Source organism: Butyricicoccus sp. Marseille-Q5471 (assembly GCF_951230135.1).
GTDB lineage: Bacteria > Bacillota > Clostridia > Oscillospirales > Butyricicoccaceae > Agathobaculum.
In genome coordinates this window covers 1-56,086 of record NZ_CATNVC010000006.1, presented here as the reverse complement: position 1 = coordinate 56,086, position 56,086 = coordinate 1, and the positions used below count along the sequence as shown (strand labels likewise).

At 52.8% G+C, this 56,086-nt stretch carries 61 protein-coding genes, 2 tRNA genes, 1 other RNA gene, 3 pseudogenes and 1 riboswitch (1 of these 68 cut by a window edge); of the genes and pseudogenes, 59 read left to right on the top strand and 8 right to left on the bottom strand.

The window, feature by feature from the left end; all coding sequences use genetic code 11:
* Together QOX26_RS08520 and QOX26_RS08515 are read left to right on the top strand one after the other, a co-directional pair.
* A protein-coding gene (locus tag QOX26_RS08520; RefSeq protein WP_283674550.1) for an ROK family protein crosses the window boundary here: on the top strand, positions 1-739 show its 3' portion. The gene continues 245 nt to the left of window position 1, outside the view; 739 of the gene's 984 nt are visible here — the last part of the coding sequence; its start codon lies off the left edge, out of view; the stop codon is at positions 737-739.
* On the top strand, positions 736-1,350 hold the full coding sequence (locus QOX26_RS08515; RefSeq protein WP_283674549.1) for an HAD family hydrolase: 615 nt from the start codon (positions 736-738) through the stop codon (positions 1,348-1,350). The genes QOX26_RS08520 and QOX26_RS08515 overlap by 4 nt, the downstream gene beginning before the upstream one ends.
* A 62-nt stretch (positions 1,351-1,412) precedes the next feature.
* On the opposite strand, the gene QOX26_RS08510 is transcribed toward QOX26_RS08515, so the two are convergent.
* Positions 1,413-2,387 carry an alpha/beta fold hydrolase gene (locus tag QOX26_RS08510; RefSeq protein ID WP_283674548.1) on the bottom strand — a complete coding sequence of 325 codons (975 nt, stop codon included), beginning with the start codon at positions 2,385-2,387 and terminating at the stop codon, positions 1,413-1,415.
* Positions 2,388-2,658: 271 nt separating this feature from the next.
* Here QOX26_RS08510 and QOX26_RS08505 point away from each other — a divergent pair, with 271 nt between their 5' ends.
* The 4 genes from QOX26_RS08505 to QOX26_RS08490 all read left to right on the top strand — a co-directional run bounded on the left by QOX26_RS08505 (position 2,659) and on the right by QOX26_RS08490 (position 5,979).
* Complete coding sequence (locus QOX26_RS08505) at positions 2,659-3,000, top strand: phenylpyruvate tautomerase MIF-related protein (RefSeq protein ID WP_283674547.1); 342 nt, start codon at positions 2,659-2,661, stop codon at positions 2,998-3,000.
* A gap of 132 nt (positions 3,001-3,132) precedes the next feature.
* Positions 3,133-3,600, top strand: coding sequence for a MarR family winged helix-turn-helix transcriptional regulator (locus QOX26_RS08500; protein ID WP_283674546.1), 468 nt, complete (start codon positions 3,133-3,135; stop codon positions 3,598-3,600).
* Positions 3,597-5,426, top strand: a complete 1,830-nt coding sequence (gene ftsH / locus QOX26_RS08495; RefSeq protein WP_283674545.1) for an ATP-dependent zinc metalloprotease FtsH — start codon at positions 3,597-3,599, stop codon at positions 5,424-5,426. Before QOX26_RS08500 ends, ftsH begins: the two co-directional genes overlap by 4 nt.
* 19 nt (positions 5,427-5,445) lie before the next feature.
* Positions 5,446-5,979 carry an HdeD family acid-resistance protein gene (locus QOX26_RS08490; RefSeq protein ID WP_283674544.1) on the top strand — a complete coding sequence of 178 codons (534 nt, stop codon included), beginning with the start codon at positions 5,446-5,448 and terminating at the stop codon, positions 5,977-5,979.
* Positions 5,980-6,034: 55 nt separating this feature from the next.
* Here QOX26_RS08490 and QOX26_RS08485 read toward each other — a convergent pair whose 3' ends face one another.
* Positions 6,035-6,715: a uracil-DNA glycosylase gene (locus QOX26_RS08485; protein WP_283674543.1), complete on the bottom strand. Its 681-nt coding sequence runs from the start codon at positions 6,713-6,715 to the stop codon at positions 6,035-6,037.
* 143 nt (positions 6,716-6,858) lie between these two features.
* Here QOX26_RS08485 and QOX26_RS08480 point away from each other — a divergent pair, with 143 nt between their 5' ends.
* The 9 genes from QOX26_RS08480 (at position 6,859) to ytaF (ending at position 15,666) form a co-directional block, all read left to right on the top strand.
* Positions 6,859-7,230: a GntR family transcriptional regulator gene (locus QOX26_RS08480; RefSeq protein ID WP_283674542.1), complete on the top strand. Its 372-nt coding sequence runs from the start codon at positions 6,859-6,861 to the stop codon at positions 7,228-7,230.
* A complete protein-coding gene (locus QOX26_RS08475; protein WP_283674541.1) occupies positions 7,227-8,126 on the top strand; it encodes an ABC transporter ATP-binding protein in 900 nt (299 codons plus the stop codon). Before QOX26_RS08480 ends, QOX26_RS08475 begins: the two co-directional genes overlap by 4 nt.
* Positions 8,101-10,191, top strand: coding sequence for a hypothetical protein (locus QOX26_RS08470; RefSeq protein WP_283674540.1), 2,091 nt, complete (start codon positions 8,101-8,103; stop codon positions 10,189-10,191). Before QOX26_RS08475 ends, QOX26_RS08470 begins: the two co-directional genes overlap by 26 nt.
* 6 nt (positions 10,192-10,197) lie before the next feature.
* Positions 10,198-10,734 (top strand): VanZ family protein, encoded by a 537-nt coding sequence (locus QOX26_RS08465; RefSeq protein ID WP_283674539.1) that lies wholly within the window; start codon positions 10,198-10,200, stop codon positions 10,732-10,734.
* Positions 10,735-10,975: 241 nt separating this feature from the next.
* Positions 10,976-11,215 carry a FeoA family protein gene (locus tag QOX26_RS08460; protein WP_283674538.1) on the top strand — a complete coding sequence of 80 codons (240 nt, stop codon included), beginning with the start codon at positions 10,976-10,978 and terminating at the stop codon, positions 11,213-11,215.
* The gene (gene feoB, locus QOX26_RS08455; RefSeq protein WP_283674537.1) at positions 11,205-13,226 is read left to right on the top strand and encodes a ferrous iron transport protein B; all 2,022 of its coding nucleotides are present in this window, start codon (positions 11,205-11,207) and stop codon (positions 13,224-13,226) included. Before QOX26_RS08460 ends, feoB begins: the two co-directional genes overlap by 11 nt.
* A gap of 15 nt (positions 13,227-13,241) precedes the next feature.
* A complete protein-coding gene (locus QOX26_RS08450; protein ID WP_283674536.1) occupies positions 13,242-14,045 on the top strand; it encodes a Cof-type HAD-IIB family hydrolase in 804 nt (267 codons plus the stop codon).
* Positions 14,046-14,074: 29 nt separating this feature from the next.
* A riboswitch (THF riboswitch) is annotated at positions 14,075-14,175 on the top strand.
* A gap of 66 nt (positions 14,176-14,241) precedes the next feature.
* On the top strand, positions 14,242-14,847 hold the full coding sequence (locus QOX26_RS08445) for a folate family ECF transporter S component (protein WP_283674535.1): 606 nt from the start codon (positions 14,242-14,244) through the stop codon (positions 14,845-14,847).
* A gap of 156 nt (positions 14,848-15,003) precedes the next feature.
* A complete protein-coding gene (gene ytaF / locus QOX26_RS08440; RefSeq protein WP_283674534.1) occupies positions 15,004-15,666 on the top strand; it encodes a sporulation membrane protein YtaF in 663 nt (220 codons plus the stop codon).
* Between the two features lie 73 nt (positions 15,667-15,739).
* Here the strand turns inward: ytaF and QOX26_RS08435 are convergent, their stop codons facing one another.
* Entirely contained in the window at positions 15,740-16,174 is a 435-nt protein-coding gene (locus QOX26_RS08435; protein ID WP_283674533.1) for a hypothetical protein, read from the bottom strand.
* A 115-nt stretch (positions 16,175-16,289) separates the two neighbouring features.
* Positions 16,290-16,621, bottom strand: an RNA gene (gene rnpB / locus QOX26_RS08430) — RNase P RNA component class A.
* Positions 16,622-16,728: 107 nt separating this feature from the next.
* Here rnpB and murD point away from each other — a divergent pair.
* Positions 16,729-18,090 (top strand): UDP-N-acetylmuramoyl-L-alanine--D-glutamate ligase, encoded by a 1,362-nt coding sequence (murD, locus tag QOX26_RS08425; protein ID WP_283674532.1) that lies wholly within the window; start codon positions 16,729-16,731, stop codon positions 18,088-18,090.
* A 40-nt stretch (positions 18,091-18,130) separates the two neighbouring features.
* On the opposite strand, the gene QOX26_RS08420 is transcribed toward murD, so the two are convergent.
* The 3 genes from QOX26_RS08420 to QOX26_RS08410 all read right to left on the bottom strand — a co-directional run bounded on the left by QOX26_RS08420 (position 18,131) and on the right by QOX26_RS08410 (position 21,554).
* Positions 18,131-19,444, bottom strand: a complete 1,314-nt coding sequence (locus QOX26_RS08420) for an MATE family efflux transporter (RefSeq protein ID WP_283674531.1) — start codon at positions 19,442-19,444, stop codon at positions 18,131-18,133.
* A gap of 157 nt (positions 19,445-19,601) precedes the next feature.
* On the bottom strand, positions 19,602-20,180 hold the full coding sequence (locus QOX26_RS08415) for a TetR/AcrR family transcriptional regulator (protein WP_283674530.1): 579 nt from the start codon (positions 20,178-20,180) through the stop codon (positions 19,602-19,604).
* 141 nt (positions 20,181-20,321) lie between these two features.
* Positions 20,322-21,554, bottom strand: a complete 1,233-nt coding sequence (locus QOX26_RS08410; protein WP_283674529.1) for a GNAT family N-acetyltransferase — start codon at positions 21,552-21,554, stop codon at positions 20,322-20,324.
* Between the two features lie 331 nt (positions 21,555-21,885).
* On the opposite strand from QOX26_RS08410, the gene QOX26_RS08405 reads away from it, so the two are divergent.
* The 27 genes and pseudogenes from QOX26_RS08405 to QOX26_RS08275 all read left to right on the top strand — a co-directional run bounded on the left by QOX26_RS08405 (position 21,886) and on the right by QOX26_RS08275 (position 42,535).
* Entirely contained in the window at positions 21,886-23,037 is a 1,152-nt protein-coding gene (locus tag QOX26_RS08405) for a 1-propanol dehydrogenase PduQ (protein WP_283674528.1), read from the top strand.
* A gap of 29 nt (positions 23,038-23,066) precedes the next feature.
* Positions 23,067-23,417: a BMC domain-containing protein gene (locus tag QOX26_RS08400; protein ID WP_283674527.1), complete on the top strand. Its 351-nt coding sequence runs from the start codon at positions 23,067-23,069 to the stop codon at positions 23,415-23,417.
* Positions 23,418-23,432: 15 nt separating this feature from the next.
* The gene (locus tag QOX26_RS08395; RefSeq protein ID WP_283674526.1) at positions 23,433-23,879 is read left to right on the top strand and encodes a EutP/PduV family microcompartment system protein; all 447 of its coding nucleotides are present in this window, start codon (positions 23,433-23,435) and stop codon (positions 23,877-23,879) included.
* Between the two features lie 27 nt (positions 23,880-23,906).
* Positions 23,907-24,491, top strand: coding sequence for an ANTAR domain-containing response regulator (locus QOX26_RS08390; protein ID WP_283674525.1), 585 nt, complete (start codon positions 23,907-23,909; stop codon positions 24,489-24,491).
* A gap of 3 nt (positions 24,492-24,494) precedes the next feature.
* On the top strand, positions 24,495-25,919 hold the full coding sequence (locus QOX26_RS08385; RefSeq protein ID WP_283674524.1) for a sensor histidine kinase: 1,425 nt from the start codon (positions 24,495-24,497) through the stop codon (positions 25,917-25,919).
* Between the two features lie 98 nt (positions 25,920-26,017).
* Positions 26,018-27,448, top strand: coding sequence for an ethanolamine ammonia-lyase reactivating factor EutA (gene eutA, locus QOX26_RS08380; protein ID WP_283674523.1), 1,431 nt, complete (start codon positions 26,018-26,020; stop codon positions 27,446-27,448).
* 27 nt (positions 27,449-27,475) lie between these two features.
* Entirely contained in the window at positions 27,476-28,846 is a 1,371-nt protein-coding gene (locus QOX26_RS08375; protein ID WP_283674522.1) for an ethanolamine ammonia-lyase subunit EutB, read from the top strand.
* Positions 28,847-28,865: 19 nt separating this feature from the next.
* Positions 28,866-29,759 (top strand): ethanolamine ammonia-lyase subunit EutC, encoded by an 894-nt coding sequence (gene eutC / locus QOX26_RS08370; protein ID WP_283674521.1) that lies wholly within the window; start codon positions 28,866-28,868, stop codon positions 29,757-29,759.
* A gap of 17 nt (positions 29,760-29,776) precedes the next feature.
* Positions 29,777-30,427 carry an ethanolamine utilization microcompartment protein EutL gene (gene eutL / locus QOX26_RS08365; RefSeq protein WP_283674520.1) on the top strand — a complete coding sequence of 217 codons (651 nt, stop codon included), beginning with the start codon at positions 29,777-29,779 and terminating at the stop codon, positions 30,425-30,427.
* A gap of 76 nt (positions 30,428-30,503) precedes the next feature.
* A pseudogene (locus QOX26_RS14335) lies at positions 30,504-30,746 on the top strand (BMC domain-containing protein); the annotation flags it as partial.
* Between the two features lie 366 nt (positions 30,747-31,112).
* Positions 31,113-32,597, top strand: a complete 1,485-nt coding sequence (locus QOX26_RS08355; RefSeq protein WP_283674518.1) for an acetaldehyde dehydrogenase (acetylating) — start codon at positions 31,113-31,115, stop codon at positions 32,595-32,597.
* A gap of 18 nt (positions 32,598-32,615) precedes the next feature.
* Complete coding sequence (locus tag QOX26_RS08350) at positions 32,616-32,903, top strand: BMC domain-containing protein (RefSeq protein WP_283674517.1); 288 nt, start codon at positions 32,616-32,618, stop codon at positions 32,901-32,903.
* A 30-nt stretch (positions 32,904-32,933) separates the two neighbouring features.
* Complete coding sequence (gene eutM / locus QOX26_RS08345) at positions 32,934-33,218, top strand: ethanolamine utilization microcompartment protein EutM (RefSeq protein ID WP_283674516.1); 285 nt, start codon at positions 32,934-32,936, stop codon at positions 33,216-33,218.
* 36 nt (positions 33,219-33,254) lie between these two features.
* A complete protein-coding gene (locus QOX26_RS08340; protein WP_283674515.1) occupies positions 33,255-34,022 on the top strand; it encodes an ATP-binding protein in 768 nt (255 codons plus the stop codon).
* A 10-nt stretch (positions 34,023-34,032) separates the two neighbouring features.
* Positions 34,033-34,644 (top strand): PduL/EutD family phosphate acyltransferase, encoded by a 612-nt coding sequence (locus QOX26_RS08335; RefSeq protein WP_283674514.1) that lies wholly within the window; start codon positions 34,033-34,035, stop codon positions 34,642-34,644.
* 29 nt (positions 34,645-34,673) lie between these two features.
* Entirely contained in the window at positions 34,674-35,495 is an 822-nt protein-coding gene (gene eutJ, locus QOX26_RS08330; RefSeq protein ID WP_283674513.1) for an ethanolamine utilization protein EutJ, read from the top strand.
* A 29-nt stretch (positions 35,496-35,524) separates the two neighbouring features.
* Entirely contained in the window at positions 35,525-36,250 is a 726-nt protein-coding gene (locus QOX26_RS08325) for a hypothetical protein (RefSeq protein ID WP_283674512.1), read from the top strand.
* A gap of 25 nt (positions 36,251-36,275) precedes the next feature.
* Positions 36,276-36,557 (top strand): EutN/CcmL family microcompartment protein, encoded by a 282-nt coding sequence (locus QOX26_RS08320; RefSeq protein ID WP_283674511.1) that lies wholly within the window; start codon positions 36,276-36,278, stop codon positions 36,555-36,557.
* 16 nt (positions 36,558-36,573) lie between these two features.
* Complete coding sequence (locus tag QOX26_RS08315) at positions 36,574-37,932, top strand: 4Fe-4S dicluster domain-containing protein (RefSeq protein ID WP_283674510.1); 1,359 nt, start codon at positions 36,574-36,576, stop codon at positions 37,930-37,932.
* A 3-nt stretch (positions 37,933-37,935) separates the two neighbouring features.
* Entirely contained in the window at positions 37,936-38,475 is a 540-nt protein-coding gene (locus QOX26_RS08310; protein WP_283674509.1) for a BMC domain-containing protein, read from the top strand.
* Positions 38,476-38,519: 44 nt separating this feature from the next.
* Complete coding sequence (locus QOX26_RS08305) at positions 38,520-39,704, top strand: ethanolamine utilization protein EutH (RefSeq protein ID WP_283674508.1); 1,185 nt, start codon at positions 38,520-38,522, stop codon at positions 39,702-39,704.
* A gap of 15 nt (positions 39,705-39,719) precedes the next feature.
* Positions 39,720-40,163, top strand: coding sequence for a cupin domain-containing protein (locus QOX26_RS08300; protein WP_283674507.1), 444 nt, complete (start codon positions 39,720-39,722; stop codon positions 40,161-40,163).
* Positions 40,164-40,440: 277 nt separating this feature from the next.
* A complete protein-coding gene (locus QOX26_RS08295; RefSeq protein WP_283674506.1) occupies positions 40,441-40,995 on the top strand; it encodes a DUF2284 domain-containing protein in 555 nt (184 codons plus the stop codon).
* A gap of 158 nt (positions 40,996-41,153) precedes the next feature.
* A tRNA-Leu gene (locus QOX26_RS08290) sits at positions 41,154-41,238 on the top strand.
* A gap of 25 nt (positions 41,239-41,263) precedes the next feature.
* Positions 41,264-41,349, top strand: a tRNA-Leu gene (locus tag QOX26_RS08285).
* Between the two features lie 765 nt (positions 41,350-42,114).
* Positions 42,115-42,270, top strand: a complete 156-nt coding sequence (locus QOX26_RS08280) for a hypothetical protein (protein WP_283674505.1) — start codon at positions 42,115-42,117, stop codon at positions 42,268-42,270.
* 1 nt (position 42,271) lies between these two features.
* Entirely contained in the window at positions 42,272-42,535 is a 264-nt protein-coding gene (locus tag QOX26_RS08275; protein ID WP_283674504.1) for a DUF4314 domain-containing protein, read from the top strand.
* Between the two features lie 36 nt (positions 42,536-42,571).
* On the opposite strand, the gene QOX26_RS08270 is transcribed toward QOX26_RS08275, so the two are convergent.
* Positions 42,572-42,886 carry a helix-turn-helix domain-containing protein gene (locus QOX26_RS08270; RefSeq protein WP_283674503.1) on the bottom strand — a complete coding sequence of 105 codons (315 nt, stop codon included), beginning with the start codon at positions 42,884-42,886 and terminating at the stop codon, positions 42,572-42,574.
* Positions 42,887-43,023: 137 nt separating this feature from the next.
* On the opposite strand from QOX26_RS08270, the gene QOX26_RS08265 reads away from it, so the two are divergent.
* The 16 genes and pseudogenes from QOX26_RS08265 to QOX26_RS08190 form a co-directional block, all read left to right on the top strand.
* The gene (locus QOX26_RS08265) at positions 43,024-43,533 is read left to right on the top strand and encodes an SLOG family protein (RefSeq protein ID WP_283674502.1); all 510 of its coding nucleotides are present in this window, start codon (positions 43,024-43,026) and stop codon (positions 43,531-43,533) included.
* Between the two features lie 63 nt (positions 43,534-43,596).
* Positions 43,597-44,778, top strand: coding sequence for an antirestriction protein ArdA (locus QOX26_RS08260; protein WP_283674501.1), 1,182 nt, complete (start codon positions 43,597-43,599; stop codon positions 44,776-44,778).
* A 78-nt stretch (positions 44,779-44,856) separates the two neighbouring features.
* Entirely contained in the window at positions 44,857-45,123 is a 267-nt protein-coding gene (locus QOX26_RS08255; RefSeq protein ID WP_283674500.1) for a hypothetical protein, read from the top strand.
* Positions 45,124-45,304: 181 nt separating this feature from the next.
* Positions 45,305-46,153: a DNA adenine methylase gene (locus QOX26_RS08250; protein ID WP_283674499.1), complete on the top strand. Its 849-nt coding sequence runs from the start codon at positions 45,305-45,307 to the stop codon at positions 46,151-46,153.
* A 25-nt stretch (positions 46,154-46,178) separates the two neighbouring features.
* A complete protein-coding gene (locus QOX26_RS08245) occupies positions 46,179-46,781 on the top strand; it encodes a hypothetical protein (RefSeq protein WP_283674498.1) in 603 nt (200 codons plus the stop codon).
* Positions 46,771-47,511, top strand: a complete 741-nt coding sequence (locus QOX26_RS08240; protein WP_283674497.1) for a DUF3849 domain-containing protein — start codon at positions 46,771-46,773, stop codon at positions 47,509-47,511. The genes QOX26_RS08245 and QOX26_RS08240 overlap by 11 nt, the downstream gene beginning before the upstream one ends.
* Before the next feature lie 16 nt (positions 47,512-47,527).
* Positions 47,528-48,091 (top strand): YodL domain-containing protein, encoded by a 564-nt coding sequence (locus QOX26_RS08235; RefSeq protein WP_283674646.1) that lies wholly within the window; start codon positions 47,528-47,530, stop codon positions 48,089-48,091.
* Between the two features lie 15 nt (positions 48,092-48,106).
* Complete coding sequence (locus QOX26_RS08230) at positions 48,107-48,520, top strand: SpoVG family protein (protein WP_283674496.1); 414 nt, start codon at positions 48,107-48,109, stop codon at positions 48,518-48,520.
* 11 nt (positions 48,521-48,531) lie between these two features.
* Positions 48,532-50,112: an S-layer homology domain-containing protein gene (locus QOX26_RS08225; protein ID WP_283674495.1), complete on the top strand. Its 1,581-nt coding sequence runs from the start codon at positions 48,532-48,534 to the stop codon at positions 50,110-50,112.
* On the top strand, positions 50,109-51,356 hold the full coding sequence (locus QOX26_RS08220) for a hypothetical protein (protein ID WP_283674494.1): 1,248 nt from the start codon (positions 50,109-50,111) through the stop codon (positions 51,354-51,356). The genes QOX26_RS08225 and QOX26_RS08220 overlap by 4 nt, the downstream gene beginning before the upstream one ends.
* A 3-nt stretch (positions 51,357-51,359) precedes the next feature.
* On the top strand, positions 51,360-52,232 hold the full coding sequence (locus QOX26_RS08215) for a secretion protein F (protein WP_283674493.1): 873 nt from the start codon (positions 51,360-51,362) through the stop codon (positions 52,230-52,232).
* 13 nt (positions 52,233-52,245) lie between these two features.
* Positions 52,246-52,653 carry a DUF4320 family protein gene (locus QOX26_RS08210; RefSeq protein WP_283674492.1) on the top strand — a complete coding sequence of 136 codons (408 nt, stop codon included), beginning with the start codon at positions 52,246-52,248 and terminating at the stop codon, positions 52,651-52,653.
* Complete coding sequence (locus QOX26_RS08205; protein ID WP_283674645.1) at positions 52,644-53,216, top strand: hypothetical protein; 573 nt, start codon at positions 52,644-52,646, stop codon at positions 53,214-53,216. Before QOX26_RS08210 ends, QOX26_RS08205 begins: the two co-directional genes overlap by 10 nt.
* Before the next feature lie 103 nt (positions 53,217-53,319).
* Entirely contained in the window at positions 53,320-53,865 is a 546-nt protein-coding gene (locus QOX26_RS08200) for a DUF6550 family protein (RefSeq protein WP_283674491.1), read from the top strand.
* A gap of 72 nt (positions 53,866-53,937) precedes the next feature.
* Positions 53,938-55,628 (top strand): annotated as a pseudogene (locus tag QOX26_RS08195) (hypothetical protein).
* 90 nt (positions 55,629-55,718) lie between these two features.
* Positions 55,719-55,964: pseudogene (locus QOX26_RS08190) on the top strand (DUF3852 domain-containing protein); the annotation flags it as partial.
* Between the last annotated feature and the right edge of the window lie 122 nt (positions 55,965-56,086).

The window sequence follows — 56,086 nt, the reverse complement described above, 5'->3', positions numbered from 1 at the left end:
TCTGCGGCTGGAAGCGCGGCATCTGCGGTACGCGGTGCGCGATCTGAACGGTGCAGCCGTTGAAACGGGAGAAGAAAACTGTAAAACAGGTGTTTTACAAACAATTGACACGCTGATTGCGCGTGTACGGGTGCGTTACCCGCAGCTTGGCGCAGTTTCCATGGGATTTGACGGTTCGATACGCGATGGTGCAGTCGCCGCAACCTTTGGATATGACGAGCTGCGGGGCGTGAACCTGTCGGCCTATCTGAATCATACATCAAAGCTGCCGGCCACGGCCGAACGCGACATGCACATCGTGGCAGCCGGCTGCTGTGCAAACGCCGTGCATCAGCCGCAAGCACTGGTTTGCATTTATCTGGGGCGTTTTGGCATAGGCGCCAGTCTGGCCATCAACGGAAAGGCCTTTAGCGGTGCGGGCGCCTTTGCGGGAGAGCTGCACTATCTGCCAATTGCGCACAATATGGACTATGCCAAGAACCACTTTGCGAATGCGGATGCAGTAGCGTATTATACCCAGGTCATTTGCATGTATGCGGCACTGGTGAATCCAGATTGCGTGGTACTGTATCAAAATGATCTGCTTACGGATAAGTTGGAGCAGATTCGCGCATCATGCGAGCGGCAGCTGCCGGCGCAGGCAATGCCGCAGATTATACAGTCGGACGCATTTGAAGCTGACTATGAGAATGGCCTGTATATTTTGGCCGAGAGACTATTAAAGGAGAACGGAGCATGAACTATTTTATATTTGATATTGACGGCACGCTGATTGATAGTGCTCATGTCGATCAGATTGCCTTCCAGCAGGCACTGCGTGCGCAGGGGCAGGACTATACGTTGGAAGAACTGCGTTGGTCGTTCGGAATGCCCGGGCGCGATGCGCTGCGCAAGCTTGGCATTGCAGATATCGAGGGAACGGTTACGCATTGGGAAACGCTCGCCTATGCCAATCTGGATCAAATCAAACCCTATGATGGCGTTTTAGAGGTGCTGACCACGCTGCGTGAGCAGGGGTGCAAGCTGGGCGTTGTGACATCGCGTACGCGTAAGCAGCTCGAGGGCGGCGTTACACCGCTCGGGCTGAATGGATATTTTGACGAAATTATCTGTGCAGACGATGTGGCAATGCCCAAGCCTGCTCCGGATGGTCTGCTCGAATGCCTGCGGCGGTTGGGCGGCACACAAACGGAGGCTGTTTACATTGGCGACAGCCGGTATGATATGCAGTGTGCAGCGGCGGCAGGGGTGAAAAGTGTGCTCGCGCTTTGGGGCTGCCATGAGCCGGATTCCCTGACGGCAGATTTGCGGCTGGAAACACCGGCTGAGATTTTGACCTTGAAATCATAATAAGTGCTTATTAAAATAGATAAAAAAGAGCGTCACTAACGAAGTAGCGACGCTCTTTCTATTTAGTTTGCGGAAATGGATTGATTTTCGCGTTCAGCCAAGGCGGCAAGCTGTTTTTCAAGCCAGCGCGAAATATCGCCAAACACTTCTAACCGATTGAGCTCGTTGAGAATCTCGTGCCGGGCATCCTTATAAAAGACCACCTCGATATCCTTGAGGCCTGCGCCGCGGTATAGCGTGACAACGCGCCTGGTGCCCTCGCCGTATTTGCTGACCGGATCTTTGTCTCCGGTTAAAAATAGCAGGGGGAGCGTGCGCGGTGTAGCGCGGAAGGTGTGATTGGAATTGGCTCTGACGCACAGGGTGTACAAATCCCGGAATCCGGTTGCGGTAAAGACAAAATTGCATTTTTCATCCGACGTATACAGTGCAACCGCATTTGTATCGCGCGACAACCAATCGAAGCAGCAGTGAGGATTTTTAATCTTGCGGTTATAACCTTGGAAAGTCAGGGAGGATAAAAAGCCGCTGCGGTAAGTCATACCGCGCGAGTGCGCGATGGAATCCGCCACGCGTGCACCGGTAAGAGCCGCCGGATTCGGGCCGGCCGTGCCGGATAAAATACAGCCCGCAAGTTTCTCTCCATAGCTTGCCAGATACAGTCTGGCAATGAGTGAACCCATCGAGTGACCGAAGAGGAAATAGGGCAGGTTGGGATAGCGGCGCTGCATCAGATCAGTCAATTGCTTAACATCTTCAACAAGGTATTTCCAGCCATCCTTGGTGGCAAAAAAGCCAAGATCGGCATCTCGTGCGACCGATGCGCCATGACCAATATGATCATTGCCGCACACAATAAAACCCAGACCGCAAAGGTACTTGGCAAAGGCTGTATAGCGCGAAAAGTATTCGCACATGCCGTGTGACAGCTGCACAATGCCGCGAATCTCCACACCCTCCGGCGTGAGGATATAATAGGTGACATTGGAGACGCCGTTGGCGCTTTTATAAATATTTTGAGTACATTTGATATTCATAAATACACTTCCGATCGTCGGGTAACATTTCTGCTATCTATGATAACACATTTTGTCCGCTTTGTGCAAATAGACGGAGAAAGTTCACAAAGCGTTTATAATTGAACCATTTTAAGCGACAAAATGACCATAATATGGATGGCGACTCTGCGCCTGCGACCGATACAGCGGGTAGAGGATGATATCGGCGGCATCACGGTCAACATTTAGTCTTAAATTTTGTAAGCCGCTGTGGTATAATAAAGAAAACTGATAGATGAGGTGTAAAATCATGCCCTATATTGCCGTAAACACATCCAAAACGCTGACTGCTGCGCAAAAGACTGCGCTGAAGGATGCACTTGGAGAGAAAATCACAGTCATTCCAGGTAAGAGTGAAGCAAAGCTGATGGTGGATATTTCGGACGGCCATACGATGGCGTTCGCAGGCGAAGAACGCGAATTGGCCTTTGTGGATGTGCGCTGCTATGGTACGACGGAATTTGAGCACAAAAAGGCGTTCACTGAGGCAGCATTTGCGGCTGTTCAGCAGACAACCGGACTTGCACAGGACGCGATTTACCTGACCTACAGCGAGTTTCCCAACTGGGGCACACTGGGTACGATGAAGTAAGAGAAACAGCAGCCGTTCCGAAAGGGACGGCTGTTTTTCTGTTCGCATATTGTTTACAACTAAATGATTGACTTTTAAACTATACGGCGCTATGATATAGCCAATTAAAACAGATATAGAGAGGGTGAGGAGATGTTCCATCTCGAGGAGTGCTTGTTTTTGGGAGCCGGCAAGCTGGAAAAGCTTTATCATAGGTATTTTTGTGAGGAGTTTGCCGATTACCGCTTTACTGCCAATGAAATCGCAGCACTCGTCTTTCTGGTTCGGCATGAGCGTGCAAAGGATACGGCAACTGATATTGCACAGGAATGCGGAATTTCCAAGGCACTGGTCACGCGAGGCGTCAGCGCGCTGTGTAAGCGGGGCTTCGTTTCCGCGGTACGGGATGAGCACGACCGCCGTGTGGTTCATCTGCATTTGACAGAAAGCGGAAAGGCTATTGCGGAAAAACTGGATGAAAATCGTAAATATATTGCAGCCAGACTGGAGCAGGGCATTGCGCCCGAGGATTTAGCGTGCATGGCGCAGGTCATCGAAACCATGCAGCGTAATTTAGACAGTCTGCTGGAGCAGGATGAAAGGACGGCAGCAAAGCCATGACAGATAAAGCACCCAAAAACCCTAAAAAACCCTTGATTTTTTATTATGCAATCACACTGGTGATCTTAATGCTGCTCAATGCACTGCTGTTTCCCTCGCTGATGCAGCGGCAAGTGACGGAGGTCGGCTATAATGAGTTCCTGTCTATGGTGGATCAGGGGCAGGTTGAGACGGTTGTGTACGAGACAGACGAGCAGCGTATCGTTTTTGAAGCAAAAAAAGAGGATGGCAAAACTGCCGTCTTTAAAACCGGCATGTTCCCGGATGATAAGCTGGTGGAACGGCTGGACAAAGCGGGCGTGCAGTTTGCCGCGCAGATTCCGACGCAGACCTCTCCGATTCTCAGCATCCTGCTCTCTTATATCTTTCCAATCGTGTTGATTATCGTGGTTGGCCAGTGGCTGAGTAAAAAGATGATGAAAAGCATGGGCGGCAATACCATGACCTTCGGCAAAGCCAACGCCAAAATCTACGCGGAAACAGAAACGGGCAAGACCTTTGCCGATGTAGCCGGGCAGGATGAGGCCAAGGAGGCACTGGCCGAAATCGTCGACTTTCTGCATAATCCAAACAAATATGCAGCAATTGGCGCAAAGCTGCCCAAGGGCGCACTCCTAGTCGGTCCTCCGGGTACCGGTAAGACGCTGCTCGCCAAGGCGGTCGCGGGAGAAGCACATGTGCCGTTCTTCTCGATATCGGGTTCGGAGTTCGTGGAAATGTTTGTCGGCATGGGTGCAGCCAAGGTGCGCGATTTGTTTAAGCAGGCGAGCGAAAAAGCGCCCTGCATTGTGTTCATTGATGAGATTGATACCATCGGCAAAAAGCGCGACGGCGGCGGTCTGGGCGGCAATGATGAGCGTGAACAGACGCTCAATCAGCTTTTGACTGAGATGGATGGATTCGACGGTACCAAGGGCGTGGTCATTCTGGCTGCGACCAACCGCCCGGAGTCACTGGATCCGGCGCTTTTGCGTCCGGGACGCTTTGACCGCCGCGTGCCGGTTGAACTGCCGGACCTCAAGGGACGCGAAGCCATTCTTCGCGTCCATGCTAAAGAGGTACATATGTCTGGCCGCATTGACTATAATGCAATTGCCCGTGCAACATCGGGTGCATCGGGTGCAGATTTGGCTAATATTATTAATGAAGCCGCGCTGCGTGCGGTGCGCTTGGGACGCTCCACGGTGGAGCAATGCGATTTAGAGGAAAGCGTAGAAGTGGTCATTGCTGGTTATCAGCGCAAGAACGCTGTGCTCAGCCCGCGGGAGAAAGAGATTGTGGCCTACCACGAAATCGGACATGCGCTTGTTGCAGCAAAGCAGTCGGATTCTGCACCGGTGACCAAAATCACCATCGTGCCGCGCACGTCAGGCGCACTTGGCTATACCATGCAGGTGGATGAGGGCGACCGCTATCTCATGAGCAAAACCGAAGCCGAAAATAAACTGGCTACGCTCACCGGCGGCCGTGCGGCCGAGGAATTGATTTTCGGCTCGGTCACAACCGGTGCTTCCAACGACATTGAGCAGGCGACCAAGCTGGCGCGTGCAATGATTACACGCTTCGGCATGAGCAGAAAGTTTGACATGGTCGCACTGGAAACGGTGGGCAACAGCTATTTGGGCGGAGATGCCTCACTCGCTTGTTCCAACGAAACCGCCACGCTGATTGATCAGGAGGTGATTGCGACAGTGAAAACGGCACATGAAAAGGCAATTGGTATTTTGCAGAATAACATGGAGGTACTGCACCGCTTTGCAGCCCATCTGCTCGAGCGGGAGACAATCACCGGCGAAGAGTTCATGAGTTTGCTCAACCGTACATAAAAAGGAGTGTGCATCTAAAATGAGCGATCATATCAATCGTGTACTTTGGTGTTTGGTCGGTTTGTTTCTGGTGGTAACAGGTATCTATTTCTTGATTCATCCATCGGCAACAATGGTATCAATTGCGTGGATGTTTGGATTGGCAATGCTCGTGTCGGGCGCGGTGAACTGCCTGATTTATCTGTCCAACCGCCGCTATTATATCGATTCGACATGGCTGTTGGCAAACAGTGTCATTGATCTGCTGATTGGCGTGCTGTTTCTGTGCAGTGATTGGATTGCAGCCGCGTTCCTGCCGATTTTATTTGGCGTATGGGCGGTGGTGTCGGGCGTAATCAAGCTGGTTAACGCCGCGATGATACGCCGTATGCAGATGCCGACCTGGGGCGGACTGTTGGTCGTTGGATTGGTGCTGCTTGTATTCGGCGTTGCGGTGTTTTTCCGCCCGGTGCTTGCGGCGGTGGCGGTATCCGCCATTGTTGCAATTGTGCTGATTACACAGGGTCTGCTGGCGATTGTACGCGGACTCTTTGCCTCATCCATACATCATTAATAGCGTGTTAGGAAAAACAGCAGCCGCTGTTCCGTTCGGAACAGCGGCTGCTGTTTTACTCTTGAAAATGATTTAAATCCCAGTCAATCGGCGAAATGCCATTGGCTTCTAAAAAGGCATTGCACTGAGAAAAGTGCTTGCAGCCGAAGAAACCGTTGTACGCTGACAGGGGAGAGGGGTGCACGGTTTCCAGAATCAAGTGCTGCGGATTGGTAATCAGCTTTTTCTTAGAGCGTGCATTGGCACCCCAAAGCAAAAAAACAATCGGCTGTTCGCGCGTGTTCAGCTTCTCAATCACGTGATCGGTAAAGGTTGTCCATCCGAGGTTTTTGTGGCTGTTGGCGCAACCCTGTCGAACCGTCAAAACCGTGTTCAGCAGCAGCACACCCTGCTGCGCCCATCCGGTCAACGTGCCGTTTGGCGGCGGTGCGATGCCGAGATCGCTGCCCAGTTCCTTAAACATATTTTGCAGACTCGGCGGTGCAGGCACACCCGGACGCACCGAAAAGCACAGTCCATGCGCTTGCCCCGGTCCGTGGTACGGATCCTGACCGAGCAGCACGGCTTTTACCTCCGAATAAGAGGTGTAGCGCAGGGCGTTGAAAATATCCTCCATCGGGGGATAAATAGTATATTCGCTGTATTCCTGCTTTAAAAAGTATCGGATTTTCTTATAATAATCCTGCTGAAATTCATCGGCAAGGATTTCGTCCCATTCATTTCCTAGGTGTACCATGGCGGGCCTCCGTAACGGTGTTTTTCAAAAGTATAGCACAAGTTTCGCGAAAAAGCTATTGACAAATGAAGAAAGACCATGTACATTATGTGTATGAGTACAGATAGTACACATAATGCACAGTTGAGAAAGGAGGCGCGCTTGTGATACAGATAGATTATCGGGACGGCAGGCCGATTTATCAGCAGGTGGTCGATCAGATTGAACAGCTTGCGATTTGCGGTGTTCTGCAGGCCGACAGCAAACTGCCGAGCGTGCGGCAGCTTGCAACAGAACTATCCATCAATCCGAACACAATCCAGCGCGCATACGGTGAACTGGAACAGCGAGGCGTGATTTACGCTGCGCGGGGACGGGGAAACTTTATTTCGGGCGATTTCAGTAAATTGCGGGAACGCAGGCTCGATGAGATTGGTACGCAGGTTCGCTCGCTGGTGAAAACCGCGCGTGATCTGGGCGCTACGAAGCAGCGGCTGCAAAGCTGGCTGGATACGAAAGGGGAGAAAACAACATGATTACGGCGACAAACGCCACCAAACATTTTGGGACGCTGACTGCGGTGGACCATGTATGTGCTGAAATCCGCAATGGCTCGGTGTTCGGGCTCATTGGCTCGAACGGCGCGGGAAAATCGACATTTCTGCGGATGCTCGCAGGAATTTTACAGCCGGATGAAGGCAATGTCACTATCGACGGGGCTGAGGTTTATGAAAATATTCCGGTGAAGGAACGCTGCTTTTTCATCTCTGATGAGCAGTTCTTTTTCCCGAACTGCACCCCGTGGGAAATGAAAAACTATTATCAGACCTGTTATGAGCGGTTTGATGAGCCGCGCTTCCATAAGCTGATGAAGGGCTTCGGATTGGATGAGCATCGCAAAATCCGAACCTTTTCCAAGGGCATGAAAAAGCAGGTTTCCGTCATTTGCGGCATTTGCGCGACCACGGATTACTTATTCTGCGACGAAACCTTTGACGGTTTAGATCCGGTTGTGCGCCAGACCGTCAAAAGTCTGTTTGCGGAAGCGGTTGAGGATCGTGGGATGACGCCGGTCATCGCCAGCCACAACCTACGCGAACTGGAGGATATTTGCGATCACGTCGGTCTGCTGCACCGCGGCGGCATTCTTTTTTCGCGTGATTTGGATGAAATGAAGCTTGGTATGTTTAAAATGCAGTGCATTTTTCAGGAGCAGCTGCCCGCAGATGCATGGGGCAGTTTTGACGTTCTGCGTCTGGAACAGCGTGGCTCACTTTATACCCTCACCGCGCGCGGCAACCGCGAGGAATTGCAGCGGCGAGTGGCGGAGATGAATCCAACCTTTTTTGAGCTGCTCCCGCTGACGCTCGAAGAAATCTTTATCAGTGAAACGGAGGTGGCTGGTTATGACATCAAGAAACTCCTGTTCTAAGGGACTGCTGCGTGATGGAATGCGCCGCAATCTGTGGTGCACGGTGCTGGCGGCACTCGGCTTTTTGATGGCGCAGCTGCTGCCTGTGCTGATGATGATGCAGCGAGCGCTGGAGGAACAGAAAGACCTCAAATCCATGCATGGCATGAGCGAACTAGACATTATGAGCAGCTGGCAAAATGTGCTGAATGATTTGGGCATTTTTCTTGGCGGCGGCAATGTGATGGTCAAAATCATGATGATCACATTGGGAATTGTTTGCGGCGTGGCGATGTTTTCCTATCTGCATTCCCGGCAGAAGGTTGACTTTTATCATGCGCTGCCGATTTCCCGTACACGCCTGTTTGTAAATAATTTTTCGACCGGCATTCTGTGCGTGCTGCCGAGTTATCTGATTGTGCTTGCGCTGAGCATTGCCTGTGTATTTGGCATGGGGTTCGGCGCGGCGGTCGACTGGATGAACATTGGCGGCTCGATCATCAGTAGCCTGATTCTATTCCTGCTCGTCTATGCGCTGTCCGCCTTGGCGGCGATTCTGTGCGGCAATACAATCATTTCACTGCTGTTATTGCTGTGGCTGTTGTTTGCTCCGGCTGCTGTATATGCACTGGGAATCGGTGTCAGCGACAAGTTCTTCGACACTTTTGTAGGTGGGATAGGAACAGACTACGTTATTCTGAAATTGTGTCCGATTGCACAGTATTTTGCGTTTAACGGACTATCGTACAGCGAAACTGCAGGCCGGTGGGCAGGCAACACCTCGGCACTTACGCTTCATATGGTGTATCTGCTGATTGCGGTACTGGCAATTGCACTTTGCTGGGTGCTGTTCCGCATGCGCAAGAGTGAGCGTGCGGGCGCGGCACTGGCTTTTGAACCGGTAAAAACGCCGGTTAAGGTGTTTATGTGTGCGGTCGGCGGCGTAGCGATTGGCATGCTGTTTAACATCGTTGCGGGCGATTTCTGGTTCTGGCCCGGTGTGGTCATTGGCGTAGTGCTGTTCCACTGGTTGATTCAGATTATTTATGCCTTTGATTTCCGTGAAATCTTCGGCAAGCCGCTGCACTTGCTGGGGACGTTGGTTGTCGTGATTGCCGTTATGCTGGCATGTAAGGCAGATGTGTTCGGTTACGACCGCTGGATGCCCGATGTTAATCAGGTGGAAGCGGTTGGTTACGGCAGTGAACCCATGCTCAAGACAGCCGAGAATATGGAAGCGGTTTATCGTGTTACCGAAATCGGCGTTGCCTCGATAGAAAACGAACAGGAAACTGTAGCGTATCAAGAGGTTGCCTTCCTGATGAAAAACGGCCGTACCGTACACCGTGCTTACCACATTGCAACGAACGATGAGTTTAATGCGCTCAATGAGCAGATTGTGAATTCCGAGGAATATAAGCGCGCGATGTGGGATTTGTTCACCTATGATCCGACGTCCGGCACCAATCGGTACGGACAGACGGCAACAGCGGAAGTGAGCATTTATACCGAAGCAAGTTATGACCCGATGGCAACGATTCGCAATAAGGAGAAAATTGAGCAGCTGTTGGATACGCTTCGCGCAGAAGCGCTGACACGTCCTGAGGGCGCGCGCCCTGTCATGCGGCTGAGTCTGGACTACCGTACCACGGGTGCATCGTGGAGTGATACGCAGGGTGCGGCTTTCGTGACGGATGTTGATGTAAAGACGCTTGCACTGATTGAACAAATCAGTGGAGTTAAGCCCGCGCAGCTGCAGGCTGAGTCCATCAATCGCATTGAACTGTCGTTCTATGATGAGGAAGTAAGCCAGATCAGCGTGACCGATCCGGCCGATATTGCCCTGCTGCTGCGGGATGCAGTCAACACAAACGCGCTGAGCCTGTATAAGCACAATTCAGCAGAGGGTGGTGATCTGGTTGAGTATCCCGAGAATATGTCTATCAATGCAATGGATAAAACCAACCAGATGAACATCGGAATCGGTTATCCGAAGGGAAAGGTGCCGGCTGCCGTGATTGAAAAGTATCGCTCGCAGGCTAAAGCACAGTCAGGAGAAACACCGGAACGCGTTGTCATCGGATAAAGTAGAATGAAAAAACGTGATTTGTGTGGCGGTGCGCTGCTGTTTGCATACCTGTTGGCAGTTGGATTTCTGACCGGGCCGTCCATTTTTCAGCTGCTGATCGGCAGGCTGCCGGGGGCGAGGTTGGAACTGATTCCCTTTGTCGATGTGCTCAAGGTGCTGAGCGATGCGAATACGCCGGGACTCGGGGTTTTCGCAAACATTGCAGGAAATGTATTGATGTTTGTGCCGCTCGGTGTGATGCTGCCGCTGTTTTGGCCTTGGTTTAGCTCGCTGCGGCGTACCGCTCTGTGGGGGTTCGGTATGTCGGTCAGCATCGAGCTGATTCAGATGATTTCCGGCGGTGTGACCTCGGTTGACGATGTGCTGCTCAATACACTGGGCGCGTTGGTGGGATATTTGTGCGCAGCAGGTCTGCTGCGTCTGTTCCCTCGCCTGCGCCTGGTAGCGGCGGGCCGCGCCGAATGGCGTTGGCCGCTGCTGCTGTGGATAGTGGTCATTATCGTTTTTACCGCAGTTGATTTTTTCTTTCTGATTGGATAACCTATTTCAAATAGGATAGAGTGTAGCAAGTATGTGGTGGAATTGTGCCGTCTTCGGTTGAAGGCGGCACTTTTTGTGATTCAACAAAGTGCGAGCTACCGTAATAATTCCTAAAAAAGGGCGGCTCAAGCTGTGCTTTTTTGTGTTCTACCATCGTACCATAGACACGGCTCGCCTTGACAACGTTCTGTCAGTGCCATACAATAAGAGTTAGCAGAAGTAAACAGTTGTGGAGATGAACATGAAAACACTCAATAATCTGAAACCCGGAGAAATCGGCATTGTTGACCACATTACGGCCGAGGGGGCTGTCAAGCGCCATTTTCTGGATATGGGAATCACCAAGGGCGTGCCTGTCATGATGGAGCGCATCGCGCCGTTTGGCGATCCGGTTGCCGTGCGTCTTCGCGGGTACAGCCTGTCCTTGCGCCGCGAGGAGGCTAAAAAGATCGTATTGGAGCAGGGAACACATGAAAAATAAGACGCTCGCTATCATCGGCAACCCGAACAGCGGTAAAACCACGCTGTTTAACCGGCTGACCGGTTCAAATCAGCATGTGGGAAACTGGCCGGGTGTAACAGTCGATCGCAAGACCGGCCATATTTGCCACCGCGGAACATCGCTCGATATTGTTGACCTGCCCGGTATTTATTCACTGTCTCCCTACACACAGGAAGAGATTATCGCTCGGGAATATGTGTTGTCAGAGGAGCTGGATGGCATATTGAACATTGTAGATGCGGCAAATATCGAACGAAATCTGTACTTAACGCTTCAGTTAATTGCGCTGGGGCTGCCAATGGTTGTTGCACTCGGTTTTATGGATGACGTGCGCGCGCAGGGTATTGAAATTGACTGCAATAAGCTCAGTGAACAGCTTGGCGTGCCGGTTATTCCAATCTCGGCCAAGCGGGGCGAAAATATCGGGCAGCTGCTCGATACACTCGCGGGGGAAATGCGTGCGCCAAAGCGTCAGCCGGCTTATTTGCATGGCGTGAGCGCCGCGATTCACCGTGCTGCGGACCTGATTGCGCCGTTGGGACTACGTTGCGTCAGTCTGCCGTTTTACGCGGCAAAGCTACTCGAAGGCGATCAAGCGCTTTGGGAGCAGATGGAGAAGCTGGGCATGCCGCAGTCGATGCGTGGAGAACTGCATGCGGTGGCGGATGCGATGCATAGCCACTCAAACACAACGGACAATGAAATGGTGTTGGCCGATGCCATGTACGATTATATCGAGGAAATTGTGCGTGCAAGCTATCAAAAGCCCCGGTCACCCAAGCTGACCATAACGGAGCGAATCGATCGGGTTGCGCTGCACCGCGTGTGGGCGCTGCCGATTTTTGCGTTTTTCATGTTCCTGATGTTCTGGAGCACCTTCGGCCCGATCGGCTCGGCACTGGGGGATGGCATGAGCTATCTGATTCAGAATCTGCTGTCGCCTGCGGTGCGAGGAGCGCTGACTGCTGCCGGCGCGCAAAGCTGGCTGATTGGCCTGCTGTGTGACGGTGTCATCGGCGGCGTAGGCGGTGTGCTGAGTTTTCTGCCGCAGATTGTTATTTTATTCTTCTTCCTTTCGGTTTTGGAGGATACCGGTTATCTGGCGCGCGTTGCGTTTATCATGGATACACTGCTGCGGCGCATCGGCCTGTCTGGTAAATCCTTCGTGCCGATGCTGATGGGTTTCGGGTGCACGACTCCGGCGGTTATGGCGGCACGCACGATGGAAAACGATGCCGACCGCAGAATGACCATTATGCTCACGCCCTTTATGTCGTGCGGCGCAAAGCTTCCGGTGTATGCACTGGTCGCCGGGGCGCTCTTTAAGCAGCATCAGGGACTGGTGATTGTCAGCCTGTATGTACTGGGCATTCTGGTCGGCGTATTGGCAGGCTTTATTTTGAAGAAAACAGTGTTTCGGGACGTGTCCTCGGGGTTCGTTCTGGAACTTCCGACCTATCGCATGCCGTCCTTTAAGGGCACGGTGCTCAATATGTGGCAAAAGGCGAAGGATTTCATCACCAAGGCAGGCACAATCATCTTTTTGATGAGCGTTGTCATTTGGCTGATGCAGAACTTTACCCTTACACTGGATGTGGCAAAGTCCTCGGCGGAGAGCATTCTAGGCGTCGTCGGCACGGCAATCGCACCGATTTTCAGCCCCCTTGGTTTCGGCCATTGGCAGGAGTCGGTCGCACTGCTGACCGGACTGGTTGCGAAGGAGGCGGTCGTTTCGACGATGAGCGTACTCTATGGCGCGGCAGGGGACAGCGCGGTGCTGGCGGGGCTGTTGGGTACGGTATTCACGCCACTATCCGGGTATTCCTTTCTGGTGTTTACACTGCTGTACATGCCCTGTATGTCGGCCTTTGCGACGATTAAGCGTGAGATGGGCGGTTGGCGCTGGGCTTTCGGTGCGGCAGCGTTTCAGACGACACTGGCCTATCTGGTTGCGCTGCTGATTTATCAGGTCGGAAGCTTGCTGCTGTAAGGAAGGAGAAAGACCATGCCAATTAAATTGATTGCTGCGGATTTGGACGGCACGCTGCTCGATTCCCAGCGGCGTCTGCCCGAAGACTTATTTCCGCTGATTCATCAGCTGCATGCACGGGGTGTGCGCTTTGCGCCTGCATCCGGACGGCAGTATTATAACCTTTATGAAATGTTTGCGCCGATTGCAGACGAACTGGTGTATATCAGCGAAAACGGCGCGATGGTGTGCGACGGAGAGCGGATGCTCTCGTTTGCCGCGATGCCGGCGGAGGAGGTCGTACGCGCGGTGGAATTGGCGCGCGAGCTGCCCGGCGTGTCGGTCGTGCTTGCAAGTGAGCAGGGAGCGGTGTACGACAACCGCGAGGATGGTGTGTTTCTGGAAAATATGGCGCATTACTACGCACGCCGCCGCTATGTGCCGGACTTATTGGAGGCTGCTAGAGAGATGCCAGTATGCAAAGTGGCGCTGTTTTGCTCGCGCAGAGCCGAGTCGGTGCTGATGCCGGCGTATCAATCCTTTGCGGAGCGTTCGCAGGTCGCACTTTCCGGCGCGGATTGGGTTGACCTGATGAGCCCGGGCATGAACAAAGGCGAAGCAATCGCCTCGCTGTGCGGCAGCATGGGCATTACACCGGATGACTGTATGGCGTTTGGCGACTATTTAAACGACCTAGAGCTGCTAAAGTCGGTACGGCATTCGTATGCGATGGAAAACGCCCATCCCGATTTAAAGGCGGTTGCGGAGCATATCTGCCCCTCAAATGATGAGGACGGCGTGTGCACAACAATTCGCGCTGTGCTGGGTATTGACAAGTAAAATTTTCATGATACAATTAGGACAGAAAAAGCAGAGTAGACCATAACGCGTTAAGTGCTGTCGAGACGGGGAGTTGTTCGGCGGACGAAAGGGAATTATCCTTGCGGTGCTGTGGTCGCATCCCGCTGCTGCAACTGTTTAGGCATCTCCTAAATTGCTGTGGCAACAGAAATTTTTTATGGAGGTGTCTTTTTCTATGTCCAAAAATAAAAATATCTTTCTCCGTTCTCTATCCGAACTGAAGAGCGTGCGCTGTCTGGCGCTGACCGCGCTTCTGATTGCGGTCAATCTGACGCTCGACCTGTTGGGACTGTCGATCAAATTGCCGCCGAATCTACGCATTGGCTTTGGTTTTCTTTGCAATGCGGCGATTGGCATGCTGTTTGGTCCTGCGGTTGGCATGCTTTCGGGCGTTTGCACCGATGTGCTCGGCTACTTTGCGGGCAATTTCACTATGGGCGGCTATTTTCCCGGCTATACGCTGACGGCTGTCGTCGGCGGATTGCTCTGGGGGCTGTGGCTGTATCCGCGTAAGATAAGCCTGCCGCGTGCTATCGGGGCAAAGGTTAGCGTCAACGTCATTTGCAACATTTGCATGAATACGTTCTGGCTTTCGCTGACAGGCGGCAAGGCCATGATGGCGTTGCTGCCGCTCAGGGCGGTGAAAAACCTCGTCTTACTGCCGGTTGAGATTGCACTGCTGTATTTTGTTATGAAGGCGTTTTTGCGCATCTATCATTCGCTGCCGGGCGGTGCGCCGTCCGGTGAAGGGGAGACGGCAAAACAAGGCGTTTCTCAGTAAAATAAAAAAGAACCGACTGCTCCCGTCGGTTCTTTTTTTATGCGTAAAACACGGATAAAGCAGGTGTTTCCCCTTGCACTAGTAAGCAATACGGTTCATTCAAAGCGTCACGATGTCACCCATTTCGATGAAAAAACATACGATTAAATATACCAAATGGGAAGGTTAGGTGATGTTATGAGCCTTGCATGCGCCATGATGCAGGCTTTTGTATTAGCGCTTACACTTTCGGCAGACGGCTTCATTGTAAGCGTTTCGTATGGCTGTCAGAAAATCAAAATCCCTTTTTCTTCGGCGATGGTGATTAATGTTGTCTGCAGTGCGATTTTGGGAGTCTCGCTGCTGTTGGGTTCGGTTGTTCGTCCGTACTTATCTCCAAATGCGAGCACGATGATTTCTTTTACTATTTTGTTTGTAATGGGCTTTATCAGGCTGCTGGATGATATTACAAAATCCATCATTCGTAAAAATAGTAATCTATCCAAAAAAATTCACTTTTCCATGTTCAATCTGAAATTTATATTAAGTGTATATGCAGATCCGGAAAAAGTGGATGTGGATCGCTCGCAAAGTATTTCGCATTTAGAAGCATGTTCTCTTGCCATTGCACTCTCGTTTGATGGGATTGCAGTTGGTTTTGGCGCGGCGCTCGGCGAGGTCAACGGATTTGCGCTGATTTTTGCCTCGTTGCTTACCAATGCCGCCGCCTTAATGCTGGGTGCGGATATTGGAAATCGTGTGTCGGAAAAATCTCAGAACAATATTTCCTGGATATCGGGGCTGACGCTGATGATTTTGGCCATCCTCAAAATTGCGTGATAAGCGTGGCATGACATAAGGAGTCGCCAGCAATGGCGGCTTTTTCCGTGCACCCCCAACTTTGCAAGGCGAATTACAGATACGTGCGGAGATCCTTGCATAACTGCTCCTCAATGGAGACAAGATTCTGGCAAAGCGTCTGCGCTGTTGTGTCGGCAGCCTTAAATTCATTGTGATAGCGATTGAGCGATTTGATTCCCATATTGCAGCCATCGGTGATCAAATCTGCAGCGGTGGCGTCCGAGGTGTCCAAACCCATTTTCATATTGGTTTTGATCCAAGACATGCCCTTCGCAATGGGTGTCGGCTCTTTGTCTGTACTGCCATGCTGCAAAAGCAGCTCATGAATCTCATTGCCGAGCTTCTCGTGGTGTGCTTTGCTCTCTGTCAATAAATGCTGCATTTTGGAGTCCGTGATTTTATCTAACACTTCATCAATCGAAGATACGGCCATCTTTGTGCCGGCATCACACTCCTGCAGCAGTTTAATCGTATCGGTATTATCCATTGTATATCCTCCTTGAAAAGTATGTTTCTAGTTTCTGTCGTTTTCGCGAGGGTATGCAAGTTAAAATAAAAAAAGAAACCGCCTGGTGCAGGCGGTTTCCTCGATTGATTTAAGTAGCGTGAGCGATGCGATAAGCCGGGTTCTGTCATTGAACGGTCATCTATCTGGGACGCGCGTTGCCGCACGCCTCAAGCCGTCAGTCGGAACGATCGGGCCGATCATAGTTCCGGTCGACGTTGCTGCGGATAGAGTTTACAGGCCCCCCATGTTACCATGGGGCGCGGTGAGCTCTTACCTCGCCTTTCCACCCTTACCGGCCAAAACCGGCGGTATATCTCTGTTGCACTATTCCTAGGGTCGCCCCCGGCGGACGTTATCCGTTATCCTTGCCCTGTGCAGCCCGGACTTTCCTCACAGCTTGCGCTGCGCGACCGTCTGCATCACTCACGAAACATAGTATACCGCAAAATTACGCCGCCGTCAAACCACACTTGAAAATTAGGAAAAAATCGTGTAAACTAGTAAAGCTAGAGAAAAGAAGCGGGAGGCCAGTCATGACAGCATTGGAACAATATTTCGGGGGCTTGTCCGATAAACGGGTCGGCGTGATTGGCGCCGGTGTCAGCAATATGCCGCTCATCAGCATGCTGCGTGCAGCAGGTATTAAGGTTACGGTGCACGATAAGAAAACGCCTGATGAATTAGGCGATCAATATGCCACGCTGTCAACACTTGGCGTGGATTTTGTGCTGGGGGATCATTACCTTGACGCGTGCGACGAGGATGTGATTTTCCGTACACCCGGCGTACATCCGCGCTTTCTGGAGGGTGCGCGTCAGCTAGGCAGCGTCATCACAAGTGAAATGGAGCTGTTTTTCGCGGTTTGTCCCTGCCCGATTATCGGTATTACCGGCTCGGATGGTAAGACGACGACCACTACACTTACTTGTGAAATTCTGCGCCATGCAGGCAAGAGAGTGCATCTGGGGGGGAACATCGGCCGCCCGCTGCTGCCGCGCGTGAGCGAAATGTCGGCGGATGATTTGGCGGTGGTTGAACTTTCTTCATTCCAGCTGATGGGCATGAAATACAGCCCACAGGTTGCAGCTATCACGAACCTGACGCCCAATCACTTGGATTATCACAAGGATTTTGACGAATATGTGCAGGCGAAGACCGCTGTCTACCGCAACCAGAAGGAGGGCGATCGCCTTATTCTCAATCTGGATGATGAGGTGACGTGTTCGCTCAAGGCATCCGGCAATCTGTTCTGTACGAGCAAAAACAAGGAACTGGCCAACGGCGTTTATCTGAAGAACGATATCATTTATATCGCAGAAAATGGTGTATCGCGCGTGCTGATGCCCGCGTCTGACATTCGTATTCCGGGCGCACATAATGTGTACAACATGATGATGGCAGCGGCTATCGTGCAGGGTTGGTGCTCGGATGATGATATCCGCGCAGTAGCGACGACGTTCGGCGGGGTGGAGCATCGTATTGAGTTCGTCCGTGAGAAGGATGGTGTGCGGTATTATAATGATTCGATCGCATCCAGCCCCACACGCACCATTGCGGGACTGAATTCGTTCCAGCAGAAGGTCATCCTGATTGCGGGCGGCTATGATAAGCATATCCCATATGACGTTCTGGGCGAGCCGGTTTGTGAGCATGTCAAAACACTGATCTTGACCGGTGCGACTGCGCCGAAAATCCGGGACAGCGTGCTCGCGGTTGAGGGCGAACACCCGCCAATCTATGAGGTGGAGAGTCTGGAGGTTGCGGTGCATGAGGCAAGTCATCTGGCTGCACCCGGCGACGTAGTCATCATGAGTCCGGCAAGCGCATCCTTTGACCGATTTAAGAATTTTATGGAGCGCGGCGATTTGTTTAAAACGTTGGTGCATGCCCTGTAAACAATAGAGAAACGCCCCGACTTTTTGTCGGGGCGCTTTTTTATGCCTGCTTTTTGAAATGTCGGATGGAAAACAGTACGGTCACGAGCGCAGTCACCAGTTCGACGGCGGGGAAGGTTGCCCACACGCCGTTCATGTGAAAAACCGACGCCAGTATGAGCAGAATCGGGGCGTTTGCAATCAAACCACGCAGCAGCGAAAGCACAAAGCCTTGCCGCGTCTGCTCAATCGCGCTGAAATAGGCAGAGGAGATGATATTGACACCCGCGCACCAGAAACCGAGGAAGTAGATGCGCAGTCCCTTGACCGCAAACGAGGTAAGTACGGGGTCGCCCTCACTGTTAAAGGCGGCGGTGAGCGGCTCGGCCCACAAGAAGATGACCAGATAAAGCGCGGTGGCAATTATCAGCGAAAGCATGAGCGCGTATCGAAACAGCCGATGGAGCGTATGTGTCTCGCCGCGGCCGTAATAGCTGCTGACCAAGGGCTGAGTGCCTTGCGCGATGCCGGTAAAAATCGATACGCCGACGATGGCAACGTTTGCAACCACGCCATAGGCCGCCACGCCGATATTTCCGGCCAGACGCAGAATGACCAGATTGAACATCAGCAGTACAAAGCCGGTGGAAAGTTCGTTAATCAACGTAGATATTCCGGGCATGCAGAGCGCGGAAAATAAACGCGGCCGGATTTTTTGCTTTTCCAGACGGAACCGGCAGGCATCACTGCGCAAATGAAAGGAGAGCACGATGATACCGATAATGGGGGACAGTCCAGTTGCGAGAGCCGCGCCGAAAATGCCCAGTCCGCACGGGAAAACGAGCACATAATCGAGCACGATATTCGTCAGACTTCCGATTAGCATGGCCATCATTGCGAGCCGCGGCGCACCATCGTTACGGACAAAGGCAGTTAGCACATCATTTAAGACAAATGCGGGACCAAAGCAAAGCAGAATACGAAGATAGTTGCTGGTCAAGAAAAAGGTTTGGTCATCCGCGCCGAGCAGACGCGAGAGCGGACCTGCGGCGAATGCACCGATGATTAGCGCAAGGATGCCGACCAACAGCGCCAAAAAGGTAGCGTGGGTAAAGATTCGGTCGGCCTCTTCGGTATCGTTCTGCGCGCGACAGACAGAGTAGCGTGTCGCTCCGCCAATACCGATCATCAAACCGATGCCATGCATCAGGCTGTATGCGGGAATGGCCAGATTAAGCGCGGTCAGGCCGGCTGAGCCTACGCCGCGGGCAATAAAGAATGTGTCTGCCAGAATGTAGCAGGATACCCCGATCATCCCAAAAATATTGAGTGAAACATATTTGGCGAATTCCTGCCGCAGTGATTGGTGTTTCATTTCTCCCTCCACAAAGAAAGCGCCCGGCAACACAACACCTGCTCAGGCCTAACGGTGTTGGTTCCGAACGCAAAATATGCTTTGCCCGGCGACAAAGCAACGCGAGTATATTCGAATGTTCCCAGTATAACAAAAGTAAACGCGAAAAGCAAGCTGATTATTGTGATGCAGCCGTATGACAGCGCAGACAGCTGGTGGCAAAGATGTTCAGAAGCTCTGCGATTTCCTCCGGGGTTTCTTTGCAATCGCCGAGCAGCCATTGTTCAATGACCGCCATACTGCCGCTGGAGGCGAAGGAATACACTAGTTCCAAACGACGCAGGGGCGTATCCGGAAAGTGTTGATGCCAGTGGCCAATAAAATTTTCGCGGGACATTTGGTTGATTCGTTTGATAAATTGCGGACTGCCGTGCTCGCTTAAAATCACCAGACAAATCAGACGGTTTTTGCGAATGGCGTGCAGCATAGAAGTCATGTGGGACAGCGGATCGCTTCCGACTGCGAAAGCGGCGGCAGCGTTCATTTCACAAATCAAATCGGTTTCGATGGTTTCCATCAAATCATAAACATCCTGATAGTGCAGGTAAAACGTGCTGCGATTAATATCGGCGCGGGCGCAGACGTCTTTCACAGTGATGTTTTTGATTGGCTTTTGAAGCAGCAGTTCAATCAGTGCGGTGCGCAATGCGTCGCACGTATATTGAACGCGGCGGCTCGGTTTTTTTTCTGGCTGCATGCATGTGCTCCTTCCGCAACATGGTTTTGATAGCATCAGTATACGGCGCGCAGCGCAGAAAGTCAACACTGTGTTGTATTCGGTACACCTGTACATAAAAAAGACACCGCTGTCCAATGTGCAGCGGTGCCTCATGAAAAGTCAGAAATAAGTATAGTTTTTCGGTTTGACCGACCAGCCGATTGCCCGCTGAATGTCATCTGCATAGGATTCGTCATGCAGAAGCATGCTGCCGTGCGCGAGCATCTGCCGCAGCGGTACTGCACCCATCACAAAAGAGGATAGTTCTGCAATGCCGGTGGTCAGCACCACATCGGGCGGCGCATCTGCAACAAGCCGGACAGAGTCTCCGTCGATTCGCAGAAGAAAGATACCGTTATTTGCCTCGATAAAATCATCTTTAACATCGAGTGCAAGTACAAACGGCCGGCTGACCGGCGTTTCGCAATGCGTTTGCTGTGCAAAATAGGTTGGAATATCGAACAAGCGCACCATATATCCCATGGTTCGGCGTCCGATTTCATGGATGCAGCCGTCATGCGCGCGGTTTTCGCCGCTGTCTGGATTGAGAAACATCAGGTGCAGGTGCTCGTCGGGTGACAAAAAGCGAATACGCTCAATCTGATCGACTTGGGAGGCAAAAAAGGTCATAAATTGCCGAAGTGTGTCCAAATCATCGTAAATCATCTCCCGAATGACCAAATCATGATACATATCGGTATAATGGTCAACTTCGACGAATTCGAAAGTAAAATAGCCGGTAATCCGTCCGTTTTTACGGCACAGAACAACATAGGGCATGTCAAAAATGCGGTGTGGATCCATAAAGTGATGAACGGTCGCACCGTGCGTGCGCGCGGCATATGCGCGATAGGATTCGAGAATCTCTTCTTGATCCTCCGGCTCTGCATAAGACAGATTGGATTTGTCGCCAAACGAACGGATGTCTCGCGTTCGCGGTGTATAATAGGTGCTTTCATTGCCGTGGCCATACCCCATTTTATAATAAAACGAGGGGCTGAATGGATGGAGACAGCCGATTGGCGTCCCCAGTTTGGCGTAGTACCCCATCAATACCCGTAACAGGTTGCGGGCTATATGCTCCTTTTTGCGTAAAAAATTGGTGGAAACATAGGCCGCGGCCCCCATGGGCATCATCACGCCTCTGACATTGAGGGTGAAATCCATCATTAAAATGGATCCGGCGAGTGTTCCGTTGTCATCGAAACAACCGAGGTAGCGTCCCTCGTCCGGTTGGTACAGTTCGCCTTCCATGCTCCGAAGCAGTGCGTCGGGCGTCTTCGAGGGAAATGCAGTTAGCACATTCCGTCGCAGTTGCCCGACCTCTTCGGGGAGAACGAACCGAATATCCATTTTTTCACTCCTTATTGTACATATCACGAAGCCGGCTGGAAACGGCTCGTGTTCACCAGTTCTCTTTTATTATGTCAGTTTCGTATAAAAAGTCAAGGTCGATTTTAGAAAATGCAGTGAAAATGCCGAGGATATGCTTGACGGCTGCATGAAAATGGTATATGATAATCACATAGTCGATCAGGGACGAGGAAGCCGCTGACAACGATTTATAGCATATTGAGTATGGATAAGGTGCGATGCAGCGTCTTTTGGATCTTGTATAAGGGGGATTCAAGGCGCTTTTTTTGCATCAAAAAATGCCGATGACCCCGGAAAAGGGAAGGGGCAAATGAACAGATTCGACCTACATACGAAAATCCTTATCGGCGGCGCGGGGCTGGATGAAGTGCTGCGCGGCATGCATCGCGTGTTCATTGTTACCGACAAATTCATGGCGGAGAGCGGCGCGGTGAAGTATTTGACGGATCGTCTGGCGGCGCAGCATGCGGAATGGCGCATCTACTCCGAGGTCGGCCCGGATCCGGATATCTCCATGATATCGGCCGGCGTCGGCATGGTATTGGATTTTGCGCCGGAGGCGGTTATCGCATTTGGCGGCGGTTCTCCGATTGATGCGGCAAAGGCAATCGTTTATTTTGCTGCTCGTGAGTTTGACATGCATGACTGTCCGTTTATTGCAGTGCCGACAACGAGCGGCACGGGTTCGGAGGTCAGCAAGTTCGCGGTCATCACAGATCGGGACAAGGGTGTCAAATATCCACTGATTGATGACAGCCTGCTGCCGGATTACGCCGTTTTGGATGCCGAGCTAACCAAATCGGTGCCGCCAAAAGTTACGGCAGACACCGGAATTGATGTTCTCACTCACGCAATCGAAGCGTATGTTTGTACCGAAGCCAACTCATTTACCGATGCACTGGCCGAAAAAGCGATGGAACTCGTTTATCAAAATTTGCTGACCGCGTATCAATCGCCAAATGATATGGAAGCGCGGCAGAATATGCACAATGCATCATGCCTGGCGGGTGCAGCTTTTTCAAATGCAGGTCTCGGACTGTGCCACAGCATGGCACATGCGCTCGGCGCGCAGGCACACGTGGCACATGGACGTGCAAATGGCATCCTTTTGCCCTATGTTATGAGTTTTAACGCGGGCTGTGACCGCTCAGCGCTCACGAAAACCGCTGAGCGTTATGCGGAGCTTGCAGCTTTGCTGGAGCTGCAAGCGACTAATCTGCGACAAAGCGCGCTTAATCTGATTCGCACCGTGCGTCGGTTTGAATCCAAAATGGGAATTCCGCACAGCATTCGGGATGCGGGCGTGTCAGCAGCTGATTTTGAGCGGATGCTAGAACCGATGGCGGAAGCGGCAATCGCCGACCGCTGCACGGCTACCAACCCGCAGTCCTGCACCAAAGAAGATATTATCGAGATTTATCGGGAGGCCTATACGGGTCGTTCGATTCTGGTTCGCACTTGAGCATGCTCAACATAGACCGGAGGGATAAAATGATTGAGATCGATGAGAAGCAGCGTATTATTCAGGAATTTGTACCCGGTAAGCAGGTCACGCTAGCGCATGTGATTGCAAGTCCGGTGGAGCAGCTTTATGCAAAACTGGGACTGATTGATGCAGACGGCGCGATTGGGATTTTTACCATCACGCCAAGCGAAGCGGCTATGATTGCCGCAGATGTTGCAAGCAAAGCGGCGGATGTTTCGATTGGCTTTGTCGATCGATTCAACGGTTCGCTTGTCATTACAGGAGATGTTGCTGCTGTGGAGGCCGCGCTGCATGACGTAATCGGTGTGCTGTGCAATAAAATGGGCTTCAGTCCGGCACCAATCACCAAAACATAAAGACAGGAATCCGCTATGGCAGAAAAGAAGAAACGAATCATTTTGATTGGCCGTTCGGCCGCGGGCAAGACGACGCTGTGCCAATTCCTCAGCCATGAAGCGCTGCGCTACCATAAAACACAAACGGTGCAGATCGTCAACCGCAATATGATAGACACGCCGGGGGAGTACCTTGAACGAACCTATATGCGCGGTGCGCTGATGGTTACGGCAACGGATGCGGATGTGATTGTGCTGGTGCAGGACGCAACTGAAAACGGCACCATGTTTCCGCCGGCATATACTAGCATGTTCGCGAAACCCGCCATCGGAGTTGTGACGAAGAGCGATCTCGCAGACGAAAATCAGTTGGTAAAGGCAAAAAAGTATCTGAAAATGGCTGGTGCAGGTCAACTGTTTGTGACCAGCAGCACAGCGGGCACAGGCTTTGAAGAACTGCTGGACGCGCTGGGATATGAATAAACGAGAGCAAACAGGGGGACACACCGCATGGATAAATCCGCGCTTCGCGTGATTATCGCAGATGATGAGCCAATCACGAGAATGGATCTCAAAGAGATTTTATCAGAAAAAGGTTATGATGTAGTAGGCGAAGCCGCAGACGGCTTTGATGCGATTGAACTGTGCAAACAGCTGTCGCCCGATCTGGTCATTATGGATATTAAGATGCCGCTGCTCGATGGCCTATCCGCCGCTCGCATCGTTTTTGCGGAGGAGCTGGCCGGTACGGTCATTCTGCTGACGGCATACAGCGAGCGTGAATTTATCGACAGCGCCAAGGAACTTGGCGTGGGAGGGTATCTGGTCAAACCGGTCGATGAGAAGTCGCTCATTCCGAATATTGAACTTGCCGTTGCACGCAGCCGTGAAATGCGGCAGCTGCGGCGCGACATTGCCAAAGTGTCCGAGCGGTTGGAGAACCGCAGTATCATAGAACGAGCAAAGGGAAAAATCATGGCTCGTGACGGACTGACGGAGCAGGAATCCTATGATTACATACGCAAGCTAAGCCAAGTTAAAAATATCTCCATGCGCCGTGTGGCCGAGATCGTGCTGATGCAGGCCGGAGGCTGACAAATGGAGATTATCGAACAGCTTTGTAAACAGTATACAGATTTAACCGATGAGGAAATTGCCATTATCCAGGGTATGACCGCTGTTTTGCAGCCACTGGCCAATCTGGAGGATGCAGATATTTTCGTCGACTGTCCGGCGTCTGATGGAGACGCAATCGTCGTAGCCGAAGCAAAGCCCGAGAGCGTGCCGTCGTCCTATAAGAAGACGGTCGTAGGTCTTTTGGCTAAACCTGAAAACGAACCTGCAGTGGCGCGCACCTTCCGTCTTGGCGTTGCAACCAAGCAGATGAAGGCAGTGACGCAGGAGCGTACACACGTGATTCAGTCGGTTGAACCAATAAAAAACGGCGACCGGGTGATTGGCGTGTTGATTCGTGAAAAACGTGCGGACGAACAGAGAACAGTCAGCGAACGGCTGCATTTTTCGGAGCAGAGCTATGAACGCATTGCAAACGCTATTACACATATGGTGGAGGGGAATAACTGGCTGACCGAGTGCATTGATGAAGCCTTGATGATGATTGATTATAACGGCGTCGTCAGTTTTTGCAATTCACTTGCGCGAGAACTCTACGCCAATCTGGGTTTTGTGGAAGATGTGCTGGGGCAGAAATACGAAAATATTCGTCTAATCGATGTGGCACCGGATCAGGAGGATGCGGATGGATATACTTCGGTAGAAACGCTGGTAGGTCAGCATTCGCTGGTGGTCAAACGCATCCAAATTGACTCGGACGACACGGACTTTGCCGTTGTTGTGCGAGATATCACCTTCCTGCGGGAACAGGAGAAGCAGCTGATTCTCAAGTCGGTGGCTATCAAAGAGATGCATCACCGGGTAAAGAATAATTTACAGACCATTGCAAGCCTGCTGCGGCTGCAGTGCCGCCGTTCAGACAACGAGGAGACACGGCTGGTGCTTGGCGAAAGCATGAATCGTATTTTATCCATCGCGGCAACGCACGAGCTGCTCGCACGGAGCGGCGTTGATTTGATTAAAATCGGCGAAGTCATCATGAACATCAAAAGTAATGCGGTACGATATTTCGCACGGCCGCACTTTTCGGTGAATGTGTTGCTCGAGGGAGATGATTTTGAAGTCGATTCCGATATTGCGACCTCGGTCGCGCTCATCATCAATGAATTGCTCCAAAATTCACTCAAGTATGCATTTCCCAAAGCAGACGAAGGCAATATCCGCATCGTTGTCACCGGGGGGGAGCTGTATTCCCGCATTTCGGTTATCGACGACGGCTGCGGTTTCGATGCTGCCGGTATCCGAACCGACCGTTTGGGACTTTCGATTGTCCAAACGCTTGTCAAGGATAAACTGCGCGGCAAGCTGGTTATTGAGTCTGATCAAAGTGGAACACGCGTAAGCTTTGACTTTAAAAATCAAATAATGGAACCGACCGGTGTGACGTAGCGCCGGCTCGAAGCAGAAAACGGAACGACGAAGTCCGAAGGCAGGGAATTTCCTGCGCCTTTGGCTTCGTCGTTTTTTGTTCGTCAGGAGGGATACACGTGCAGGAAGTCATACGCAGTGTCGGTATTGATATCGGCACTTCGACCACCCAGCTGGTGTTCAGCCGACTGGTCATTGAGAATCAGGCAGGCAGCTACGCGGTACCGCGTATCAGCATCGTGGACAAGGAGGTTGTTTACCGCAGTAAAATCTATTTTACGCCGCTGCTTTCAGCAACCGAAATCGATGCGGAAGCGGTGAAACAAATTGTGCGGGACGAATATAAGGCAGCCGGTATGCATCCGTCCGACCTAAAGACGGGTGCAGTGATTATAACAGGCGAGACGGCACGCAAGCACAATGCCAATCAGGTGCTGGAAGCGATGAGCGATCTGGCGGGTGATTTTGTTGTTGCAACAGCCGGACCGGATTTGGAATCTGTGCTGTCGGCGCGCGGAGCCGGTGCGGATAAATTCTCGGAGGAGCATCGCACCGTGGTGGCGAACACAGATGTCGGCGGAGGCACGAGCAATATCGCTGTTTTCCAAAAGGGGACTTTGCGGGGCACAAGCTGCTTGGATATTGGCGGACGTCTGATTAAGGTTGCTGACGGAAAAATTACATATATTTTCGGGAAAATCAAGAGCTTGGCAGCCGCACATGGGGTTTCAATCAGCGTTGGCGACCCTGCTGATTTGAGTACACTGACGCGCGTCTGCGAAATCATGGCAGACCATCTGGCGCAGGCGTTGCATCTCAAGCCAATGACCCCTGAGCATGCTCAGCTTTACACCAACGACGGCAAGCCGCTTGCCGAAGAACCAGCCATTAAAGGAATCACCTTTTCGGGCGGGGTAGCAGATTATATTTACCATCCGACAGCGGATAATCCATTCCGCTACGGGGATATCGGCGTGCTGCTCGGCCGAGCAATCAACGGAAACCCGGCGTTTAGTTCGGTGGAGCGATACGCGGCGGCGGAAACCATCAACGCGACTGTCGTCGGCGCAGGCACGCACACAACCGAGGTCAGCGGCTCGACAATCAGCTATGCTGAGGGCAAGCTGCCGATTAAAAACATTCCCATTCTTAAAGTGTCCGAGGAGGACGAGACGACGCTGGAGACGTTCTCGGCTTCTATTATAAACCAGATGCCGCTGTACCGCCCGGAGGGCAAGCCGGAGCAAATCGCAATTGCGTTCACGGGACGAAATCGCACCAGTTTTGCGGAGGTTCAGGCTTTGGCAGCGGCAATCATCGAAGGCGCGAAGGAGGCGATTGATTCAAAATTCCCCTTGATCCTGGTCGTGGAGACCGACATAGGCAAGGTGCTCGGCAATGCGCTGAATGTGCTGCTGCAGCATCAAAAGGATGTCATCTGTATTGACGGCATCCGAACGCTGAGCGGCGATTACATCGACATCGGTGAACCATTGGTAAACGGGCACGTAGTGCCGGTTGTGATCAAGACTCTGATTTTCAATTCATGAGAACTTTAAAACGTGAGGTGAAGTAACGTGATCCTGAAAACAAAGCTGTTCGGCCATACCTATGAGTTTAAATCACTCAGGGAAGTAATGGCTAAGGCAAATGAAGAGAAGTCGGGCGATAAGCTGGCTGGTATTGCAGCGGAGAGCGCGGAAGAGAGAGTAGCGGCCAAGGTTGTGCTTTCTCATATCACGCTGAATGATATCCGCAACACGCCGGCCGTCCCCTATGAGGAGGACGAAGTAACTCGCATCATCCAGGACGCAGTCAATGAGACCATCTTCAACGACTACAAGAACATGACAGTCGCCGAGTTCCGCGAATGGCTGCTGGACGAAACGACAACAACGGAAATGATCCGCCGCGCATCCTGCGGCTTGACCAGTGAAATTGTTGCAGCCGTCTGTAAGCTGATGAGCAACCTTGACCTGATTTACGCGGCGAAGAAGATGCGCGTTTCTGCCCATTGTAATACAACGATTGGTCTGCCGGGTACTTTCTCGTCCCGTCTGCAGCCGAACCACACCACCGATGATCCCAAGGGTATTGTCGCGTCGGTCATGGAGGGTCTGTCCCTTGGCTGCGGCGATGCGGTCATCGGCATTAACCCAGTAGATGATTCCCTTGAAAGTGTTGCGCGTCTGCTCAAGATGCTTGACGAATTTAAGGCCAAGTGGGAAGTGCCGACGCAGATTTGCGTGCTGGCACACGTCACCACCCAGACCGAGGCAGCTGCCAAGCTCAATGCGCCGCTCGACCTGATGTTCCAGTCGATTGCGGGTTCGCAGAAGGGCAACGAAGCCTTCGGTTTGACCGCGCAGATGCTCGACGAAGGCCGGGATATGATGCTCCATAAGGGCACCTGCACCGGACCGAACGTCATGTACTTTGAGACCGGTCAAGGCTCGGAACTGTCCTCCGAGGCGCACAATGGCTGGGATCAGGTCACGATGGAAGCACGCTGCTACGGCTTTGCCAAGCGCTACCATCCGTTCCTTGTCAATACGGTTGTTGGTTTTATCGGACCGGAATACCTGTACGACTCAAAGCAGGTCACCCGCGCAGGTCTGGAAGATCACTTCATGGGTAAGCTGACCGGTATCCCGATGGGCTGCGATGCCTGCTACACCAACCACATGAAGGCTGATCAGAATGATATTGAAAACCTGGCGACGTTGCTGGTCGCCGCGGGCTGCAACTATGTCATGGGCGTGCCGCAGGGCGATGACTGCATGCTGATGTACCAGTGCACCGGCTTCCATGAAGCGGCCGCGCTGCGTGAAGTATTCGGCCTGCGTCCAATTAAGGAATTTGACATGTGGCTCGAAAAGATGGGCTTCTCCGAAAATGGCAAGCTGACCCCCAGAGCGGGCGACGCTTCTGTGTTCATGAGCAAGTAAGAAGGAGGTGCAGACCAGAATGGATCAGAAGGATTTAAAAGCAATCATTGAGCAGGTACTCACCGAAATGAACATCACGTCCGACGCTGCGGCGCCTGCTGCCGCACCCGCTGCGAGCTGTGCTTCCTGCGCGGTCTCTGCGGTGGAGGATGGCTGCATCCCGGATGTGACCGAGGTTGACATCCGCAAGCAGTACCTGGTGAAAAACCCCGAGCACGGCGAGGAGTATGCCGAGCTCAAGGCAAACGCACCGTGCCGCCTGGGCATTGGCAAGGCCGGTGCTCGCTACAAGACCGATCCTCAGCTGCAGTTCCGCGCCGCACATTCCGCCGCGCAGGATGCCGTGTTCAGCGATGTGGATCAGGCGTTTGTTGACGGCGTGAATCTGTTTACCGTGCAGACGCAGTGTGACAGCAAGGATATCTACCTGACCCGCCCTGACCTCGGCCGCAAGCTGAGCGATGAAGGCGTAGCGACAATTAAGGAAAAATGCAAGAAGAACCCGACGGTACAGATTTATGTAGCCGATGGCCTGTCATCCGCGGCGGTTTCCGCGAATATCGGTGACCTGTTGCCTGCTATCATGCAGGGTCTGCAGAGCTATCGTATTGATGTCGGCACGCCGTTCTTCGTCAAGTACGGCCGTGTGGGCGTTATGGATCAAATTTCCGAGCTGACCGGTGCGGAAATCACCTGTACGCTAATCGGTGAGCGTCCCGGCCTGATTACGGCCGAGTCGATGTCTGCGTATATCGCCTATAAGGCAACGGTAGGCATGCCGGAAGCGCGCAGAACCGTTGTTTCCAATATCCACCGGAATGGTACAATCCCTGCAGAAGCGGGCGCACATATCGCGGAAATTATTAAAATCATGCTGGAGAGAAAAGCCAGCGGTACCGATCTGAAACTGTAATTAGGGAGGAACATGACATGAAAAGAGATCCCGTTAGAGCTACCGTGCTGGCCTCGAAACTCATTCCTAACGTTTCTGCCGATTTGGCGGAAAAGCTGGGCTTGTCGCCCGAGCAGAAATCTCTCGCCCTTTTAACTACCGACTGTGATGATGTCGGCTATACCGCAATTGATGAAGCAACCAAGAAGGCTGACGTTAAGGTCGTATATGCAAAGAGCTGCTACGCCGGCGCGGCCAACGCAAACACAAAGCTTGCCGGTGAGTTTATCGGCATTCTGGCAGGACCCAATCCGGCTGAAGTAAAGGCTGGCCTTGCAGCTGCTGTGGATATGGTAGAAAATGAGGCTTACTTCATTTCGGCGAACGAGGATGACACCATCGTTTACTATGCGCAGTGCATCTCCCGTACCGGCTCTTATCTGTCCGACGGCGCAGGCATTGCTGAAGGTGAAGCGCTGGCTTACCTAATTGCACCCCCGCTGGAAGCTGTATACGGTATTGATGCGGCGCTCAAGGCAGCCGATGTCAAGATGTGCGTGCTGTACGCTCCTCCGAGTGAGACCAACTTCGGCGGCGCGCTGCTGACCGGCTCGCAGTCCGCCTGCAAATCTGCCTGTGAGGCATTTGCTGCGGCAGTTGAGTTTGTAGCGGACAATCCGAAGGTATAATCAAAATCCGGAAGTTCGGCGCGGCGGCGGTCATGCCGTGCCGGGAAATGGAGGGATTTGATTGAATGCTTTGGGTATGATCGAAACCAGGGGTCTGGTCGGTGCGATTGAAGCGGCCGATGCCATGGTGAAAGCGGCGAACGTTACGCTGCAGAGCAAGACGCAGGTCGGCGGCGGTCTGGTCACTGTTATGGTGCGGGGCGATGTCGGCGCGGTCAAAGCTGCGGTGGACGCGGGTGCTGCGGCGGCCGAACGGGTTGGTGAATTGATTTCTGTCCATGTCATTCCGCGTCCTGCGGCTGATGTGGAGGGCATTTTAGATCATCCGCCAACGATTCCCGCACCTCCCGCACCCGAGCCAGATCCCGAACCGGAGACCGAACCCGCCCCTGCATCGGAAGTGGCATCCGAGCAGTCTGCTTCGGAAGAAAACTTATCTGAAGAGGAGGAGCCCGAAGAGGATGAGGACGAGGAGGATGACGAAACGCCAGCATTAGAGCAAAGACCGTCCGGCAGTTTCATCGTTCCCCCGGAAAGTGTGATGCAGAGGATGACGGTTGCAAAGCTGCGTGCATTGGCACGTGGTCTGGGATCAACCGGCATGAGCGCGAAGGAAATCCGGTTTGCAAAAAAAGAAGAACTGATCGCTCGTATCATTGAAGCGAGCGGACAGGAGGAGTAGCATATGCAGCTTTATGACAAAGACCTATTATCCATGCAGGAAGTCCGAGAGCTGGTACATGCGGCCAAGACAGCGCAGCAAGAACTCGCGAGCATGAGTCAGGCGCAGGTTGACCATATTGTCCGCTCGATCGCGGACGCAGGTGTGCGCAATGCCCGCCGTCTGGCGCAGATGGCTCATGAGGATACCGGTTTTGGCGTAGTGGACGACAAGGTGATTAAAAACATCTTTGCCAGCCACGGCGTATATGAGCATATCAAGGACATGAAGACGATTGGCGAAATTGACCGTGATGATGAAAAACGAGTTCGAGTCCTCGCGGTCCCGGTTGGCGTAATTGCCGGACTGATTCCGTCTACCAACCCGACTTCGACTGCGCTGTATAAATCAGAGATTGCAATTAAAGCGGGCAACGCAATCGTCTTTTCGCCTCATCCGAGCGCACTGCGCTGCATTTTGGAGACCGTTAAGGTCATCCGACAGGCAATTGCAGAGGCGGGCGGCAATGAAAATCTGGTTTCCTGCATAACAATTCCGACCATGCAGGCGACTGACAACCTGATGAAGCACCCGGATACCGCCATGATTCTCGCGACCGGCGGTAGCGCGATGGTTCGTGCCGCGTACTCATCCGGCACTCCGGCCATCGGTGTAGGTCCCGGCAACGGACCGGCTTACATTGAGCGCACGGCGGATATTCCGCTCGCGGTCAAGCGCATTCTGGATTCCAAAACGTTCGACAACGGTACGATTTGTGCATCTGAGCAGTCAATCATCTGTGACAAGGATATGCGTGCTGCGATACAGGATGAAATGGAGCGACAAGGCGCGTATTTCCTCACACCCGAGGAGCGCGCGAAACTCGGCAAATTCATTCTGCGTGCGAACGGGACAATGAACCCCGAAATTGTCGGGCGCAGCGTGCAGACGATTGCAGAGCTTGCAGGATTGGAAATTCCGAAGACGGCGCGCGTATTGGTTGCAGATGAAGACGGCGTCGGCCGTGGGCATCCGTATTCCAACGAAAAACTGGGTCCGATTCTTGCGTTTTACATGGGAGAGGATTACAGGGATGTTTGTGACACCTGCTGCACGATTCTCCACTATGAAGGTGCAGGGCACACGTTCTCCATGCATACGAAGGACGACAAAATTGTCGACTATTTTGCAAAACGCATTCCGGCTTCCCGTTTCCTCGTCAATACGCCTTCGGCGCTTGGCGGTATCGGCGGTTCGACCGGCTTGATGCCCGCGCTGACACTGGGCTGCGGTGCGGTCGGTGGTTCGGCTACTTCAGAGAACGTCGGGCCGATGAACCTGCTTGACCGGCGCTATGTTGCGTATGGCCTGCTGGAGCTGGAGGATATCCGCAAGCAGGTTCCGGATTGCTCGGACGGCATCTGCCGCACGCATGCGGACGCAAATATGAGCACAGATGCAGTGGACCAAATCGTGAAGAAAATTATTGAGCGGCTTAGAGCCGTATAACAGAAGGAGGCATACCATATGGCAAGCGCAATGCAGGCATTGGGCATGATTGAGACCAAGGGTCTTGTAGCATCAATCGAGGCGGCCGATGCAATGGTTAAGGCAGCAAATGTTACGCTGATTGGTAAAGTGCATGTTGGTGGCGGTCTTGTCACCGTTATGGTGCGCGGCGATGTCGGCGCGGTCAAGGCTGCAACAGACGCAGGCGCCGCAGCGGCTGAGCGTGTAGGCGATCTGATTTCGGTACACGTGATTCCGCGTCCGCACGAGGAAGTAGAATTCATTTTGCCGACGCTTGAAAAGTAAGCGCGGTAGTTAGAGGAAGGAGCAACTGATATGGCAGCGATGCAAGCACTGGGCATGATTGAAACCAAGGGTCTGGTCGCTTCGATTGAAGCGGCGGACGCAATGGTCAAGGCGGCAAACGTCACGCTGATTGGTAAAGTTCACGTGGGCGGAGGCCTTGTCACCGTTATGGTGCGCGGCGATGTCGGCGCGGTCAAGGCGGCGACGGACGCAGGCGCTGCGGCGGCTGAGCGCGTGGGCGAACTGATTTCGGTACACGTCATTCCGCGTCCGCACGGCGAGGTCGAATTCATTCTTCCGACCCTCGAAGGTTAATTGTTTTCAAACTTGACCTTTTAGGGGGTGAAGCGTGTGAAGGTCATCACAGAACAGCTGCTGCGTGAAGAGCTGCGAGCGAGCGAGCCGGAAATTTTCTATATTCCGGAGGGCAAGATTCTGTCGCCCGCCGCACGCGAATACCTGCAGCAGCGGAAAATCAAGATTTCCAAGGATAAGGCGCCTGCGGTCGTCGCAACACCGGTGCCCCCGATGCCGGTGGTTGCATCTGCGGTCGAGGCGCCTCGACCCAAATTTGTTGATTATGAAACCGGTGCGTTTTACATGGAAAAGCCGGAGCATATGACTCATCTGCACGGCAATGTACTTGTCCCAAAAAACCATCCACGCATCGTGTTTCGAGGCAAATTGGATAGTCTGCAGGCTTTGTTTGTACTCAATCAAGCAATCATTCAGGAAGGCGGCGGCAGCCAGAAACTGCTGGAAGATTTAAGCGGCATTGTACACGTGCTGCGCGAAATGATGCGTTGCGATGTGCTCGATGAGCCGTTCTATAATAACCGCATCCTGGGGCTTAGCCACGCGGAACTGCGAGAGCGCTCGCACGATCCGATGAAGTTTTTTCAAATCAAGCAGATGGTTCTGCCCGACTATACGCTGGGTAAGGAATATGCACTGCTCAATCAGCTGCGTACGGCCGTCCGCGAAACCGAGGTATCGGCTAGCGAAGCCTTCCGCGAAGGTAAGAAATGCACGCGCAGTGATTTGATTGAAGAACTCAACCGGTTGTCGAGCGCCATGCACATCATGATGTGCATGCACCTTGCAGGACTGTATAAGTGAGGAGGTGCGCATGGAACAGATTGTTCAGACCGTTCTAAACGCGATGTTTCGTGCAGGACTGGTAGAAGTCGAAATTTCCGCGCGCCATGTGCATTTGACCGAGACGGATTTGGAGTTGTTGTTTGGCAAGGGTGCAAAGCTCACGCCGAAGCGTCCGCTGTCTCAGCCGGGGCAGTTTCTCAGCGAAGAGCGCGTGACCGTTATCGGACCAAAGGGGCGCAAGGAACGCACGGCGGTGCTCGGTCCGGTGCGCCCGGCGACTCAGATTGAACTGTCGCAGAGCGACTGTGTTGAACTGGGCGTGAAAGCGCCGGTGCGGGAGTCGGGCAACGTCAAGGGATCGGGTTCGATTACCATTGAAGGGCCGTGTGGCTCGATTACCGTTAGCGAGGGTGCGATCATCGCACAGCGTCATGTGCACCTGACGCCGGATGTGGCATCAATCATGGGCGTGACCGACAAGCAGATCGTCGGGGTAGAGGTGTTGACCGAACGTCCGTTGGTGTACCGGGACGTGCTGATTCGTGTCAGCGATAAAGCTGCATGCCGTATGCACATTGACTTTGATGAAGCGAATGCGGCATTGGTAAGTGGCTTTACATTGGGCCGGATTGTGAAGTAGCTAATTTCTGCGCAAAGGAGCGAACTGGAATGAAGATAGATTTAGAACGCATCAACGCCTATATGGATCGGGTGGAGCAGTCGGAGACGACGACGTTCAAGCCGGTCGGCAGCAAGCTTAAGGTTGGTCTTGATTTGGGAACGGCCTATATCGTACTGGTCGTACTGGATGAAGAAGATAACCCGGTCGCGTGCGAAAAACAAGCGGCAAGTGTGCTGAGAGACGGCGTTGTAATCGATTATTCCGGCGCGCTCCGTATTGTCCGCGAGTTGAAAGCCAAATTAGAGGAACGGCTGGGCGTGGAGTTGATCAATTGTGCGATTGCCATGCCGGCCGGCACGGAATCCTCGGCGCGAACGCATCAGTATGTTGCCGAGGGTGCAGGGTTTGAGGTAACAGAGATTCTCGATGAGCCGACCGCAGCCAACTCGGTCTATCGGATTGAAGATGGTGTTGTTGTGGATATCGGTGGCGGCACGACAGGACTTGCCATTCTAAAGGATGGCAAGGTCGTGCAGATTGAGGATGAACCGACAGGCGGCACACATCTGACATTGGTTCTCGCTGGGAACTATCACATTCCCTTTGCCGAGGCCGAGCAGATTAAGCAGGATTATACCCGTCACCGGGAGATTCTTCCGGTGGTCAAGGCAGTAATCGAAAAAATGTCGTCCATCGTCAGCCGTTATATCGATAAGGATAACGTTGACACCATTTATCTGTGCGGCGGCACCTGCTGTCTCACTGGGATTGAAGGGATTTTTCAACGTGAAATCGGCATTGAGACGGTAAAACCCCAAAATCCGTTTTTGGTTACACCCGCAGGCATTGCAATGAACTGTAAGCTATAATCCATTTTTGATGGAAAGGAGGGGAAGGAATGGACTTTAACGCATTGGTAGAGGAGATTGTCAGCCGGGTTGCGGCAAAGTTGGAGGAGGCTCCGGCGATAGCTGAAGCAGCCTGTGTTTGTGACGATAAGCCGGGCCTGCTGATTTTGACGCAGGAGCACGGTGACCACTGCCATAGCCTGCTGGAAAGCTCCAGACTCCTCGAGTATTACCATACCGATTGTGCGTTGCTGCGTGATTATCAAGTTGATATTGCAAATTACGAAGCGGTCATTCTCTACACATTGTCGTGCGATGCGCTTGCAAGGCTTGCCGGCGGTGTGTGCGATACGCCGTTTACCGCATTGGCGCAGAAGGCAATCCTGATGGGCAAAAAAATCTTTGTGCCGCGTGAGGCGGTTGAACTGTATCAATATAAGCAAACAGCACCGTCGGCTTATTATCAAATGCTTCGCGAGAAGCTGCGTCTGCTGGAACAGGCAGGGGTGATAATCTGCCCGCAGGACTGTTTGGAGGATGCAATTTTAACCGGCGAAATTCATCAGGCAGCCTGTGCATCCGCTCCCGTGCCGATAGAGCAGAAGGCGGCATGTGGAGAGGCATCAATCGCCAAAAAGGTCATTACGGAAAAGGACATCAGCCTGGTTTGTTCGCAAGGCGTAGGCGTTTTGCACGTTGCCAAAAAGGCGATTGTGACCGACCTTGCCCGTGAATACGCACACACCAGACGGGTCACGATTATGCGCGACTGCTGAAACCGACTGACAGGGGGTCAAACATATGAGAGTTGCAAAAGTGATCGGTAATATTTGGGCGACACGAAAAGAAGAGAAACTGGCAGGCCTCAAACTCTTAATCGTACAGCCAATCAATATTATCGATGGCACCAAGGACAAAACGCCGATTGTCGCATGTGATATTATCGGTGCGGGCGTCGGAGAAACCGTGCTGGTCGTCAGCGGAAGCTCGGCGCGCGGTGCGGCAGGCGATATGGGAATCCCTGTTGACGCGACAGTAGTCGGCATCGTGGACGATCAGGAGATCGCAGCCGATCTTCTCTGAGGGTGGTGAAACATAAGTGAATTTGATTGAAGCGGTCAAGGCGGCCGGCATTGTCGGCGCAGGCGGCGCGGGCTTTCCGACGCATGTTAAGCTCAATGCCAAGGCTGAATGGTTTATCGTGAATGCGGCAGAATGTGAGCCGCTGATCGAAACAGACAAATACCTTTGCCGCACGTTTGCCGACCGTGTAGTCGCGGCGGCGATGGCGATATCCGCGCATCTGGAAGCGGAGCATACCGTCATTGCACTCAAACGCAAGTATACGGCGGAGATTGCAGCGCTTCGCGCGGTGATTGATAAGACCGGCGTTCCGGTCACGCTTGTGGAGATGGATACCTTCTATCCGGCAGGCGATGAGCAGACGCTCGTGCAGCTAGTGACCGGCAGAAGCGTACCGGAACGTGGACTTCCGCTGAACGTTGGCGCGGTGGTCGATAATGTTGGCACATTGCTCAACATCGAAGCCATGTTGACACGCGGAGAACCGGTGACCGAGAAGTATCTGTCAGTCGTTGGTGAAGTGCGGGAGCCGATTATGCTGCGTGTGCCGATTGGTACAGCCATTACAGCGTGTATCGAGGCGGCTGCACCTAATCTTAAGGAGTACGCCATCATCATCGGCGGGCCGATGATGGGCAAGGTGGTGGCTGACCCGGAAGCGATTTCCAAGGCGGTCGTTACAAAGACGACAGGAAACATCATCGTACTGTCGAAAGACCATTATTTGATTCAGCGTGCACAGCGTCCGATTGAGCGAATTCGAGTTCAGGCGCGTTCTGCGTGTATTCAGTGCAGGATGTGTACCGATTTGTGCCCGCGCTATCTGATTGGTCACCAGATGCATCCGCATCTGGTCATGCGCAACTTGTACCGCGAACCCTTTATTGAGGATAAGGACGAATTTCTGCATGCGTTCGGCGATGCGGCAAATTGCTGCAGCTGCGGCGTATGTGAAATGTTTGCATGTCCGATGGGGCTGTCGCCGTGCAAGGTTAACGAGTACATAAAGGTAAAGCTGCGCGAGCGCGGTATTGATGTTCCCAAGAATGCCGAACCGCAGGCAAAAAAACGGATTGAGATGCATCGAATCCCCACGGCGCGTCTGATTGCCCGACTGGGCCTTGCCGACTATAACGGACTGCATGCGCATACCTGCATCGACCTTGCGCCGGACAGCGTATTTGTGCCGTTCAGTCAGCATATCGGCAAACCTGCCGTTGCTGTCAAACATGCAGGGGAGAACGTCGAAAAAGGCGAACTGCTCGCGGCGGCGGCTGAAGGCGGACTATCTGCCAACATCCATGCCAGCGTCAGCGGTGTCATTACAGAAATCAGCGCGGCGGGCGCAACAATCGTTCGCCATAAGGAGGCATAAACAGTGGGAAACGCAATTGGCATGATTGAACTGTCCAGCATTGCCCGCGGCATTGAGACCTGTGATGATATGGTCAAAGCCGCGCAGGTGGAGCTGCTTCGCACATCCACTGTGTGCCCGGGTAAGTACATGATTATCGTAGCCGGTGATACGGGTGATGTGAAAGCATCTATGACGGCGGGGAAAAAACGGGGGGCAGAGTATGTGGTGGATACATTGCTCATCCCCAACATTCATCCACAGCTTATTCCGGCAATTGGCATGACCAATCAGGTCGATATCAGAGGTGCGGTCGGAGTTCTGGAGTTTTATTCCGTCGCGGCGGCGATTACGGCGGCTGATATTGCGGCCAAGGCCGCCAACATCACTCTGATTGAGGTGCGCACAGGCTTTGCAATCGGTGGCAAGGGGTTTGTTACCCTGACCGGTGACGTGGGCGCGGTGCGTGCAGCGGTGCAGGCAGCTGAACGGGAAGCAGAGATGCTAGTCGAGACGACGGTGATTCCGCGTCCGTCCAAGCAACTGTTCGACGCCTTGCTCTGACAGAAGCAATTGAGGTTTTAGGGAAATAAGAAGGAGGACAGTACATGAGCGTATTTACAGAAAGCTTGCAAGCTTGGGTATCCGGTATTTCCATCAACTCTATTATCATGATGATTATGATGATCTTTATGATTGTCGGCGCGGTTGATAAGATTTTTGGCAACAAGCGTGGATATGGCGAACAGTTTGATGAAGGCTTTAATGCAATGGGCCCTCTGGCAATCGCAATGGCCGGTGTCGTGGCGGCAGCGCCTGTTCTGGCAAAACTCTTAGGGCCAATCATCACCCCGATTTATACCGCAATCGGCGCGGATGCTTCAATGTTCGCAACTACGCTGTTGGCGTGTGACATGGGCGGTTATCCGTTGGCTATGCAGCTGGCGGCTGACGAATCTATCGGTAACTTCGCAGGGTTGATTCTTGGCACCATGATGGGCCCCACCATCGTGTTCACCATCCCGGTGGCACTGTCTATCATCAAGAAGGAAGATCGTCCGTATCTGGGCGCAGGCGTGTTGGCCGGTATGATTACCATCCCGATTGGCTGTATCGTTGGCGGTCTTGTCATGAATATGACACCGTATAAGATGAGCATCGGCCGCATCCTGATTAACCTGGTACCGGTTATCATTATCGCAGCACTGATTGTTATCGGTCTGTGGTTTGTGCCGAGCAAGATGATTAACGGCTTTAACCACTTTGGCAATGCGATTACCATTCTAATTACGATTTTCACCGCAATCGCAGTATTTGAGTATCAGACGGGCATCCATTTCCCGCTGCTGAACTTGATGGTCGACGACGGCGCAGGCGGATGTCCGTTGGAAGACGGCCTGCTTGTCTGCGGTCAGATTGCAATTGTATTGATCGGTGCATTCCCGATGGTTAAATGGATTACCAAGACCTTTGGCGGCGCGCTCAAGAAGGTCGGCGGCGCGATGGGTATTGATGAGAACGCTTCTGCCGGTCTGGTTGCGAACCTTGCAAACAACATTGCAATGTTCAATATTCTGGGTGATATGAACCCGAAGGGCAAGCTGCTTAACGTTGCGTTTGCAGTATCTGCCGCATTCGTATTCGGCGATCACCTTGGCTTTACCGCGGGTGTGAATCAGGAAATGATTTTCCCTGTTATCGTTGGTAAGCTGGTAGCCGGTATCACCGCGTTGATTCTGGCCAATATTCTGGCACCCAAGCTACTGAGCAAGATTGAGAATAGCAATAAATAAGAAAGGGTTGGGTCTATGAACATCAGTGAATCCCTGATCCGAGAAATCGTAGAAAAGGTGTTGGCAGAATCCGTTGGGAAGCCTGCGCCTGATTTTGAAAAGCATGTTGACCCCAGCGGCATTATCGGTATCAAGACAGACACCGTCAAGTGCGAACCATTTGGCGGCCAGCCGGGTGTCGCGCTCAAAGATGTTGTCGATTTGCAGGAAGCACCGCGCATGGGCGCAGGTGTCATGGAGATTGACCATACCAGCTTTGAGTGGACACTTACTTATGATGAATATGACCTGGTGTTGGAAGGCACATTGGAGATTGAGATTGACGGCCGTGTCATCAGTGGTGGCCCGGGCGACATGATTTACATCCCAAAGAACAGCCATATTCATTTCCAGTCTCCCGGGTTTACGCGCTATGCCTATTTTGTCTATCCGGCAAACTGGCAGGAATTGATTGATTAATGTGCATTCTGTTTTCGCGCCGTGCGCAAGGGCCGTACGGCGCGGAAGCGGAAGCGCAACCACCGCTTTGCTTCGGCTGTTGCCGTCAAGAAGTGTAGCACTCACGCCGCAGCGGAGGTGCTCTGTATGCATGCGCAGAAGAGACTGAGATAAGTCTTCGCTTCTTGTGCGAGTTATCAGGCATAGCCGGTGCAGGCTTGTGCCGGTGTAATCTGGCCGAAAGTCAGCGCGCCGCGGCAATGATGCCGCGGTGCGGACTTTGGCAGGAAGGGGAGTCATGGAACGTTATCAAACGGAAGTGCGGGTGAAGCGGATGGAGGTCGCCGCATTTCTCAACCAATATTACAAGCCGGAACAGTTTGCGGATAGCTGCAAAGCTTGCCCATTTTACGGACGCATTTGGTCATGTCCGCCCGGCACGCCGCAAACAGAGGATTTTTTTCGCGGATATCGTGAGATTTATCTGATTGGTGTCAAGCTGATTTATGGGGATGAAAATCGAAAGAAGGCATGCACACGGCCGATGACCGAAACGATTCGGCAGCAAAGCTATGGTGAGATGAAAAAAACACTGCATGAACTGTATCTGCAGATGGAGCATCGTATGGTAGGTACAAAAGTGATTGCAGCCGGGCGCTGTGAACAATGCCGACATTGTGCACGGCTAGATGGTCATGCCTGTAAGCAGCCGGGTAGGCGGCGGTACTCGTTTGCTGCGTTTCGAATTGATTTGAGCGCAGTCGCTGAACGGGAACTAGGAATGCCATTGCTATGGAGTAGCAGGGGATTGCCAGACTATGAACTGGCAATGTCTGCGTTGTTGGCGCCCTGAAACGGGTGCATTTTTTGATGTATGTGGTGGCTCTGCTATAGGTATAAAACGCTGCGAAAAAACTTTGAAAAAATGCGAGAAAATTGTTGACAATAGGACGGGTTTTAGATATAATACTAATTGTCGCTGACGATGAGGCGACTCGATGAAAATGAAATGCGAGTGTGCTGGAACTGGTAGACAGGCACGTTTGAGGGGCGTGTGTCAATCGACGTACGGGTTCAAGTCCCGTCACTCGCACCATTTCCTCAACAAAGTTAACAGATATGCGGATGTGGCGGAATGGCAGACGCGCTAGCTTCAGGTGCTAGTGTTCGCAAGGACGTGGGGGTTCAAGTCCCCCCATCCGCACCATAATTACTGCCTGAAAAAGATGTCCTGCGGTGAAAACCGCAGGACATCAGGCTTTCCCGGGGGTTTTCGCCCCTAAAAAGCCCGTCAAAATGGAGCTCAATTTTGGGGATGTCATTTCAGTGATTTTCGGTCTTCTTGGTATTTGAACTAACACGAATGGTCTTTAACGAAGAGTTAAGCAAGCGAGATATATCCCAAAATCTAAGAAAATGATAGTGTGAAATACAGGTAGCGCCCTTTTTCTACTTTCCCAAAGCCAGTGTTAATGTGGATTTCGAGGGATTGGGAAAGAGGGCCTACTTTTATATAAAAAAATCAAGGCACTGATTTCTGCTAAAGAAACCAGTGCCTATTCTAATTTTCTAAGAGAGTTGGAGGTGCGGAAATCAACAGCACAATAAGTAAGAGCTTTTGGAATTATTAAATTCAGAAATGCGTAGCGCCCTTTTATAATCTCCAAAATAAAAGTAAAAGTGTGAATACAGAGAGCGGTCGAATTTGAGGAATATCCTCGATTTGACCGCTCTTTTTTTGTTTGCGGAAGGGATTCTAAATGACTGTACGCTATAAGCGAAATCGCACACCGGCTTGCTACTATGACATGGATACAAGCTATACCGAAAAGCCGGAACCCGTTCAACGTCCTCATGGCCCATTTAAAAGCTGCGGGGATTGCCCATACGCTTCCCACGGTTTTCTGTGCTATAGCTGCGAGGGAGATTGTCTGAAAACCGATATGGAGAAAATAAGCAGGAGGAAAAAATCATGTGTACCATGATTCAATGCAACTACGGAGAAAATTTCAGAAACGGCAAAGAGGTCTATGTGAGCCTTTGGGGCGCCAAGGACCAGAGCTTGAAAACTGCTGCTGAGATGGGAATTTCAGAGCAAAGCTATAAAATGCAGCTTGGAGGTATGTGACATGAGAGGATTTCCTACAAGAGAACAGGTAGCTCGTATCAAGGCACGATATCCGGCAGGAACCCGCATTCGCCTTGATTCCATGGATGACCCCTATGCGCCGATTCCACCCGGCACGGAGGGTGTGGTGCAGGCGGTGGATGACATTGGTACACTACACTGCAAATTTGAAAATGGACGGAGCTTAGGCGTCGTTGTGGGCGAGGATAGCTTTTCCGTGCTGCCGCCCGAAGAAGAACAAGGTATGACCATGACTATGGGATAGAGAAAAACGGCAAGATGAAAATCATCCTGCCGTTCCTTACTTTTCAAGCCCTTTGATCATATCAAATACAAATGTGCGCTTGTCTGCCGGTTGCTTGCGAAGAATCGAAAGCATCTCTGCCTCCTGCTCGTTTAGCTCCGAAGCGCGCAGCGTGGATTTAATATCGGTTCTTCCGAGAATATAGTCCACGGAGCTGTCCAGCGTATCCGCCAGCTTTATAAGCATCTCCGCAGGCGGCACAGCCTTGCCGATTTCATAGCCGCTGATGGTCTCCTGCGATACATTCAGCTCCATGGCAAGGCGAAGCTGTGTCAGCCCTTTTGCTTCCCTAAGTTGTTTGAGTCGTTCCACAAGTAATCCCCCTTTCGAGTATGGATAATATCAATATAAATTATATCCCTATTGCTTGACTGTAACTGTCATGATATTTATACTGTGCATGGAGTATATCCATATAACGCATAAATATAATGACTGGAGGATGCAGCGTGAACGAGAAAATCATCAGAGAAAAAACCGTGTGCTTTACCGGGCATAGAAGTGAAAAGCTCCCCGGAGGCGAAGGGCTGGAGCTGCTGCGGAAAAGGCTGGCATTGGAAATTGAAAGGGCGCTGCAAGACGGCTACGACACCTTTTTATTCGGCGGCGCCTATGGCTTCGACCTCATGGCAGCGGAGGAAGTGCTGAAAAAGAAGGTTCTCATTGACCTAAAAAATCCACGGTACATTCGGCTGATTGCCGTCATCCCCTTTGAAGAACAGGCGGTGCGGTTCTCCGTTTCCGACCATGAGCGCTACTATGAAATCATGCCCCAATGCAATGAGGTCATCACCCTGAACACGCATTACAGCAGTCAGTGCTACGCCCAGCGCAATCAGTACATGGTCGACCGCAGCAACAGAGTCATCTGCTACTGGAACGGACAGGCCGTCAGCGGAACGGCGCAGACCGTCCGCATGGCGGAAAGACAAAACCTTGAAATTATCAATCTATTATAAAGGAAGCAAAGGGCATTGCCGCCATAAAAAGCGGTAATGCCTTTTGCCATGGAAGGAGTAAGAATGTTAGAAGTATATCTCCTAAAACAGGCTGCTCAAAATGCTGTAAAGGTGCCCCTCCCTGCTGCCGATCACGAACTGCTGGATGCCTTGGAGAAAGCCACAATTACCAATGAGCGTGACATTTATAGCGTTGAGGTCACCGGCAGCAAGGAAAGCTACCTCCCGCAGTTTATCCCCGACAGTGCCAATTTGTATGAGCTGAACATTCTCGCCGGACGGCTTGCCGCCATGAGCCAATGGGAGCTTGACTGCTTTGAGGGCATGGTGATGATGGATTCCATCAAAACCGAGTATGCGCCTATTGCGGTGGAGCGGCTCATCAATATGACCCACAGCACCGCCGATTGCCAGATTGCCTACGAAGCCCACAACGATGAATCCCTCGGCAGATTTTATGCGGAGAACGACTTTGTACCGGAGCTGGAAGTCCTGTCCGAAAAAAGCTTCCCTTGGCTGGATTACAGCAAAATCGGCAAAGAGCTGCGAGAAGCCGAGGACGGCGTGTTCACCCCCAGCGGCTATGTGGTGCATAGCCGCGAGATGAGCCGCCGGTATAGCAGTGAAAATCTGCTTTACCCGCAAAAGCCCGACTATGTGTTTTTGCTGGAGATTGCCATGCTACCGCAGGATGATGGGCCAAACGATCAAAACTGCGTGATGATAAAGCTGCCGTATACCGAGGAATCACTGAAATCTGCATTATCCAAAATCGGCGCTGACAGCATTGAGGGCTGCTGCTTTTACAAATATGAGAGCACCATCCCCCAGCTCTCCGAAGCCTTGGGCTTTTTGGAGGATTTTGACCAGCTAAACGAGCTGGCTCATGTGATCACAGGCTTCACAAAGGAGCAAGCCTGCACCTACAAGGCAATGCTGGATGCTGCCCCAAAGGACATCACAATCCCAGAGGCATTGGAATTATCGGAGCACGTTCAAAATTTTTCGGTCATCCGAGAGGCTGCTACACCCACCGAGTATGCCAAATATATGCTATCTAAATACTGCATTGAGCAGCAGAATGAGCTGTTTTCCTGCGCCAATTTGCAGCGGTACGGCGAAAAGCTGATAGCCGAAAAAGGGATTGCCTTGACCGATTACGGAGCGCTGTGCTCACTGGACGGGCAGACCGTGGAGCAATGCTTAACCCGGGAACGCCATGTAATGAGCATGGAAATGAAATAGCCCAATCTTTGTTGCGCTTTGGTATAGCTTTCCCGCAAAAGGTGTGGCATTGTGTTGTGCTTGAAGGGGGTGAAGAACATGGAAGCATTGGAACAGCTCATAGACGAGCGCGTGAAAAACGCAATGAGAGAGCTTCGGGGAAGCCCGGAGTTTCTGGCACAGCTTACGACGCAGCGGGATGCCTTGGACTCGCTGCTGGAGCGGATTTCTGACCAAGGAATCCGAGAAGCTGTGACTGCCTATATCGAACGTGACAACGATATTGGCGGAACACAGCTCAAAGCAGCCTACAAAGCAGGAGCATTGGACGCAGTAAAGCTCCTCAAAGCATTGGGCGTGATTTAGCACCGACTTTTTATGTTGGTGCTTTCTTCATGTCTGCCATCAGCAACAGGCCGTTTCCCCAAAGGAATATGGCTGTTGCTCTCCTTTCGGGAGCGGCCGGAAGGAGGTGTCCCACCTTGGGAAAAACAAATATGGAACGTCGTCGACTTCCACTGGGAGGTGATGGCGTATAAACAGCTTTATGTCTTGGATCGGCGGCAAAAAGTCTCTGCGGGATTTGATCGTCAATCTGTTTCCCCTCTACTACGAGCGGTACATTGAGGTGTTTGGCGGGGGCGGCTGGGTGCTGTTTCATAAGAATCCCGGCAACGATTTTGAGGTGTATAACGACTTCAACGGCCTGCTGGTCAACCTTTACCGCTGCGTGCGGGAAAAGCCCACCGAGCTGATGAACGCTCTGCGGTACTGCCTCAACGCCAGAGAGGATTTTGACTATGTCAAAAACGCCCTCGCCCGTGACAGCCCCGCATCCGATGTACAAAAGGCGGCGTGGTTTTACCAGCTCATCCGATACAGCTACGCCTCGGGGCTGACCAGCTACGGCAGCCAGCCCCATGACATCCGCGGCAACTTTCCCCTCATTGAGCAGGCGCACCGCAGGCTTGCCAAGGTGGTGGTGGAGAATAAGGATTTTGAGAAGCTCATTGGGCAGTACGACCGCCCGGTGAGTTTTTTCTATTGCGATCCGCCGTACTTTGAAACCGAGAGCTATTACAAAAATGTGGGCGAGGACGGCTTTACCGAAAAAGACCACATCTGCCTGCGGGATGCCTTGATGAAAGCCCAGGGCAAGTTCCTGCTCTCCTACAACGACTGCGACTTTATCCGAAATCTCTACGACACACCGGGCATTCAGATCGACGCCTACACCCGCATCAATAACATCAAGCAGCGGTACGACAACGGCGCGCAGTTCCCCGAAATTCTCATTGCCAACTACGATATGCAGGAGCGCAGCCGCAGCGCACCGGCGCAGATGAATTTGTTTGACGCGGGGCTGGCCGGTCTTATGCCGGGTGAAGAAGATTAAATCAAAATTTTGGAGGTAACCGATTATGAAGAAAAACCAGAACAAAGAAATGCAGGAAAAGGACATCCTCGGCAAGCTGCTGGAGGGCAGCTCCCTTGGCGCTGCCGAGGAACTGGATGTTGCCGTCAGCGACAGCGTTTGCGTGATCCACGAGGGGCAGATGACGGTGCTGGAGCTGACTGCGGTCATCGACACCCTCAGTAATCTCGCGTCCGACCTCACCGTGGTGCTGGCGCAGGCTTGCGGCTTCTGTGACAACTGCGGGCAGGAGCATGGCGGCGAGGACTGCGAGGAAAGCGAGTGCAGTGAAGCCTGTGCCTTTCTGAATGGCTGCAAGGACAGCCCTGCCGAGGGCGTCATGCACTGTGAGCTGTGCCAAGGCTTGCTGGACGGCAGCGGAGAAGTCCATGTTCCCGATTATCTCTTGGAGGAAGCCGGTATCCCCAAGGGCGCCAAGCTGGAGGCGTTTTCCGATGACGAGGGAGAAATCGTGGTGGTGGCGGCCGATGTGCAGCAGGATATCACCGACGTGCCGCCCGCCATTGTGGCGATTCTCGCAAAATCCGGCGTCTGCCTTGCCGAGCTGGATGAGCTGATCATGCGGGAGGAAATCGTCTATGGAAAATAAGGATTTTCTCAGCGTGTATCCCTATTCCTTTACTGAAGCCAAGCACTTAAATGAGCTTGACCGATGGAAAGAGAGCCATAAGGAAAATGTGGCCTGCAAGAGCGCCATCGAGAAAGCCATCCGCATCGGTTTTGACGGTATGCATCTCTCCTCTGACTGTGCTAAGAGCATCATCACACAGTTCGGCTACCACCGCACCGCCTATGTCCTTGCTAACAGCCTCCAGCAAAAGGAATATGACGGGCGCTTCTCCCACGGCAACCACGATTGGGCGAAACGCACCTATATCCCAAGCGACAGAGAGCATAGCGTGGCGTTCACCGTGGACAGCCACCCCGCCGTGCTGGACGGCTTTGTCAATCAGTTCCGCAGAGCATATCAATCGCTGGGCGTGTTTGACCACACCCACTGTCTGCCCGATACCGGGGCGCAGGATTTTGAGGGCAGGGTCATCGTACTGTCCGCAGACACCCTCAATGAAAGTCATCTGACACCGCAGGATCAGCTTTGGTTCTGCACCGGCGGCTTCGGCTCTCACGCAAATTCCAGAGGGCGGGCGGTGTTTGCCACCTGTCTCTTTGACGGGGAGAGAGCCCGTTGGAATCGTGAGGATTTTGTAGGCGTGCCTGCCGACAGCCAGCTTCCTGATTGGGCAAGAGAAAAGCTGGAGCAGCTTCAAGGACAAAAGGAATCGGAAGCCCCTGCTATGGAAGGCATGACCATGCAGTAAAAGGTAGGTGAAAACAATGCAAGGCATCACCCTGAAAAACGGCCTCATTTCCTATTATGGAAATCCCGCCGGATACACCGAAAAGGATGCCGCCGTGGTGGATCGCATCTTTCAAACCGAGGAGCTGACCGGCTGGCTTGCCGGTCACAGCCTTACCCCCAAATGGACGGACGGTGTGATGGAGCGGCTCATGGCCGGAGAGCAGCATGGAGCGTTGGAAACCACTGCGCCGCTTAAAAATGTGCGCATCTGGCAGCTGGGGCCCGAAACTGATGTGTACATGAAATTCATCAGCCTTGATGAGATGACCAAAGGTTTTGGTGCGCCTACGCCCGAGCATTACCGCATTGCCTACGACGGACAGCTTGGCACCAATGATTTGGAGGCCATCTTTGAGCGCTGCAATGTGAACCACCCACCCGGCTACAACGGCCACTCACTGTCCATGTCCGATGTGGTGGAGCTGTATGACGGCACCGTCAGCGAGTATCGCTACTGCGACCGCTTCGGTTTCAAGCAAATCGAATTTGAGCCGCAAGGCCAATCCCAGGACATGGGAATGTCCATGTCCCAATTTTAGAAGGAGGATTTTTTGATGACAAAAGCGAAAACCGCAGCTACTCCCAGTAAAACACAGGAACAAACTCCCCAGATTCAACCCCAGCCGGAGCAAAAGGAAAACCCCATGCAGTTTGATGTGCGCATTTATCCTGTGAAAACGGATGGCGCACTCAAAGCCAACGCATCGGTGAACATCAACGGCTTTTTCGCCGTGACCAACATCCGTATCTTGGAGGGCTCAAATGGCACCTTTGTCTCGCTCCCCCAGTACAAGGGTCGAAACGGCGAATACAAGGACATCTGTTTCCCCTGCACGACAGAGGCGAAGGCTGCGTTTGACAAGGCGGTGCTTTCCGCCTATGAACAGACCATGGCGCAAAGCCAGACTAAAACGCAGGCGCAGGAAGCGCCCCGGCAGGAGCAGGGCCAGCAGATGGCCGGAATGTAGGAGGTTTGCTCATGAACACGAAAATGAAACAATCAATCAGCGTTTTGCTGGTTGTCTGCGTGGTGCTTTCGCTCTTTGCGGGAAGCGCCTATGCAGCCCACTTGTACTTCGAGGACGCCAAGGGGCATTGGGCGGAGGATGCCATCAACATCCTCGCGGAAAAGGGCGTCCTTGCGGGCTATCCCGATGGCCTCTCGCACCCCAATGAAATCATCACCCGCGCGGAATTTGCCACCTTAGTGGCAAGGACGCTGGAGCTGCCCGAGCCTGACGAAAAAGAGGTTGCCATCCGCTTCACCGACCTTGCGGGGCATTGGTCCGAGAAGAACGTGGAAGCTCTCATCATTGCGGGGATCATCCAAAAGGGCGATTTTGAAGGCAAGTTTTTGCCCGACCGGCCCATCACCCGTATGGAGATGATCCGTATGCTGGTGCGTGCCATCGGAAAGGCTGAGCATGACAGTGCCTGTCCCTGTGACATCGGCTTTTTAGATGAGAGCCAGCTCACGGAGGGGCAAAAAGCCTACATCTGCACCGGAAAGCATTACCACATCATCAGCGGATACCCGGACGGTACGGTTCGCCCCGATAGTGATGCCACCCGTGGCGAAGCCTTTGAGATGCTGGTGGATGCGGCAAAGGCCAAGGAGCAGATCAAAAAGGAAGAACCGCAAAAGCCGGAGGATAAGCCCTCCGGCGGTGGTGGCGGCTCATCCTATGTCCCGGCGCCGCAATTTTCTTTTACGCTGCCCGAAACCGCCTATACCTCCGATGAAATTGAAATTAAACCTACCAGCCGTTATGTCAGCGAGGTTGTATGGACAGCATTGAAAAACGGACTGCCGGTGGAGCTGATTGAAGTCATCAAGGGGGATTTAACTGCAAGCGGCGGCAAGGTGCGCTTTACGCAGACCGGCAGCATCACCCTCACCGCCACAGCAAAAAACAGCCGTGTCGTGGCGGTGACACAGGAGCAGACGGTCAGCATTTATCCCGTGGTGACAGCGGCATTTACGCTGCCCGAGGTCGCTCACACCGACACCGCTGTTGCCGTGGAGCTGAATAGCGAGAACCTTGGCAGCAATGCTGTGACGTGGTCTCTGGTGCATGACGGCAAGGAAATCACTCTTGCGGATGCCTTGAACGGTGAGCTGACCGCAGAGGGCGGCACGGTGATGTTCAAGGAAAAAGGCAGCTACACGCTCACCGCCTCCATCCCCGATGCGCTGGGCAAGACTATCACCGCGGAGGACAGCATCTCCGTTTACCCTGTGGCTGAGGTCAAGCTGACACTGCCTGCCGTTTCTCATACGGACAAGACCGTTACCATCAAAACAGAAACAAAAGAGGCAGATGGGCTGGAGGTGGCATACAGCCTCACCAAAAACGGTGAGCCTGTGGAAATCGGTACACCGATACCTCCATTGACCTGCGCACCCACGGCAACAATGGTGTTCTGCCCGTGGAGTGGACGGTGTCCAAGGACGGCGAGAGTATTTCGCCAGATAAAGCCTTCAGCGGCAGCCTCAACGCCCAGGGCGGCAAAATCACCTTCAAAAGCCACGGGAACTATGTTCTCACCGCCACCATGACTGATTATCTGAAGCGCAGCTATGCCCACAGCGAAGCGGTGACTATTCTGCCGGTGGTGCAGTACGCGTTCACCATGCCGCAGACGGTTCACTTCGGTGCAGAGTTTGCCGTTGCCGCAAAGAATGTGCAGAATCTGGGCGGCTATCCCGTGGCATGGACACTGCAAAAGGATGGTGCGGCGGCAGCCTATCAAGGCACGCTGGGGAGTGACGGCGGCAGGATTGCCATTTATGATACCGGCAGCTTCACACTGACCGCCGCCATCACCGACAGAGCAAGCAGAAGCACCACCCATGCGGAGAGCATCACGGTCACCAACACCGCGCCCAACGCACCCACGATGACGGCAGCTCCCACCAGAACCGCAAAGGATGGCAAGCTCCTCGTGAACATCACCGCCTCTGCCGCCGATCCCGATGGGGATGCCGTAACCTTGGAATATGAGGGTACCACCGCCGACGGCTACTATGCCGTAGGCGCCCACACCATCCGCGTCCGTGCCAAGGACACTGCCGGAGCGTATTCCGCATGGACAGAAAAGAGCTTTACCATCGTAAGCTCCGCACCCACTATCACACTGACGGCAAGCCCCACCCGAACCGTGAAGGACGGCAAATTTCTCGTCCACATCACCACCGCCGCAAGCGATGCGGACGGAGATGCCACCACGCTGGAGTGGGAGAACCAAGCGGCGGATCACTACTACGCCCCAGGCACTCACACCATCCGCGTCCGCGCCAAGGACAGTACAGAGCTCTATTCGGCTTGGGAGGAAAAGACTTTTACCATTGCCAATTCCACACCCACAGCCCCGGTCATCACCAGAACCCCAGGTGGCAACAGCGTAGCGCCGGGAACGCCGGTGACCATTACCGCCGCCAGCTCTGACCCGGACGGCGATGCCATCACCCTGGTATGGGAGGGCAGGGATGCTGAAACCCAGACCTATCCCCTTGGGAAAAACGTGGTGCGCGTCAAGGCGGTGGATTCCACCGGCGCAGAATCCCCCTGGGCGGCTATCGTGTTCTTTGTTGCCGACTCCAACGGCAGCGGCGGCATGACACTGACCGGCCCCGACTCGGTCATTTTGGAAAACGGTATTGAGGGCGCAACCATCACCGAGTACCACACGCTGATGCATACAGCCATGGGGCAACTCATCCTCGCCATCTGTGCGGCGGTAATTTTTGTGTCCACGGCATTTGTGATTAAGCTGACCCAGCCCATCGAATACAGGAGGTAACCGATGACAATTTATCTGTTTTTGTTCGGAGTCCTCCTCGGCTTGGGACTCTTTTTCATTGCCGCCGACCTGCTCAAGCTGCCGACCCTTGCCACCCAAAAGGCAATGCTGTCGGCGGGAAAGCAGGCCAAGGCGAAGCCCAAAACCACAGAAGCGCTGCTGCACACGGCAGCGGTCAGGCTGTCAGCCTACATCCCCATGGACGAATACAAGAAAAGCCGCATGGCAAATGTGCTATCCGCCGCTGGGCTGTCCGAAACGCCGGAGCTGTTCATGGCAAAGGCAATCGCCAAATCCGCTGCCATTGCGCTGGCGGCTATTCCGTGTCTTATGGTACTGCCGCTGCTTGCTCCCATTGTGCTGTTTCTTGCCGTGCTTGTCTATTTCAAGGAAATCCGCAAGGCAGACGAGGCGCTGGCGAACAAGCGAGGGAAAATTGAAGCCGAGCTGCCCCGCTTTGTAGCCACCATCACCCAGGAGCTGAAGGCCAGTCGAGATGTGCTGTCTATGCTGGAGAACTTCAAGAAAAACGCAGGCGAGGACTTTGCCGCCGAGCTGGATGTTTTAACGGCGGATATGCGCTCCTCCAGCTACGAAGCGGCGCTGACACGCTTCGAGGCAAGGTTCAATTCGCCCATGCTCTCCGACATTACCCGAGGGCTGATTGGCGTACTGCGCGGAGATGACAGCGCGGTGTATTTTCAGATGCTCTCCCACGATATGAAGCAGTTAGAGCTTCAGCGGCTCAAGGCACAGGCCATGAAGATACCGCCGAAAATCCGCGTATTTTCCTTCGCCATGCTGATGTGCTTTCTCATGACCTACATGGCAATTATCATCTATGAGATCATCCATTCCCTCGGCGGGATGTTTTAAGGAGGACGGCGCTATGCTTATAAAAACAAAATTCATTCTTAAAAGCCGCCGCGCCGAGGGATATATTGATGTCTGTATTCTGGTGCTGTGCGCCATGCTGGTGATTGCGCTGGCGGTGCGGGTGTTTCCCGTCTACATCCAAAAACAGCAGGTGGACACCTTTGCTGTGGAGTTGATTCGGGAAGCAGAAATAGCAGGCAGAGTGGGCAGCGAAACCAGCCGCCGTGAGCAGGCGCTCCGTGAAAAGACCGGATTGCAGCCGACCGTTTCATGGTCAAAGACCGGCAAAATCCAGCTAAACGAGGAAGTCATGGTGACGGTCACCTATGGGGCGAATATCGGGCTGTTCTCCGGCTTCGGCTCGTTTCCCATCACCCTGCGTTCAGATGCAGTGGGAAAAAGTGAGGTGTACTGGAAGTGACGAGAAAAATCAAACGCATTTTAACAGATAACAGGGCTTCGTCCTTTCCGTTCATCATCGCCATCACCCTGTCGCTGGTCATCATTTTCTGCGGCATCTCCGAATATTTTCGACTCGTGATTGTGGCGCAGGGTGTGCGCGATGCGGTGCAGACTGCGGTGATTGCCGTAGTCAACGACAACTACGATGATGTGTATCACGGTGTCCGTGAGGGATATTCGGGAGCGTACCAGCCCATTGCCGAGGATTTTGAGGAGAGCCTCGACTACAGCGATATCTATGACAGGCTGGATGGCATCCTCGGTCTTTCCTACAGCGGCGCCGGGAGCCCCGGTGGCGGCTACCATGAAAAGCACACCTCGGAGGGTAAGCTGGAGTTTCGTGTATGGGGCCTGAATGTGGACATCCGCAACGCACCCTTTGCGACCGGCGACCAAAGTTCTGGCCGATTTGAAGCGGACAGCACCATTATGCTGGAGGTGCCAGTATCCTTTGGCGGCAAGCTGCTGCCGCCCATGTGCATTAAGGTTAAGACCAGTGCCGGATACACCCCACGATTTTGACAGCTTTCAAAAAGTTTTCTATAATATAGATAGACTTTTGAACTGTAACATGGTAGGGCGTGGCTTAACAAAACCTATCAACTTTTTACAGGAGGACACCCCTATGAAAAATATGAACGAAAAAACAAAAAGGTGGCTGCTCATCGCAGGCGGGCTGGCCCTCAGTGCGGTGCTGGTGGTTGCAATCACCGATCAATTCAAGACTGAAAAGCCCACGGATGCTCCGCTGCCCTCGCAAAGCTCCACGGTGCCCGATGTGACGGTAGACCCGAACGCACCGGATAACGCAGAGAAAGAAAAAGAAGTGGTCATCCGGACGCCCGATACCACACCTCCTGCCAGCTCCGATAACGGAGCCGTGGATACCGGCACCGAGCAGACCATTCAGGGCGATGTGACAAAGCCCAAATACACCGAGGAACAACTGAAAAATCCCGACCAAAAGCCTAACGGTGAGCCTGTCACCGAAAAGGACAAGGTACAGGATCACGACAAGGTGGAAACGCCGGTGGTTACTCCCGCACCGAGCAAGCCTAGTGGGGGCAACAGCATCCCGGGCTTTGATAATGTGCCGGACGGCGGAGCCAACCAAGTAGTTGAGGTTGATGGCGATGGCGACATCAACAAGCAGGTCGGGACGATGGATTGATCTCCCCGGTAGATAGAGCGTAAAGCACGGTTGAAAAACACCGTGCTTTTATTTTGCCCGAAGGAGGATGCAATGAAAAATTTATCGAAAAGCATATTTTGCTTGCTGATGGTCGGTTGCCTTTTATGCCCCATGACCGCTTTTGCCAGCACTGGCGGCAGTGGAAATATTGATGGCGGGGGCGGCGGCATGGGTGATGGCACCAGTACCAGCTCATGGACTCCGGGAAACGAGGGTGTGCGTGTAACTGTAGTGCGGTCAAACGATCACGCACAGGTTATCACCCCCATTGATTTCACAAATAAAGTACCGGCAGCCACCATATACAATTTTGGAAAAATTAGCAAGTTACAGTACAGTAATGGTGTTATGCTTACCCCATCAAAGGTGCTTATGTTTCCATCAAGCCTGCGGAAACCATCCCCCAAATTATCAGCACCAACGGCAGCAACAACATCGCCGCGATTAAAAAGTATTTCTGCTCCGAGTATGTAATCAAGCGCATTGCCGAAATCACCGGCATGAACTACGATGTACTGATTGGCGGTCAGTATAAGATTTTGCTGGAACCGTTGGCGTTCTATAAATTTGAAGGCAATATGTTTGCCACCACAGCCACAGAAGCTGCTTTGTATGACGAGGCGACCAACGGTCTGCTCCGCATAAGGATGCAGTCGCTGACCCACAAAAACCTTCCACTCTCTATGTTCTTAGAGGTGGGCGACCTCGGCTATCCCGCGTGGGGCGGCAGTAAGACCGGCGCCGCCGCCAACGTGGACATCAAGTCCAGCCTTGGGCTCGGTATCGTCCGCTTCACCGAACAGCCGGAGCAGCCGCAGATTGATGCATTTGATTATGAGTACCGTGTCAACACCGAGGTCATCACGGCGGTGCGGGTCAGCGGCGGACAGTCCGATCCCGACAACCCCACCCGTGTCAGCTTCAATGTCGGCGGCACCAGCTACAACGTGGGCAATATCTACTATCCCAGCAGCGATAGCCAGCTTGCGTGGATTAAATGGAAAACCCCTGCCACCGAGCAGACCATGACTATTCATGTCACCGTCTCAGGCCCCGGCAACACCGCCAAGACCACCATCAACTGTAAGAGCGTTGACCTTGGTAAAAACCCGCCGCCCAACCCGGTTGCCGATGACCGAAACGATAGCTTCCAAGCAGCCGCTGTTCCATCCAGAACAGTGAAAAGCTCGGCAAGCTGGAGCGTGTGGCGACCGTGGTGGCAGGAGTATTGGGTATGGCACAGCACCGGCGAGGACTCAGGATACTGGTGCGACCATGGCTGGTATGAATTCGACCTAAACCGTTACAGCGCAAGCCTTTTCTCCTCCATGAGCATCAAGTGCGATGACAAGAATCCCACTGCCAGCGGGCGCACCATGAAGTCGGGATACGGCGTCAATCAGACGGTAAACGGCAGTGTCAGCTCTAGCCAAAGCACCGCCGTCACTCAGCCGCAGAATGCGGTGAGCTATTTCCCTGAGTTCCGCTACGAAACCTATTGGCGGCTGCTGGAGCACATGGGCTCGGGACGGTTTGAATTTCAGAAAAACAATTATTCCACCTATAAAAACCGCACCCATTTCACGCCAATTTGGATGCCGGACGGCAGCTACACCGTGAACACATGGCTGATTGACGGATGGACGCCGGAGGGAATGCTTTCCGCCAATCTCACCGACAGTCTTACCATCCGTGGCTCACTTTGGGACGACTGGCATGTGTCCGCAAAAAATCCAAAGTAAAATAACAGAAAAAGCAAGGTCGCAGGGGCACAAAACCCTGCGACCTTGTTCATCTCAGAAAGGCGGTCTTTTGTGACAAAGCATAAGAGAATTGCTCTGGTATTACTCCTCGTCCTCATGGTCACCATGCTGTTTTCCACTACGGCTTTTGCCGCTGGCGGAGATGTGGCAGGCGCCATCGAGGGCACTTGGAACGATGCCTCCGGGCAGATCAAGACAGTAGTTAATAAGGTGGTATTCCCCGCAATCGACCTCATTTTGGCAGTGTTTTTCTTCGCCAAATTGGGGATGGCGTACTTCGACTATAGAAAACACGGTCAATTCGAGTGGAGTGCGACACGTTCCTAACTGAAAAGGTTAGGCACTAAATAATGAACGTGTAAATGTTCAGTTTAGGAGAACTGATATTCCGACAGGTGGAATGAGGGGGTAACGCCCTGAAATGCCTGCCTTGATAC

Excerpts from the sequence above, each read along its gene's own strand:
- QOX26_RS08215 (WP_283674493.1), top strand. The coding sequence starts at position 51,360 with ATGACAATTTATCTGTTTTTGTTCGGAGTCCTCCTCGGCTTGGGACTC.
- QOX26_RS08505 (WP_283674547.1), top strand. The coding sequence starts at position 2,659 with ATGCCCTATATTGCCGTAAACACATCCAAAACGCTGACTGCTGCGCAA.
- QOX26_RS08325 (WP_283674512.1), top strand. The coding sequence starts at position 35,525 with ATGGACTTTAACGCATTGGTAGAGGAGATTGTCAGCCGGGTTGCGGCA.
- QOX26_RS08475 (WP_283674541.1), top strand. The coding sequence starts at position 7,227 with ATGATTACGGCGACAAACGCCACCAAACATTTTGGGACGCTGACTGCG.
- QOX26_RS08295 (WP_283674506.1), top strand. The coding sequence starts at position 40,441 with ATGGAACGTTATCAAACGGAAGTGCGGGTGAAGCGGATGGAGGTCGCC.
- QOX26_RS08390 (WP_283674525.1), top strand. The coding sequence starts at position 23,907 with ATGGATAAATCCGCGCTTCGCGTGATTATCGCAGATGATGAGCCAATC.
- eutL (WP_283674520.1), top strand. The coding sequence starts at position 29,777 with ATGAAAAGAGATCCCGTTAGAGCTACCGTGCTGGCCTCGAAACTCATT.
- eutM (WP_283674516.1), top strand. The coding sequence starts at position 32,934 with ATGGCAGCGATGCAAGCACTGGGCATGATTGAAACCAAGGGTCTGGTC.
- QOX26_RS08255 (WP_283674500.1), top strand. The coding sequence starts at position 44,857 with ATGGAAGCATTGGAACAGCTCATAGACGAGCGCGTGAAAAACGCAATG.
- QOX26_RS08280 (WP_283674505.1), top strand. The coding sequence starts at position 42,115 with ATGTGTACCATGATTCAATGCAACTACGGAGAAAATTTCAGAAACGGC.
- QOX26_RS08445 (WP_283674535.1), top strand. The coding sequence starts at position 14,242 with ATGTCCAAAAATAAAAATATCTTTCTCCGTTCTCTATCCGAACTGAAG.
- QOX26_RS08490 (WP_283674544.1), top strand. The coding sequence starts at position 5,446 with ATGAGCGATCATATCAATCGTGTACTTTGGTGTTTGGTCGGTTTGTTT.
- QOX26_RS08435 (WP_283674533.1), bottom strand. The coding sequence starts at position 16,174 with ATGGATAATACCGATACGATTAAACTGCTGCAGGAGTGTGATGCCGGC.
- QOX26_RS08240 (WP_283674497.1), top strand. The coding sequence starts at position 46,771 with ATGGAAAATAAGGATTTTCTCAGCGTGTATCCCTATTCCTTTACTGAA.
- QOX26_RS08250 (WP_283674499.1), top strand. The coding sequence starts at position 45,305 with ATGTCTTGGATCGGCGGCAAAAAGTCTCTGCGGGATTTGATCGTCAAT.
- QOX26_RS08260 (WP_283674501.1), top strand. The coding sequence starts at position 43,597 with ATGTTAGAAGTATATCTCCTAAAACAGGCTGCTCAAAATGCTGTAAAG.
- QOX26_RS08460 (WP_283674538.1), top strand. The coding sequence starts at position 10,976 with ATGAAAACACTCAATAATCTGAAACCCGGAGAAATCGGCATTGTTGAC.
- QOX26_RS08485 (WP_283674543.1), bottom strand. The coding sequence starts at position 6,715 with ATGGTACACCTAGGAAATGAATGGGACGAAATCCTTGCCGATGAATTT.
- QOX26_RS08470 (WP_283674540.1), top strand. The coding sequence starts at position 8,101 with ATGACATCAAGAAACTCCTGTTCTAAGGGACTGCTGCGTGATGGAATG.
- QOX26_RS08400 (WP_283674527.1), top strand. The coding sequence starts at position 23,067 with ATGATTGAGATCGATGAGAAGCAGCGTATTATTCAGGAATTTGTACCC.
- QOX26_RS08465 (WP_283674539.1), top strand. The coding sequence starts at position 10,198 with ATGAAAAAACGTGATTTGTGTGGCGGTGCGCTGCTGTTTGCATACCTG.
- QOX26_RS08510 (WP_283674548.1), bottom strand. The coding sequence starts at position 2,387 with ATGAATATCAAATGTACTCAAAATATTTATAAAAGCGCCAACGGCGTC.
- QOX26_RS08225 (WP_283674495.1), top strand. The coding sequence starts at position 48,532 with ATGAACACGAAAATGAAACAATCAATCAGCGTTTTGCTGGTTGTCTGC.
- eutJ (WP_283674513.1), top strand. The coding sequence starts at position 34,674 with ATGAAGATAGATTTAGAACGCATCAACGCCTATATGGATCGGGTGGAG.
- QOX26_RS08350 (WP_283674517.1), top strand. The coding sequence starts at position 32,616 with ATGGCAAGCGCAATGCAGGCATTGGGCATGATTGAGACCAAGGGTCTT.
- QOX26_RS08220 (WP_283674494.1), top strand. The coding sequence starts at position 50,109 with ATGACTGATTATCTGAAGCGCAGCTATGCCCACAGCGAAGCGGTGACT.
- QOX26_RS08395 (WP_283674526.1), top strand. The coding sequence starts at position 23,433 with ATGGCAGAAAAGAAGAAACGAATCATTTTGATTGGCCGTTCGGCCGCG.
- ytaF (WP_283674534.1), top strand. The coding sequence starts at position 15,004 with ATGGGAAGGTTAGGTGATGTTATGAGCCTTGCATGCGCCATGATGCAG.
- QOX26_RS08245 (WP_283674498.1), top strand. The coding sequence starts at position 46,179 with ATGAAGAAAAACCAGAACAAAGAAATGCAGGAAAAGGACATCCTCGGC.
- QOX26_RS08305 (WP_283674508.1), top strand. The coding sequence starts at position 38,520 with ATGAGCGTATTTACAGAAAGCTTGCAAGCTTGGGTATCCGGTATTTCC.
- QOX26_RS08415 (WP_283674530.1), bottom strand. The coding sequence starts at position 20,180 with ATGCAGCCAGAAAAAAAACCGAGCCGCCGCGTTCAATATACGTGCGAC.
- QOX26_RS08385 (WP_283674524.1), top strand. The coding sequence starts at position 24,495 with ATGGAGATTATCGAACAGCTTTGTAAACAGTATACAGATTTAACCGAT.
- QOX26_RS08300 (WP_283674507.1), top strand. The coding sequence starts at position 39,720 with ATGAACATCAGTGAATCCCTGATCCGAGAAATCGTAGAAAAGGTGTTG.
- QOX26_RS08200 (WP_283674491.1), top strand. The coding sequence starts at position 53,320 with ATGAAAAATATGAACGAAAAAACAAAAAGGTGGCTGCTCATCGCAGGC.
- QOX26_RS08420 (WP_283674531.1), bottom strand. The coding sequence starts at position 19,444 with ATGAAACACCAATCACTGCGGCAGGAATTCGCCAAATATGTTTCACTC.
- ftsH (WP_283674545.1), top strand. The coding sequence starts at position 3,597 with ATGACAGATAAAGCACCCAAAAACCCTAAAAAACCCTTGATTTTTTAT.
- murD (WP_283674532.1), top strand. The coding sequence starts at position 16,729 with ATGACAGCATTGGAACAATATTTCGGGGGCTTGTCCGATAAACGGGTC.
- QOX26_RS08335 (WP_283674514.1), top strand. The coding sequence starts at position 34,033 with ATGGAACAGATTGTTCAGACCGTTCTAAACGCGATGTTTCGTGCAGGA.
- eutC (WP_283674521.1), top strand. The coding sequence starts at position 28,866 with ATGGATCAGAAGGATTTAAAAGCAATCATTGAGCAGGTACTCACCGAA.
- QOX26_RS08515 (WP_283674549.1), top strand. The coding sequence starts at position 736 with ATGAACTATTTTATATTTGATATTGACGGCACGCTGATTGATAGTGCT.
- feoB (WP_283674537.1), top strand. The coding sequence starts at position 11,205 with ATGAAAAATAAGACGCTCGCTATCATCGGCAACCCGAACAGCGGTAAA.
- QOX26_RS08320 (WP_283674511.1), top strand. The coding sequence starts at position 36,276 with ATGAGAGTTGCAAAAGTGATCGGTAATATTTGGGCGACACGAAAAGAA.
- QOX26_RS08210 (WP_283674492.1), top strand. The coding sequence starts at position 52,246 with ATGCTTATAAAAACAAAATTCATTCTTAAAAGCCGCCGCGCCGAGGGA.
- QOX26_RS08500 (WP_283674546.1), top strand. The coding sequence starts at position 3,133 with ATGTTCCATCTCGAGGAGTGCTTGTTTTTGGGAGCCGGCAAGCTGGAA.
- QOX26_RS08405 (WP_283674528.1), top strand. The coding sequence starts at position 21,886 with ATGAACAGATTCGACCTACATACGAAAATCCTTATCGGCGGCGCGGGG.
- QOX26_RS08230 (WP_283674496.1), top strand. The coding sequence starts at position 48,107 with ATGACAAAAGCGAAAACCGCAGCTACTCCCAGTAAAACACAGGAACAA.
- QOX26_RS08450 (WP_283674536.1), top strand. The coding sequence starts at position 13,242 with ATGCCAATTAAATTGATTGCTGCGGATTTGGACGGCACGCTGCTCGAT.
- QOX26_RS08275 (WP_283674504.1), top strand. The coding sequence starts at position 42,272 with ATGAGAGGATTTCCTACAAGAGAACAGGTAGCTCGTATCAAGGCACGA.
- QOX26_RS08355 (WP_283674518.1), top strand. The coding sequence starts at position 31,113 with ATGCAGCTTTATGACAAAGACCTATTATCCATGCAGGAAGTCCGAGAG.
- QOX26_RS08410 (WP_283674529.1), bottom strand. The coding sequence starts at position 21,554 with ATGGATATTCGGTTCGTTCTCCCCGAAGAGGTCGGGCAACTGCGACGG.
- QOX26_RS08235 (WP_283674646.1), top strand. The coding sequence starts at position 47,528 with ATGCAAGGCATCACCCTGAAAAACGGCCTCATTTCCTATTATGGAAAT.